43 protein-coding genes and 1 pseudogene (1 of these 44 cut by a window edge) are annotated in these 51,550 nt (G+C 69.1%); 21 read left to right on the top strand and 23 right to left on the bottom strand.

What is annotated here, in order from left to right; genetic code table 11:
* Positions 1-278: 278 nt before the first annotated feature.
* Positions 279-1,055 (top strand): hypothetical protein, encoded by a 777-nt coding sequence (locus AC3EO4_RS38855; RefSeq protein ID WP_379570337.1) that lies wholly within the window; start codon positions 279-281, stop codon positions 1,053-1,055.
* A gap of 11 nt (positions 1,056-1,066) precedes the next feature.
* On the opposite strand, the gene AC3EO4_RS38850 is transcribed toward AC3EO4_RS38855, so the two are convergent.
* Positions 1,067-1,453 carry an alpha/beta fold hydrolase gene (locus AC3EO4_RS38850; protein WP_379570339.1) on the bottom strand — a complete coding sequence of 129 codons (387 nt, stop codon included), beginning with the start codon at positions 1,451-1,453 and terminating at the stop codon, positions 1,067-1,069.
* Between the two features lie 309 nt (positions 1,454-1,762).
* Between AC3EO4_RS38850 and AC3EO4_RS38845 the strand changes: the two genes are divergently transcribed.
* The 4 genes from AC3EO4_RS38845 to AC3EO4_RS38830 all read left to right on the top strand — a co-directional run bounded on the left by AC3EO4_RS38845 (position 1,763) and on the right by AC3EO4_RS38830 (position 4,092).
* Positions 1,763-2,137 carry a MerR family transcriptional regulator gene (locus tag AC3EO4_RS38845; RefSeq protein ID WP_379570341.1) on the top strand — a complete coding sequence of 125 codons (375 nt, stop codon included), beginning with the start codon at positions 1,763-1,765 and terminating at the stop codon, positions 2,135-2,137.
* Positions 2,138-2,248: 111 nt separating this feature from the next.
* Positions 2,249-2,683, top strand: coding sequence for an Hsp20/alpha crystallin family protein (locus AC3EO4_RS38840; RefSeq protein ID WP_379570343.1), 435 nt, complete (start codon positions 2,249-2,251; stop codon positions 2,681-2,683).
* A gap of 42 nt (positions 2,684-2,725) precedes the next feature.
* Positions 2,726-3,163, top strand: a complete 438-nt coding sequence (locus tag AC3EO4_RS38835; protein WP_431900442.1) for a hypothetical protein — start codon at positions 2,726-2,728, stop codon at positions 3,161-3,163.
* A gap of 239 nt (positions 3,164-3,402) precedes the next feature.
* Positions 3,403-4,092: a hypothetical protein gene (locus AC3EO4_RS38830; protein ID WP_431900441.1), complete on the top strand. Its 690-nt coding sequence runs from the start codon at positions 3,403-3,405 to the stop codon at positions 4,090-4,092.
* Positions 4,093-4,599: 507 nt separating this feature from the next.
* Here the strand turns inward: AC3EO4_RS38830 and AC3EO4_RS38825 are convergent.
* Positions 4,600-4,758 (bottom strand): hypothetical protein, encoded by a 159-nt coding sequence (locus AC3EO4_RS38825; RefSeq protein WP_379575708.1) that lies wholly within the window; start codon positions 4,756-4,758, stop codon positions 4,600-4,602.
* Between the two features lie 195 nt (positions 4,759-4,953).
* Between AC3EO4_RS38825 and AC3EO4_RS38820 the strand changes: the two genes are divergently transcribed.
* The 3 genes from AC3EO4_RS38820 (at position 4,954) to AC3EO4_RS38810 (ending at position 7,612) form a co-directional block, all read left to right on the top strand.
* Positions 4,954-5,478 (top strand): hypothetical protein, encoded by a 525-nt coding sequence (locus AC3EO4_RS38820; protein WP_379575709.1) that lies wholly within the window; start codon positions 4,954-4,956, stop codon positions 5,476-5,478.
* Between the two features lie 429 nt (positions 5,479-5,907).
* On the top strand, positions 5,908-6,051 hold the full coding sequence (locus AC3EO4_RS38815; protein WP_431900439.1) for a hypothetical protein: 144 nt from the start codon (positions 5,908-5,910) through the stop codon (positions 6,049-6,051).
* Positions 6,052-6,283: 232 nt separating this feature from the next.
* Positions 6,284-7,612 (top strand): serine/threonine-protein kinase, encoded by a 1,329-nt coding sequence (locus tag AC3EO4_RS38810; protein ID WP_431900438.1) that lies wholly within the window; start codon positions 6,284-6,286, stop codon positions 7,610-7,612.
* 885 nt (positions 7,613-8,497) lie between these two features.
* Here the strand turns inward: AC3EO4_RS38810 and AC3EO4_RS38805 are convergent.
* Both AC3EO4_RS38805 and AC3EO4_RS38800 read right to left on the bottom strand, forming a co-directional pair.
* The gene (locus tag AC3EO4_RS38805) at positions 8,498-8,746 is read right to left on the bottom strand and encodes a plasmid pRiA4b ORF-3 family protein (RefSeq protein ID WP_431900437.1); all 249 of its coding nucleotides are present in this window, start codon (positions 8,744-8,746) and stop codon (positions 8,498-8,500) included.
* A gap of 390 nt (positions 8,747-9,136) precedes the next feature.
* Positions 9,137-9,436, bottom strand: coding sequence for a hypothetical protein (locus AC3EO4_RS38800; RefSeq protein ID WP_086726831.1), 300 nt, complete (start codon positions 9,434-9,436; stop codon positions 9,137-9,139).
* A 781-nt stretch (positions 9,437-10,217) separates the two neighbouring features.
* Between AC3EO4_RS38800 and AC3EO4_RS38795 the strand changes: the two genes are divergently transcribed.
* From AC3EO4_RS38795 to AC3EO4_RS38785, 3 genes are all read left to right on the top strand, one after another.
* The gene (locus tag AC3EO4_RS38795; RefSeq protein WP_379575701.1) at positions 10,218-10,760 is read left to right on the top strand and encodes a tyrosine-type recombinase/integrase; all 543 of its coding nucleotides are present in this window, start codon (positions 10,218-10,220) and stop codon (positions 10,758-10,760) included.
* The gene (locus AC3EO4_RS38790) at positions 10,691-11,437 is read left to right on the top strand and encodes a phosphotransferase family protein (protein ID WP_405139213.1); all 747 of its coding nucleotides are present in this window, start codon (positions 10,691-10,693) and stop codon (positions 11,435-11,437) included. Before AC3EO4_RS38795 ends, AC3EO4_RS38790 begins: the two co-directional genes overlap by 70 nt.
* Positions 11,438-11,502: 65 nt before the next feature.
* Complete coding sequence (locus AC3EO4_RS38785) at positions 11,503-11,676, top strand: hypothetical protein (RefSeq protein ID WP_431900435.1); 174 nt, start codon at positions 11,503-11,505, stop codon at positions 11,674-11,676.
* Here AC3EO4_RS38785 and AC3EO4_RS38780 read toward each other — a convergent pair.
* From AC3EO4_RS38780 to AC3EO4_RS38765, 4 genes are all read right to left on the bottom strand, one after another.
* The gene (locus AC3EO4_RS38780; RefSeq protein WP_431900433.1) at positions 11,657-12,052 is read right to left on the bottom strand and encodes a VOC family protein; all 396 of its coding nucleotides are present in this window, start codon (positions 12,050-12,052) and stop codon (positions 11,657-11,659) included. The genes AC3EO4_RS38785 and AC3EO4_RS38780 overlap by 20 nt on opposite strands.
* 97 nt (positions 12,053-12,149) lie before the next feature.
* Positions 12,150-12,971: a helix-turn-helix domain-containing protein gene (locus tag AC3EO4_RS38775; protein ID WP_379575697.1), complete on the bottom strand. Its 822-nt coding sequence runs from the start codon at positions 12,969-12,971 to the stop codon at positions 12,150-12,152.
* Positions 12,972-13,382: 411 nt separating this feature from the next.
* The gene (locus AC3EO4_RS38770; RefSeq protein ID WP_379575696.1) at positions 13,383-13,727 is read right to left on the bottom strand and encodes a hypothetical protein; all 345 of its coding nucleotides are present in this window, start codon (positions 13,725-13,727) and stop codon (positions 13,383-13,385) included.
* Positions 13,728-13,837: 110 nt separating this feature from the next.
* Positions 13,838-14,947, bottom strand: coding sequence for a DUF2267 domain-containing protein (locus AC3EO4_RS38765; RefSeq protein ID WP_431900431.1), 1,110 nt, complete (start codon positions 14,945-14,947; stop codon positions 13,838-13,840).
* 81 nt (positions 14,948-15,028) lie between these two features.
* Between AC3EO4_RS38765 and AC3EO4_RS38760 the strand changes: the two genes are divergently transcribed.
* A complete protein-coding gene (locus AC3EO4_RS38760) occupies positions 15,029-15,181 on the top strand; it encodes a DUF7737 domain-containing protein (RefSeq protein WP_379575694.1) in 153 nt (50 codons plus the stop codon).
* A 222-nt stretch (positions 15,182-15,403) separates the two neighbouring features.
* A complete protein-coding gene (locus AC3EO4_RS38755) occupies positions 15,404-18,163 on the top strand; it encodes an ATP-binding protein (protein WP_431900429.1) in 2,760 nt (919 codons plus the stop codon).
* Between the two features lies 1 nt (position 18,164).
* Here the strand turns inward: AC3EO4_RS38755 and AC3EO4_RS38750 are convergent, their stop codons facing one another.
* Together AC3EO4_RS38750 and AC3EO4_RS38745 are read right to left on the bottom strand one after the other, a co-directional pair.
* Entirely contained in the window at positions 18,165-18,668 is a 504-nt protein-coding gene (locus tag AC3EO4_RS38750) for a cupin domain-containing protein (protein WP_379575692.1), read from the bottom strand.
* Positions 18,665-19,627: an alpha/beta hydrolase gene (locus AC3EO4_RS38745; protein ID WP_431900427.1), complete on the bottom strand. Its 963-nt coding sequence runs from the start codon at positions 19,625-19,627 to the stop codon at positions 18,665-18,667. The genes AC3EO4_RS38750 and AC3EO4_RS38745 overlap by 4 nt, the downstream gene beginning before the upstream one ends.
* A 187-nt stretch (positions 19,628-19,814) precedes the next feature.
* Between AC3EO4_RS38745 and AC3EO4_RS38740 the strand changes: the two genes are divergently transcribed.
* Complete coding sequence (locus tag AC3EO4_RS38740) at positions 19,815-20,594, top strand: Bax inhibitor-1/YccA family protein (RefSeq protein ID WP_431900426.1); 780 nt, start codon at positions 19,815-19,817, stop codon at positions 20,592-20,594.
* A gap of 95 nt (positions 20,595-20,689) precedes the next feature.
* Here AC3EO4_RS38740 and AC3EO4_RS38735 read toward each other — a convergent pair whose 3' ends face one another.
* The 6 genes from AC3EO4_RS38735 to AC3EO4_RS38710 are packed head-to-tail and all read right to left on the bottom strand — an operon-like array spanning position 20,690 to position 24,941.
* Positions 20,690-21,580, bottom strand: a complete 891-nt coding sequence (locus tag AC3EO4_RS38735) for an alpha/beta fold hydrolase (protein ID WP_379575688.1) — start codon at positions 21,578-21,580, stop codon at positions 20,690-20,692.
* 16 nt (positions 21,581-21,596) lie between these two features.
* Complete coding sequence (locus AC3EO4_RS38730; RefSeq protein WP_431900424.1) at positions 21,597-21,881, bottom strand: hypothetical protein; 285 nt, start codon at positions 21,879-21,881, stop codon at positions 21,597-21,599.
* Positions 21,882-21,893: 12 nt separating this feature from the next.
* Complete coding sequence (locus AC3EO4_RS38725) at positions 21,894-22,199, bottom strand: hypothetical protein (protein WP_431900422.1); 306 nt, start codon at positions 22,197-22,199, stop codon at positions 21,894-21,896.
* A gap of 2 nt (positions 22,200-22,201) precedes the next feature.
* The gene (locus AC3EO4_RS38720) at positions 22,202-23,635 is read right to left on the bottom strand and encodes a dihydrolipoyl dehydrogenase family protein (RefSeq protein ID WP_431900421.1); all 1,434 of its coding nucleotides are present in this window, start codon (positions 23,633-23,635) and stop codon (positions 22,202-22,204) included.
* Positions 23,636-23,692: 57 nt separating this feature from the next.
* A complete protein-coding gene (locus AC3EO4_RS38715; RefSeq protein ID WP_431900419.1) occupies positions 23,693-24,139 on the bottom strand; it encodes a VOC family protein in 447 nt (148 codons plus the stop codon).
* 10 nt (positions 24,140-24,149) lie between these two features.
* Positions 24,150-24,941 carry an alpha/beta fold hydrolase gene (locus AC3EO4_RS38710; RefSeq protein WP_431900417.1) on the bottom strand — a complete coding sequence of 264 codons (792 nt, stop codon included), beginning with the start codon at positions 24,939-24,941 and terminating at the stop codon, positions 24,150-24,152.
* A gap of 378 nt (positions 24,942-25,319) precedes the next feature.
* Here AC3EO4_RS38710 and AC3EO4_RS38705 point away from each other — a divergent pair, with 378 nt between their 5' ends.
* Positions 25,320-27,881 (top strand): AAA family ATPase, encoded by a 2,562-nt coding sequence (locus AC3EO4_RS38705; RefSeq protein WP_431900416.1) that lies wholly within the window; start codon positions 25,320-25,322, stop codon positions 27,879-27,881.
* A gap of 43 nt (positions 27,882-27,924) precedes the next feature.
* Here AC3EO4_RS38705 and AC3EO4_RS38700 read toward each other — a convergent pair whose 3' ends face one another.
* Complete coding sequence (locus tag AC3EO4_RS38700; RefSeq protein WP_431900415.1) at positions 27,925-28,191, bottom strand: alpha/beta fold hydrolase; 267 nt, start codon at positions 28,189-28,191, stop codon at positions 27,925-27,927.
* Between the two features lie 121 nt (positions 28,192-28,312).
* Positions 28,313-28,747, bottom strand: a pseudogene (locus AC3EO4_RS38695) (alpha/beta fold hydrolase); the annotation flags it as partial.
* A gap of 294 nt (positions 28,748-29,041) precedes the next feature.
* On the opposite strand from AC3EO4_RS38695, the gene AC3EO4_RS38690 reads away from it, so the two are divergent.
* From AC3EO4_RS38690 to AC3EO4_RS38680, 3 genes are all read left to right on the top strand, one after another.
* Positions 29,042-29,431 carry a hypothetical protein gene (locus tag AC3EO4_RS38690; RefSeq protein WP_431900414.1) on the top strand — a complete coding sequence of 130 codons (390 nt, stop codon included), beginning with the start codon at positions 29,042-29,044 and terminating at the stop codon, positions 29,429-29,431.
* A 107-nt stretch (positions 29,432-29,538) separates the two neighbouring features.
* Entirely contained in the window at positions 29,539-29,964 is a 426-nt protein-coding gene (locus AC3EO4_RS38685; RefSeq protein ID WP_379575679.1) for an Ohr family peroxiredoxin, read from the top strand.
* A gap of 116 nt (positions 29,965-30,080) precedes the next feature.
* Positions 30,081-30,245: an AAA family ATPase gene (locus AC3EO4_RS38680; RefSeq protein WP_431900412.1), complete on the top strand. Its 165-nt coding sequence runs from the start codon at positions 30,081-30,083 to the stop codon at positions 30,243-30,245.
* Between the two features lie 34 nt (positions 30,246-30,279).
* Here AC3EO4_RS38680 and AC3EO4_RS38675 read toward each other — a convergent pair whose 3' ends face one another.
* The 5 genes from AC3EO4_RS38675 to txtE form a co-directional block, all read right to left on the bottom strand.
* A complete protein-coding gene (locus AC3EO4_RS38675) occupies positions 30,280-30,408 on the bottom strand; it encodes a hypothetical protein (RefSeq protein WP_431900410.1) in 129 nt (42 codons plus the stop codon).
* A gap of 227 nt (positions 30,409-30,635) precedes the next feature.
* Positions 30,636-31,169 carry a flavin reductase family protein gene (locus AC3EO4_RS38670; protein ID WP_431900409.1) on the bottom strand — a complete coding sequence of 178 codons (534 nt, stop codon included), beginning with the start codon at positions 31,167-31,169 and terminating at the stop codon, positions 30,636-30,638.
* A gap of 9 nt (positions 31,170-31,178) precedes the next feature.
* The gene (locus tag AC3EO4_RS38665; protein WP_431900407.1) at positions 31,179-32,714 is read right to left on the bottom strand and encodes a tryptophan halogenase family protein; all 1,536 of its coding nucleotides are present in this window, start codon (positions 32,712-32,714) and stop codon (positions 31,179-31,181) included.
* Between the two features lie 67 nt (positions 32,715-32,781).
* A complete protein-coding gene (locus AC3EO4_RS38660; RefSeq protein ID WP_379575675.1) occupies positions 32,782-34,020 on the bottom strand; it encodes a nitric oxide synthase oxygenase in 1,239 nt (412 codons plus the stop codon).
* Between the two features lie 65 nt (positions 34,021-34,085).
* On the bottom strand, positions 34,086-35,306 hold the full coding sequence (gene txtE / locus AC3EO4_RS38655) for a 4-nitrotryptophan synthase (RefSeq protein ID WP_431900405.1): 1,221 nt from the start codon (positions 35,304-35,306) through the stop codon (positions 34,086-34,088).
* 195 nt (positions 35,307-35,501) lie between these two features.
* On the opposite strand from txtE, the gene AC3EO4_RS38650 reads away from it, so the two are divergent.
* The 3 genes in view from AC3EO4_RS38650 to AC3EO4_RS38640 are tightly spaced (at most 50 nt apart) and all read left to right on the top strand, a layout consistent with a single transcriptional unit that may run on beyond the window.
* A complete protein-coding gene (locus tag AC3EO4_RS38650) occupies positions 35,502-35,723 on the top strand; it encodes an MbtH family protein (protein WP_379575673.1) in 222 nt (73 codons plus the stop codon).
* 50 nt (positions 35,724-35,773) lie between these two features.
* Positions 35,774-40,822, top strand: a complete 5,049-nt coding sequence (locus tag AC3EO4_RS38645) for an amino acid adenylation domain-containing protein (protein ID WP_431900403.1) — start codon at positions 35,774-35,776, stop codon at positions 40,820-40,822.
* Positions 40,819-51,550: the 5' portion of an amino acid adenylation domain-containing protein gene (locus tag AC3EO4_RS38640; protein ID WP_431900402.1), read on the top strand. 1,385 nt of this gene lie beyond the right edge of the window; only the first 10,732 of its 12,117 coding nucleotides appear in the window; the start codon lies at positions 40,819-40,821; the stop codon falls past the right edge of the window. The genes AC3EO4_RS38645 and AC3EO4_RS38640 overlap by 4 nt, the downstream gene beginning before the upstream one ends.

The following is a 51,550-nucleotide window of genomic DNA, read 5'->3' as shown; positions in this document are numbered from 1 at the left end:
TGACGACACCCGAGGCCAGCAGCTCGCGCCGGCCGGTCTCTTCCTCGACCCTGGTGTGCCTGATCATCAGCAGGATGCTGATCAGCCCGCCGATCAGCGCGAGGGACGAACCGAGCGTCCATGCGGTCAGGCCGCCGACGCTCGCGTCGTAAATGGGGCCGCGCATGTGTCACTGCCGATAATGTCATCCGTGCAGGCCATCCGGCTTGCCTTACTGATCCCGACGTGCGCCGGCTCTGGCTCTCGGAAGGGACAGAGCCGCGGCAAGATGATCACTTGTGCTTCTTAGCCTGGCCTACCTGACCGTCACGAACGCCTTTGCCGCGCTGCGATTGCTACCGCTGGGAGATCGAGACAAGGACGTCGAGATCCTCGCCTTGCGCCACCAGATCACCATTCTTGAACGGCAGCTCGGCGCCGACACCAAGGTGACGTTCGCTCCCGAGGACCGAGCCTTCCTGGCCGCGCTCCTGTCATCGTTACCGCGCGAGGTCCTACGCCGACTGCGGCTCCTCGTGCGTCCGGATACCGTCCTGCGCTGGCACCGCGATCTGCTCAAGCAGAGCCACGCTCGCACTTGTCAGAGGAAACGGCCGGGGCGTCCGCCCACCGTGCGATCCATCCGCGTGCTCGTTCTACGGCTGGTCCGAGAGAACCCCTCGTGGGGTTACCGGCGAGTGCACGGCGAACTCGCCACCCTCGGCATCAAAATCGCGCCGTCCACCGTCTGGGAGATCCTCAAGCAGGAAGGCATAGACCCGTCCCCTGAACGAGCGTCGCTCACGTGGGCGGACTTCCTGCGCTCGCAAGCCGACGCGCTGCTGGCTTGCGATTTCATCGAGACCGTCACTCTGAACGGGCAGCGTCAGTACATTCTGGTGGCCGCCGAGATCCGCCGTCTCCTGGCACACCTGACCAGCGCCGCCACCCGCCCCATCGACCAAATCCTGCAACGCGCCCTGGCCTGGTCACACCATCGACGCGCTCACCAGGCCCGCGCCCGCAGCAGCCACTACTGGAAACGTTGGCTCCGCCACAACAAGATCCAACTGTAGATCACAAGCCCTTAGCGGGCGGCCTTCAGGATCAGCCGCGTGACCGCGTCGGGGTGGCTCAGCATCGCGACGTGCGAGCTGTCGATCTCGACGGTGGTGGCCTTGGCCCGCTTGGCCATGGCGCGTTCGGCCTGCGGGGGGATGATGCGGTCCTGCTTGGCAACGAGGAACCAGCTTGGCACCGTCTTCCAGGCCGGAGGCCCGGACGGGGTGACGAGCGCGGCAAGGGCGCCGGGACGCTGGGTCGCGGCCATGACGCCGGTGGTGCTGTGCGGCAGATCCTGGGCGCACAGGCGGTGGAAGTGGGCGGGGTCGATGTAAGCGTCGCCGTCACCGGGCCGCTGGAAGGGCGGATCGAACGCCGGAAGGTGCTTGGCGGGCTGATCAACGAGTACCACCGAGCCCCGTAGCCGCTCCGGAGAACGCCCAGCTCAAGCCCTACGCGATGGATTTTGAAGCGGTACAGGCCCATAGCTCGCCGCGATCAGGGCGTCGAACGTCTCGCGCAACCACTGATCGTCGGCACAGATCAGCTCTGCGAACTTACCGTCCACGCGCCGCGTATCCAGATCCCGCATCTCGATCTCTCCCCGGAAACCATTGATAGCGCCGCCAGGTCATCGACCGATACACTTATTCTATAGCCACTACTGCAAGAATCTGTCAACCCCCTCCTCGGTGGACTTGGCGGCAGGCCACGACTGGAAGTGATCACGTTGATCGAACGGCTCGACGACCCGGACTATCCCGCCTACACCACCGGTCAGGCCGCCCAGGTGCTCGGCGTGCAGCAGGCGTTCCTGCGCGGCCTGGACGCCGCCGGGGCCGTACGGCCGGGCCGATCGACCGGCGGGCATCGCCGCTACAGCCGTCGACAGCTTCTCTTTGTGACGCGCATCAGGGAACTGTTCGACCAGGGCCACTCCCTGGCCTCCACGATGCGGATCCTGTCGCTGGAGGACGAGCTGGCAGTCGCCCGCGCCCACATCGGCCGACTCCAGGATCTGGCGCGTGGCCTCGAGGCCGCCGCGTCCGAGGCAGTGGCAGCCGATCCGGCAGAGGGTCGCCCGGAAGTTAGTTGACAATTCGACCGCAAGCTTATCTACAATGTGGACTAGAGGTTTTCCTCTTGTGGCAGAACAGGTATCCCGGGGTGCCCAGGCCGCCCCGGGGGTCTTCGGAGGTGAAGCAAGATGCTGCTGACGTCGATCGACCCGTTCGTGCAGGAGTTCGAGCGTCAGTTCGACCGGCTCACCCGCCAGGCCGCCGCCGAGGGCGTCGGCGCGGTGATGCCGATGGACGGAATCCGCCGCGCCGATGACGTGGTGCTGCGATTCGACCTGCCCGGTATCGCCCCCGACTCCATCGAGGTCACCGTCGACCGCGGGGTGCTGTCGGTGAGCGCGCGCCGCGAGGAGGAGTTCGGACAGGACGAGCGCGTCTTCGTCCGCGAGCGGGTGATGGGAGCCTTCACCCGCCGCGTCTACCTGTCGGAGCACCTCGACAGCGACAGGATCGACGCCGACTACACCAACGGGGTGCTGACCGTGCGCATCCCGGTGGTGGAGAAGGCCAAGCCACGCAAGGTGGAGATCAGCCGCGGCCAGAGCAAGGCCATCAACGCCTGACCCGACGGCGGGGGGGCGGGCCATGGCGCAACACCGTGGCGCATGGTCCCTTGGCTCGCCCCCGGCCCCTGCGGCGACCGGGTGGCACCGCGGATGCGGTACCACCTGGTCATCGCGATGGTGCTGCAGAGCCGCACGTGGATTGTCAACTGGCATGAGGAGCGCGCTCTCGCAGCCGTCGACATCCCGCTGCTCGGCCTCCCCGGCCAGGCGCCCGTGTGGGTCGAGATCGAGCACGACCCCAACGACACCTTCGTCTTTCTCGACTTCAACTCCAGCGCAGTCACCCTCCACCCGGTTTCGTTGGGCAGCCCGCAGGCGGCATGCGAGAAGCCGTATCCAGGCGAGCAGCCCTACGCCTGCCGGCAGCTGACCGGGAGCAGTGGATCCGCGTCCACAGGCTGGGCGGTGTCGTCTTGTTCGGCGTTCGGCACGGCGTACTCGTCGAGATCAACAGCCCATCACAGGAACAGGCGGTGACCACCCTCGACAGCCTCGCGCCGACAACCGAGGCGGCACTGGCATGGTCACGCTGACCTGTGGGATCCGCGCATCCACCTAGATCCACCCCGGCGCTCAACATCTTCGAGCACTGACATTTGGTCCGCGCGATCCACTGACATCTTCTCCGCGCTCAACACGTCGCTGCCATACAGCAGCTCCTGGAGGTACTGCTCATCGCCGAGACACCACCCCACCCACCGGACAACACTCTGATCGTGCAGGGCGTGCTCTCGAAACCCGTGGAGTGTTCTGCGCACTTCTTCACAGACCGCCAGCAGAGACACCCACAGGCTGGAGTCAAGGCGAACGCCCAAACCGCGGAACACCGGACCGGGCTACGCAATCAGACAAAGCAGGTCCGCCGCGATGTCATGATCAACAAGGTAATCAGACTCACCACCGCAGCCGGACTAGCGGGCGTCCTACTCGCGACCGCGTCGGCGAACGCTGCTCCGGAGGAGCGCACTGCCGGACCCCACGCCACCAGCGCGGTGAGCGCTCAGTCGACTGTGCAGCGTTGGACGCGGAAGGACAAGTTCGCCACCGCCTACCACCCCCAATGTCGTGGCTGGGAGCGCCACATACCGCCCTACAGGAGCGGCCGGTACATCAAATCCAGCAGGCAACTGCACTGCAACAGGGGCGGCTGGGGCCGGCACATGTCGATCACGACCACGCTGCAGCAGTACCGGGGCTTTGGCTACTGGCGAACCAAGGCCACCAGATCCGCCAAGGACAGCAACGCGACGCCGGCCTTCACCATCAAGCAAGACGTGCGCTGGAAGTGCTCGGGCGGTAGCCAGCTTTACCGCACTCAGACGAGGCTGCACGTGTTCTCGGTCCTTCGCGGCAGTCAGTCGATCACGTTCCATGACCGTGTCCATTACCGGCGCATCAGATGTTGATCTGATCGTGGATAGACGTGGGCCCTGGTTTCTCGTCGCGGCCAGAGCCACAACCTCGACGGCGGCCCTCAGCACGAGACGATCATCACGGGGTCCCCGGAGTACCGGGGGCAGGAAAACACACGGTGAGCTACTGACAGAACTTGTCGCCGACCACTGTCAGTGTGTCTCGACGCTCAACACAGGTTGTAATGCCGAGGTGTGCGTGATCGTTCGGGCCTGAGGCTTGTGTGGAGGCTGCCTCGTTCGAGGAGGGCGTGGAGTCGTCGTGGTGGTCGACGGGCCGGGGCGGGCGGCTCTTCGGCCGGGACCGGCCGAAGAGCCGCACGCCCGGCCGTCGATCCGTCCCGGCCCGTCGACCACGCCGCGGCGCGGCCGACTCTTGATCCCCTATGAGAACGATTCGGCAATCGGCTGGGCTCGTGGTTGCGTCGTTCGCCAGCATCGGGCGGCCGCCGCGACGAAACCGGTCTGGTGGTTCTCGAGTTCTTTCGGCAACCGCGGCGGCTACTCGCCCTCGTCGCCCTGGTGGCGGTCGCTCCTGTCGCCAGCGGATTGTGCGCGCCGGTCGAAGTCGTCCTTGGCGGTCTTGCTGTCGGAGTTCCTGGCGGCTGCGGACTGGATACGCGCAGCTGCCTGCTTGCTCATCCGCGTGTGCTTGCCCATGCCCTCGGCCGTACCCGGCGAAGGCCCTGCGCTTGACGCCGGAGCTCTTCGATGAAGCCGTTCGCGGGGGCGCGAACTGTCCGCCATGTCCCTATGTCCAAAAGATCACCCATGACTGATCTTGTCGGTCTGGTCGGTCGGACGGATGGTGGTGATCGTTGAGGCGTGGCTTGACGACGGCGAGGGAGACAGGCCATGGCGTTCTCTGGCATGCGAGGCGTCCTGCTGGTGGCGGCACTCCTGGGCACCGTGCTAGCCGGCTGCGGCGGCGGCCAAGCTGGCAAGCCCACACCGAGGGAGCAACACGAGACGCGGCTGAGCAAAGCGGCAGGCGTGACGACGCTCCGGATCGTATGCGTGAGGGACCTGTGGGAGCGGACGTCGAGGGTGGGGTTCCTGTCCGGGGATCCTGAGATCAAGGCGAAGGTGACGCCAGCACCAGGGGGACTGGTGACAGTTGAGCTGACCGGCCCCCAGCTCGTGGACTACCTCCGCATTCTCTGGAAGCGCGGTCCTTTGTACTCAGATCCGGACCCGCTCTCGATCCGCGTCTACAACGGGATCGCCCCTGTGATCGATCAGATCCAAGCAGGAGGGGTCCCCGCCGGCACGGTGCCCGAGGTGCGGATCGACGATCCCGTTGGAGGCGCAAACGGGTCATCGACGCCGACCAGTGCGGTCAGCCCCAGCCCGAGCCCGAGTCACACGAAGTCGAAGTAACGAGCCCACGGGTCGCGACGGACGCGCGACCGGTCGCGGCTCCGCGGCCTCATCCGCGACCCGCGATTGTGGTGGTGATCTGGTTCATGGAGGACTGGTTGCGGGTCGCGGCGTCGCCCTGGCCGTGCTCATGGGCAGCTGCACCGCGAGGGCCCGACCGTCGTCGGCCGCGACCGCAACCCGGGTCTCGAGTACGGCGGCCGCCGTCGGCGGTCGCCCTTGAAGACGTAGAGATAATTTGCATTCGATCATGACGTCCGGGTCGCTCGACTACAGCAGCCCCGTCTCTCGGTGGGGTCCCCGTAGCAAACGGCGGAAATCCAACGGATTTACGCCTGACCTGCGGGTTCTCGGGTTCCACGATCCTTGTTGATCATCTCCGCTACGGTTCGTCATGAACTAGGTGATCTGTGGCGCATGGAGTGATTGATGTCGACGAGGTTTTTGTCGGATGAGCAGCTGGAGCGTCTTCGGTCGTTCCTCGGCCACGCCTCGGCCGAGACCACCGCCCGCTACTTCCGGTCCGGGGCCGCGGAGAACGCGGCCGTCGTCGAGTGCGTCTTCGACCAGTGAGCGGCACCCGATAGTTACCCGGCAGTCAGTTCACCTGGTGACGTGGTCCTTACCGTCAGACGGCGCGACCAGGCGTTGGATTTTCCGCGAAAGCTGCATCCAGCGCCAATTGCATCTGATGCGAATACCCGACGTCACCATTGCCGGGGCCGTGGCCGGCTCCGGCAAGCAACGGATTCTCCTGGAAATCATCGACTCCCGCACTCCCCTCCACCCCCACGGAAGCGGTGCCATGACCACCCCCTTGCGCGACGGCGACCCCGCACAGATCGGCCCCTACCGCATCCATTCCCGGCTGGGCGGCGGCGGGATGGGACAGGTGTTCCTGGGCCGCTCCCCAGGCGGCCGCACCGTCGCGGTCAAGATCGTGCGCTCCGATCTAGCCGGTGACGCAGGCTTCCGGCGCCGCTTCGCCGATGAGGTGAAGGCCGCCCGTAAGGTGGGCGGCTTCTACACCGCCCCGGTCGTGGACGCCGATCCCGATGGGAACCCGCCATGGCTGGCCACCGCCTACATCCCCGGCCCCACCCTGCACCAAGCCGTCGCCGACCACGGACCCCTGCCGATGGAGTCGGTGGCCGTGCTCGGCGCCGGCCTGGCCGAGGGGTTGGACGCCATACACGCCCAGAACGTGGTGCACCGCGACCTCAAACCCGCCAACGTCATCCTCACCGCGGACGGCCCCCGCCTTATCGACTTCGGCATCGCCCGCGCCCTCGACGCCACCTCCCACACCCGCACCTCCACCGTGCTGGGCACCGCCGCGTTCATGTCCCCTGAGCAGGCCACGGTCCAGACCGTCGGCTCGGCCTCGGACGTGTTCTCCCTCGGCTGCGTGCTCGCGTTCGCCGCGACCGGCCACAGCCCGTTCGGTGAGGGCCCCGTGCACGCGGTCGTCTACCGGGTCGTGCACGAGGAGCCGAACCTGTCGGACCTGCCCGCCCCCCTGACCGCCCTTGTGGCCGCCTGCCTGGCCAAGGACCCCGCCGCACGACCCACACCGCGGGCGCTGCTGGACGAGCTGGCCGCCCTCGCCCCGCACGACCCGCAACGTGCTGACGAGGCCTGGCTGCCGGACGCCGTCACCGAGGTCGTCACCCTGCACGCGACGCGCGTCCAGACATCGGGCACCCTACTGCCTACCCCTCATGTGAAATCCACCGGGAACACACCCGCGAAGAAGGCATGGGGGTGGATAGTCGGGTGGAAGGGTGCGGCGGTCGGGCTCGCCCTTCTGGCTCTCGCCCCCACTGCCGTCGTGGTGCACGACGGCGGCACAGATCGCTTCTCCGCCTGGGTGAATCGTGCGCTGACCGACCCTGGCGTGCGCGATCTCGAGGTGCGGGACTGTGCCGCCGACGTCGACGGCTCGTTGGTCGAGGTCCCCTGCGACTCCGCTGACGCCGAATACCAAGTCATCCTCGAAAGTTACTGGGGGCGGGACTCACGCCCCAGCGATCCGGGCGAGAGCTGCGAGGACAGCGACAACGTGAAGGATTGGGACCGTGTGGTAGAGACCCCGAGTTACAACCTCTGCTTGGTGCGCATCCGTGGCGACTGAAGGCGGGCCACCGATCCGGACACGGCAGGGTCGCGGCGGAGCCGAGCCGGGTGGCCCCGTCCTTGCGTTGTGCAGCACCGACGCCGCCATGGACGCCCTGTTGGAGGTCGAGTTCGCCTGCCTCCCTGTGCGCTGACCTCGGGCGGGTGGACGGGCGATAACTCCGCAGGTCAAACGCGTCCTCATAAGCCCGAAACCCACATCGTTTCCGGGACGGCTGTCAGCGGGTACAAACGAGGCGGGCGAAGCATCGAGCGCCACAGCGCTCACCACGGCGTCCGCTGGGGTCGATGCCGTGGCGGACGCCGTCTCCTTCGCCTGCTGCCGGGTCTTGACGGGCCGCTCGTTTGCCCCCCGCTCTTGGCCTCCCGCTTGGCCTGCCGCCAGGTCGGCGTTGACCTAGGCCCGGCAGCACGGGCACCGCGGGTAACCCGTGAGCATCTTGCCGCGTGTCGTGACAGGGGTGCCGGGCGGCCAGGGGCAATGCTGGATGGCGCGTCACCCCTTGCGTTCCGGGTGGCCTTTCTCCGGTGGAGGTCTCGGTGTTTGGAGGGGCCCGAGGCCTCCGCCAGGGGGCGAACCTGGCTGGGGCTTCGCTGCGGCCAGATTCCGGCCACGGCGACGCGCTGGTGAAGATGGCTATATGCCACGTGCGTCTTGCCACCGCGTGTCGTGACCTTGGTACAGGCGGCTGGGGAGCGATGCTGGAGCGTGAGACGCAGTGCACCAGCGCTCGGGTGGAAGGTCTCCAAACTCCGGAAGGGGGCCTTCCACCCGCCCCACCCGTCTAGGCATGCGCCCTCTGGCTGGTTCCGGCGGGTCGTGCTCGTGTGACGCAAGCGCTAAACGGCACATCACCGCAGGTCAGATCCAACTTCGTTGGATTCACGGCCGTTGCTCAGCAGACCCCAGTAGCGGGCCGGGCGGCCGGTGCGCGCCTGTCCGATCGCCGCGGAACACGTGCAGGTGGTGCTGCTGCCAGCCGAACACGACCTGGATCGCCTCGTGCAGCTCGGCGAGGTTCGCGGCCGACGGCACGTGGACGCGCCGCCAGACGGGCGGGCGGACCCCGCGCAAGGTGACCTTCAACTGGTGAACGGTGCCCACGGTGACGGTGTTCACGACGGCGCTCACGGGCGGCTCTTCCCTCGGTGTGTCCGGCAACGGTGGCGGCCACCGTAGTGGTGCGGGCCTGCGCCGCAGTGCCTGTGCGGGCCGGTTGGCCGGGCGTACGGTGGCGCCATGGTGACCTCTCGCCGGTGCCGGCAGTGCTGGCGGCCGTTGCACGTCACGGCCAGAGCCGATGCGCGCTACTTTGGCCCGGCATGCCGGGCCAAAGCCCACCGGCGCCGCCTGTACGCGCGCAAAGAGTTCACCGCCGACATGATCGCCGTCAGCATGACGCACTTGCAGGACACGGTTGGATGACGGGGAACTCCTGTGTGAGTACGGCGCTGTCTTCGGCAACACGCTCCGAGGCTGACCGAGACTCGTTGCCCGCGCGCACCACGAAGCGTCTACTGGTCAGACGGGATCGGTGAACGAGATCGGCTTGCCGGTGGCGTGGGCATATGCGATCTCCCTGCTCGTGGACTCGCCGATATACCCGCCGGGGTTGACGACCAGAACCCGGTCAGCCAGGTCGATCTTGCGCAGGTGGAGGGCGTCCAGCGCGGTCTTCTGCTCGTTGGTGATCAACTCGTCTGCTTCGCCTGGCGCGACGACGATGACACCGGCGAAGGTCAGATCACGGTTCGCCGCACGCATCTCGTCCACGAACCGGGTAGAGCCGCAGATGCAGACAATCTCGGGTCGGTCGGGCACGGCTCAGTCCTTCGGTCGAACGGGAAACCGTCAGTGTGCACGTTGACATCACAGACAGGCACACGAGCCAACAGTTTACGCAGCGAGATGGACACCACGCGGCTGCACCGTCGCAGGCGGGAGGCGTGGCCCGTACCGCACGGCCCAGAGAGGCCGACCTGTACGACGGAACCGGACCGTACGCCAAGCTTCACCACATCGCCGGGCTTACCCGTCGTGGTGACCTGCGAGAACTGGCTGAGCGTACGTTTTCGTTCCGCTGCACTTCGACCCCCGTAGCCGACACCGGATCACTAGTGGTCGACCTACGCGAGGACGAAGGGACTTGGACCGTGGAGAACGTGGTCGACTGAGCCAAATTCCACTGCCACCACCGAAAGCAGGGCGGGGCGTTCGTTGCGTTCGGGGCCGCCGCGTCACTGCGAGGCGTTCCTCGGGCGTCTACTCACTTCGCATCAGATGCAAGATTCCTGCACCTGATGCAGAACTCGGCTGTGCTGAGCGCATCGAGGGACGCCGCCGTACGCGGGGGAGCAGCACTGACCGGACTACAGGCGATGTCACCACCCCTTCGCGGCCTGTCTCTGCCGTATTCCGGTGGCACCCGTGGTTCACCGCCCGCTGGGGCAGCGCGGCCGCGGCGAACCGCGACGCGCTCGGCTCGGCGTTGGAGTGGTGGCGTAGTCAGGACTGGCTGGCCGGCGACCCGCTGCGGCGCTTGCGCCGCCGGGCCCGCACCCGCGATCGCACCTGGGCGCTGGCCCGCGCTGAGGTCGAGGCCATGCTCACCCGCTCGAGCCTGCCGTTGCGCGAGCGGACCCTGTTTCGGCTGCTGTATGAGAGCGCGGCGCGGGCCGAGGAGGTCCTGGCCCTCGATGCAGACGAGCTCGACCTGCGCAACCGCCGGGCCAAGGTACGGCGCAAGGGCGGCGCCGTCGACGTCATCGTCTGGCGCACCGCCACCGCCCGGCTGCTGCCCCGCCTGCTGAACGGTCGCGCCGCAGTGGGCCGGTCTTCCTCACCGATCGCCGCGCCCGCGTCGAGCTGCCTCCCGGCGACGTGGATGCCAGCACCGGGCGGGCGCGACTGTCGTATCGGCGCGCGGCTGAGCTGCTCGAGGCCGCGACCACGACCTGGCGGCCGGACCGTGGACGCTGCACCAACTGCGCCACAGCACGCTCACCCACGCAGCCGCGTGATCGCACGCGATAAACCTGGCGACGTCGGCGATCATCCCCGGGATACTGGTCGCCCATGGATGAGGTCAAAGTCGTCGTCGCCCATTCCGAGCGCGCGACTCTGCGCGTCGGTGACGTGTTCTTGAAGGTGGACGCCGATCAGGCGCGCATCGACGTCGAGGTCGAGGCGATGTCCCTCGCGCCGGTCCCGACCCCGGAGGTCCTGTGGCGCAAGCCGCCCGTGCTCGCGATCGCCGCACTCCCGGGGACGACGCTTGGGCGCCTCGGCGGGCCGTCGACCGGGTCGCCGGCGGCGTGGGCGGCGGCGGGCGCCGCCATCCGGAAGCTGCACGAAGCGCCCCTGCCGCCCCTGCCGGGCCGGGCCGGCCGGAGCATCGTCGCGCTGGCGGCGGAACTCGACGACGAGTGCGAGTTGCTCGTAACGAACGGTGTCCTGCCCGCTGACCTGGTCACCCGCAATCGCCAGGTCGCCGAGGCCGCGCTCCGGCCGTGGACTCCGGCGTTCACACACGGCGACCTGCAGATCGCGCACGTCTTCGTCGACGGCGACGAGGTCACCGGCATCATCGACTGGTCCGAGGCGGGCCAGGGTGATGCCCTGTACGACCTCGCCACCTTCACACTCGGACACGAGGAGCACCTCGACGACGTCATCGCCGGCTATGGCACCGACATCGACCTCGACGTGATCCACGCGTGGTGGTCGTTGCGAAGCCTGCTGGCAGTTCGCTGGCTGATCGAGCACGGCTTCGACCCCTTCGCGCCGGGCTGTGAGGTCGACGTGCTGAGATCCCGGATGTGAGGCTGCGCGGGCCCGACTGCTACGTATGCGTTCTGACGCATCGAGCAGGCCACCCCCTGCCGCCGGTGGTGATTGCCGCGAGCGGGATGCCGTGCGCTTCGACCTCGACGCTTTCCCCCGGCCTCGGCCGACTCATCAGCCACCCGCTGCCGGCCGGCGAACGGGACTGGTTCACCGAGGGACTCGACGTCATCCTCGACGTCTCCGCCCAGCCCACCATTAGCGAAGCCCACCAGTGATGATCCACAGGTGGCCGAACGGGTCACGGACGCGGCCCGAACGTTTGCCGTAGGACCGGTTCTCGATCGGCACGACCACCTCGGCGCCGTGGGCGATCATGCGTTCGCCGACCGCGTCCGGGGCGTCGACCTCGATCTCGAGGAGGACCGCGGAGCCGCCGAGGTCACCGGGTGAGAGCCACCCCCATGAGGAGACGGCCGGGGAGACCCGGAAGGACGAACCACCGATGCGGTGCTGAATGACGCTGGGTCGGCCGTCGTCGCTCAGGGGAGCACGGAACACTTCCTCGGCGCCAAGGGCGGCCTGGTAGAACGCCGACGCGCGGTCTGGGTCGGGCACGATAAGACGAGGGCAAATGTGTGTGTTCGGTGTCATGGACCCATCGTTAGGCCTGGTGCCGACGGGGTCTTGAACATCTGGGAACGAACCGCACCCGGATGGGGTGTCACCTGAACGCGCGCTCTTCGCTTGGCTACCGGTCGCCGACCGACGGCCCCTGCACGGCCAGGCCTTCGGCGCGTAGCCACTCAGTGGGCGTACACCCGGCCATGGCCCGCCACTCCCGGGTGAGGTGCGCCTGATCGGCGAATCCCGACGCGGCGGCGACCGCCGCCAGACCGACACCCCTGGAACGAGCGGCGTCCACGAGCCGGCCCCGGACAGTCTCGAAGCGGACGAGCCGTTGGTACTCCTTCGGCGTCACCCCGAACTCGGCTCGAACCAGACTGCTCAGATGCCGCCGGGAGCACCCGAGCCGGAAAGCGGCCTCCTGCACTCGGGTGGTCCCGGACAAGGCTGCGATCGCGGATCGCAGTTCGTGGTGGTTGGCGCGTTCGCCGTGCCGACCGAGGCCGGTGAGCAGGGACTGCGCGACGAGGGCGCGACGCTGCGGCCATGTCCGGCAGGCCGCAAGCCGCTCCGGCAGGTCCGCCATCGCCGGGACGACGTCGGCGAGATCCACGATGTGCCCGGCCAGCGCCGACGCCGGGAGCCCCAGCAGTGCGCCGGCGCCCAGCGGGCTGAGCGTCAACCACACCCCGCGCGTGCATCCCACCTGCCTCAGCTCGGCCGCGTCCAGATGGAGCCCGGCCACAACAGCCCGGTGCCGCTGGCTCGAGCCGGGCCGCCCGACCCACGAGATCTCGAGCGAGTCCTCCTCGGGGATCGTGATCGACACCGTGGACGAGGGAAGTCCGCGATGGACGGCGACCGGGCCGGACCCAAGTTCGTACGCACCCAGCATCGCTACGAAGGGCGCCAGGGCGGTGGACATCGGGTCGGCGGGCACGGTCACTCTGACACAGTACGAGGGCTGAGGGGGTGCACCCAACGCAGGCCCGCAGCAGCGACCTGCATGCCGCTCAGGGAGGGCCTGCCCTTCAGGGCCCTGGTCGACGATCTGGTTCGTTCCACCGCCACCGGGCTGCCCTGTGCGGGCGGACACCAGGCGATCTGGTCGGACCGTCGCCGGCGGCAAGAGCGAGGCAGAGTCAGCGACATCAACCGTGGCACGTCACACGCCCGAGCCCGGCACGGCCGGCCGCTTGGGCCAGCGCAGCCGGGATCGGATTGCGGGCGGCGTGCCGATGTAGTACCGGGAATCAGGACATTGCCCTGGTTGTCGCGCGGGTCGGCGACCGGAGTCACATTGGCGCAGGCCGAGAACTTGCGGCCGGCGGCGGTCAACTCGCGAGCGATCGATCTCTCAGCGGCTCGGTACGTCACGCTCGGCGGCGGGTTCCTGTCGGGAGGCTTCGCGATCGCGCTCCGGCTGGCAGCGCTGGCTGCGCTCGCTGTGGGGACCGCGATCACGGTCGACGCCACCGCGATCGCGGTCTGCTTGCCGTGAGGTTTCCTCGGCGCGGACTCGCTGCTCGATGTCTCGCTGGTCGGGTGGCAGATCCGCGCGTCGGTCGCTCTCGCCGTAGACGGCGGCCAGTTCTTCGCGGGCGTGGTCTCGGGTCTGACGCGCGTCGGCAGCGCGGGCGCCGGCGGCGGTGATGTCGCTGTTTCGGGCGCCGCGCTGGGCTGCGTCGAAGTCGCGGACCATGTTGTCGATGCGACGGACCGGTGGTCGGCGTTGTCCATGGTGTGGCGTTGTCAGATGTCGTGTTCGATGACGCCTGAACGGTTTTACGAGGCCGGGGCGGTGTGCGGGAATCACGCGTCCTTCTCGTCCCGCCAGCCGCCGGGTTCGGGATGGTAGCCGTAAGCGGCGGCCCGCACCGTGTCCTCGTCCTCCAGCCCGGAGCCGATCGTCCCGCCGACGGTGGCCAGCGAGCTGATGATCCAGGCCAGGTTCAGATAGTCGGTGAGATCGACCGGCCGCTGCAGGTTCTGTTCCAGCACGGATGTGTCGATCAGCAGCGCCGCGGCGAGTGTCGTTCCGGCGAACAGCACCAGATAGGACACCGCGGCGGCCAGGCTGAGGGTGAGGATCGTGCCCAGGTTGAACAGCCGGGCCAGCTCAGCCGGTGTCTCCCGGCCCGGTTTCTCCCACAGGTCGTGCGCGACGATCAGCCAGGTCACCAGCGCGGTCAGTCCGAGAAGCATGATCACGGTGAGGCGGAGTCCGCCGAGCGCATCACCCATTTCCCAGATGGTGCTGGTGGTGAGCGCGAACGCGGCCGTGGCGAAGGCGCCGGCCAGGAGTTTGGACAGGCCCAGCAGGGCGCGCCCCGGGCGGTTGGCCCGGACCATTCCGGTCAGCAGCCGCACCCGGCCGGCCAGCCGCGAGGCGACGTAGCCCAGTTCCCCGGCATCGGCCTCGCCGACCACCCGGTGAATGGCGGCGACCTGGCCGGCCAGCTCGGCCGGTGCCCGGCCGGCTGACGGCACCCGCTCCTCGGAAGCGTCAGTGAGCAGCAGGCTCACGAGACCCGGGACGGCCGCGCGGAGCGCTCGCAGCTGGCGCAGCCCCAGCGCGGGCAAGGACACCGCCGCGACTCGGCGCCGGGCGGACGTCTGCGCGACCAGCGGCACCCGCTCGGTGTGCAGTGGCAGGTCGGTCAGGCAGATCGCGACGTCCCACCGGGCGTCGGCGCGCCGGCGGGCGAGATCGTCGAGCAGCGCCTCGACGCCGCCGGCGCGGCGCGGAGCCAGTTCGCCCCAGCCTGCCCGGACGGTCCACCGCACGTCCGGGTCCACCTGCTCGGCGAGCCGGTCGGCCAGCTCGGCGGCGAGCCGTGCGACCACCTGCGCCGGATAGTCCGGCGGGGTCGCCACGAGTCCGACGACGATCTCCGGCCGATGTTGCTCACTGATGGTCATGGGCGCTCCTCGCCGGTAGCCGAGCGAAATCCCGGAGCCGACTACCCACAGTCGCGGGCTACATGCGGCTTGTATCGGATCATGCTCATATGGCCGTCGAGTAACCGTCCACGCGCCTCGACGTCACCGTTCGAGGACGACGGAGGGATGCTGTCGGTGATCCTCTCGAAGGCCTTCCTCCTGGCCAACGATACGGCGATCACCGACCCGACGATCACGCGGCGGCTCGGCTGAACGGCCGCTCAGACACCGTCGCATAAGATTCCCGGGAGTCGTGCCCAACCGTGCCCGCTCGGCAGCGCCTCGGCGGAATTGCCCTCACTGCTCCCGCGGTCGGCACATGCTGATCCGCCTGGTACTCAGCCGCTCGGGCGTCCGTTCGGCGAGCGGCTTCAGAAATTGCTGTGACCTTCGCCCTCGTGGCATTATCCGCGCTGGTGAAAGGATGTGTTGGAGATGTCGAGTCTGGAAGGCGCACCCGTCGAGTTGATCAATCGGTTCAGCGAGCGGGAACTCCTGACCGGATTCCTCGCAGCCGTACGTGCCGGTGAGGGACGGGCCCTCGTTCTGAGCGGAGACGCAGGACTGGGTAAGACGGCTCTACTCGACGACATGGCCGCCAACGCGCTCGGATTGAGGGTGCTTCGGGTCTCGGGCATGCAATCGGAGATGGAGCTGGCCTTCGCCGGGCTGCATCAGCTCTGTGGCCCGTTGTTGGATCGGGTCGAGGCACTCCCCACACCACAGCAGCTGGCTTTGCAGACGGCATTTGGACTGGCGGAAGGCCCGCCACCGGCGCGGTTCATGGTGGGCATGGCGGTCCTCAGCCTGCTGTCGGAGGCGTCCAGGGAACAGCCATTGCTCTGCGTGGTGGACGACATGCACTGGCTGGACCGAGCATCGGCGCAGGCACTCGGCTTTGTCGCACGACGTCTCGGGGCCGACCCGATCGGCATCGTCTTCGGCGCGCGAACGCCGACCGATGAGGTGGCCGGCGTCCGTGAGCTGCGCCTCGGCGGGCTTGCCGATCAGCACGCGCACGAGCTGCTCTCCTTCGCGCTGACGGGGCCACTCGACACCCGGGTGCGGGATCAGATCGTGGCCGAGACCCGGGGCAATCCGCTGGCCTTGCTGGAGTTGCCGCGCACGATGTCCAGGGAAGAGCTCGCCGGCGGGTTCGGATTCCCGGGTACGGCTCCCCTGACGGGACGGATCGAGGACAGTTTCGCCCGGCAACTGGATGCGCTGCCCGACGACACGAGGCTGCTGATCTGCTTGGCCTCGGCCGAGCCCTCGGGTGAGGCCAAGTTGATCTGGCGGGCTGCCAGCCTGCTCGGGATTTCGCACGTGGCGGCCCGGCCCGCGACGGAGGTGGGGCTGGCCGATTTCGGGCAGCGGATCAGCTTCCGGCACCCGCTGCTCAGAAGGGCGGCTTACCAGTCGGCGACGGCCGAGCAGCGGCGTGCCGTACATCGCGCGCTGGCCGAGTCGACCGACCCGGATACCGATCCGGATCGCCGGGCGTGGCACCGAGCGCAGGCAACGGACGGGACGGATGAGGAGGCAGCGGCCGACCTCGAACGCTCCGCGAGCAGGGCGCACGCCCGCGGCGGACCCAACGCGGCCGCGGCGTTCCTGGAGCAGGCCGCTGCCCTGACCGTCGACCCGGCGCGGCGGGCCGATCACGCCGCGGCTCACGCCCACATGAGTGCCGGCTCGTACGACCGTGTCCTCGAACTGCTGGCGATCGTCCGCGCCGAACCGCTGACCGAACTGCAGAGCGCTCGCGCGGACCTCTTGCGGGGCAATGTCGCTTTCGCTTCCGGGCTGGGCAGCGACGGTCCGCCGCTGCTGCTGAAGGCGGCCAAGCAACTCGAACCGCTCGACCTTGATCTGGCTCGCGAGACCTACCTGAACGCGTGGATGGCGGCGATGTTCGCCGGGGACCTCGCGGTCGGCGGCAGCCTGGCTGATGTGTCCAGAGCCGCCCGCGGGCTGCCGGTGTCGGCGCAGCCGGATGAGGCCGAGCTCGTCCTCGACGCGCTGGCGCGGATCATCGTGGACGGCCCGGCCGCCGCTGCACTCGTCCTGCGACGCGCGGTCAGCGCGATCGTCGACGCTTCGCTCACCCCGGAGCAGGTGCTGCGCTGGGGCTGGTTCGCGCACGCCGCCGCCGTCGGCAACTGGGATTTCACCAACTGGCGCTTCCTGCTCGAACGGGAGGTGAAGGTCCTCAGGACGGCCGGTGCGTTCGATCTGCTGCCAATCGTGCTGGCAGCTCTGGGAACCGTGACCACCTGGTCGGGCGAGTTCGCGGCTTCGACGGCGATGTTCGCCGAGGCCGAGACGATCTGCGAGGTCACCGGGGCTCCCGCGGACGCGATCGGCCCGACGATGCTCGCGTGCCTCCGCGGCGATGAGGAGAAGGCCGTCCCCCTCATCCACTCGATGATCGCCGCGGCGGAGGTGACCGGCCAGGGCATGAGCGTCACCTACGCGAACTGGGTGGCGGCCGTCCTGTACAACAGCCTTGGCCGCTACAGCGAGGCACTGGCCGCCGCTGTGGCGTCGAGCGAGAGTTCCTCCGACCTGTTCATCGCCCTGTGGTCGCTGCCGGAACTGGTCGAGGCCGCCACTCGCACCGGGGACATCCCGGCCGCCGAAGCGGCTCTCGCCCGGCTCGCGGAGTCGACGACGGCCGGCGGCACCGATGTGGGACTCGGCCTCGAAGCCCGCTCGCGCGCCCTGCTCAGCAGCGGAGACGTCGCCGAGCGGCTCTACCTGGAGGCGATCGATCGGCTCGGCCGTACCCCGCTTCGGCCCGAACTGGGCCGGGCGCACCTGCTCTACGGCGAGTGGCTCCGCCGCGACAACCGCCGTGTGGACGCCCGCCACCAGCTGAAGACCGCTCACGAGATGTTCGTCGACCTGGGGATGAGGGCCTTCGCCGAGCGAGCCCGCCGCGAACTGCTGGCGACCGGCGAGCGGGTACGGCAGAGCGCGGCGGAGAGCGAGAACACCCTGACCGCCCAGGAGACGTTGATCGTCCAGCTGGCGTCAGACGGCCTCACGAATCCGGAGATCGGCGCCCAGATGTTCCTCAGCGCTCGCACCGTCGAGTGGCACCTGCGCAAGGTCTTCGGAAAGCTCGGCATCACCTCCCGCCGCCAGCTCGCCGCCGCCCTGCATCAGAACGGCGACTTGCTGAACCGCTAGATCACCGCTGCCAGTCCGGGCCCAGGCTCGCGGGTGTGGCGCCGGGCGGGCCGAGGATGACGTCCCCGAACTCCTCGGTCACCGCCTGGAACAGCTGGAGATCCCATTCGGTCTCGGCGGTGGCGAGATGAGCGGGCGTCCCGGTGCGGCGGATGAGTTCGGCGAACCGGGCGGGAGAGGTGATCGTCAAGCTGCGCGCCCCGTCTGGGCCCGCCTTGATGGTGTGCGGTGTGTTAATCGGCACGCGGTAGAAGTCACCCGGGCGCAGCGTGTAGGTGTCGACTCCGGCCCACACGGTCAGTGCGCCCTCGACGATCCAGAGGCGCTCCTCATAGCCGGTGTGCAGGTGCAGGGGCGTACCCGCACCGGGCGGCAGGGTGATATCGGAAATGTCGTGACGTCCATCGGTCTCCTCCCCGGAGGCGAGGACGGAGAGGCTCAGATGCTGCCCGAGGACGAATCGGCGGTCCTGGGAAACGGGCGGAGGGGAGGGGAAGTCGCTCATGAAGTAGCTCCTGGAAGTGGTTGGACGAGGATCTGCGCCGTCGCGGCGAGGCCGGCTGTGAAGAAGCCAGTGAGCTTGTCGACCGCGGGGTCGATGTACTCCTTCTTGTCGTAGAGATCGACGTGGCTGGCGTCCTTGATCCAGTGGATCTCCTTGGGGCCGACGGCGCGCTGGTGGGCTTCGACGGCCATCCAGGCGGTGACGGCACGCTCACCGATGATCTGGAGAAGGGGCCGGGAACCGATCAGGGGAATGGCGTGGAAGGCGTCGCTGGAGGCCATTTTGTCGATGCTCTCCCAGGCCAGGGTTTTGGCCGAGCGTTCGTGTTCACCACGTGGAGTGCAGTAGTACTCGAAGCCCTCGATGCCGTGCTCCCCGCCGAGGGCGTCTGCCTGTTCCGCGCTGTCGGGGAACATCGTCATCGCGCCGGGGTCCTCACCGCGTGCGGCGGCGGTGCGCGCCTGAGCGGCGGCGGCCAGCAGGGATTGGAAGACGGCCGGGTCCTGGGTGCCGTCGGCCCCCAGCCGGAACTGGCGGGCCGGTTCGGCGGTGGAGACGGTGGCTACCGCCCTGACCCGGTGGTCGCCGGCGGTCGCGGCCAGCGAGTAACTGCCCGAGGCGCAGATGCCGAGCAGGCCGATCCGATCCGGTGCCACCTCCTCGCGGGTGATGAGGTAGGACACGGCGGCCTTGAAGTCCTCCACCCGCTGCGCGGGATCCTCCAGCCCGCGGGGCAGGCCGTACGACTCGCCCTGGTAGGCGGCGTCGAAGGCGAGGGCGACGAATCCGCGCTCGGCCATCAGTTGCGCGTACGTGCCGGAGGTCTGTTCCTTCACCCCGGTGCCGGGGTGGCCGACGACGAGCGCCGGCCATGGGCCCGTCGCCGGAGCATGTGGGAGGTACAGGTGCGCGGCGATGCGGATGCCGCCGCTGAGGAAATGAACGTCGGTCTTGGCCATGGATCCTCTCCGCTGCTTCGGATGTCGCTGTTCTCTCCTGCCCACCCTGGTCCGGGATGCCGCGGCGGACATCAGTCAAATGACGGCCTCTCGGCGCTTTCGACCGTCAGGTGACCGATGCGCGGATCCTCGCCCCTGGCGAAAGGTGGAGGCACAGGCGTCGTCATCCGCACAGAAGAGAAGTGACATGAAGAGCAGTAATCCGATCCTCTCCCGCTGGGACGCCGGCAGGCGTGAACCGGCGCACGTCTCCCTCTCCGACACAGGTCGGGAGATCGGCTCAGCCACGTTGACCATGAACGACGTCGTCGTCCGTACCGCGACGACCCTGGGAGTCGTGGTCGCGGCGGCTGTGCTGTCCTGGCTGCTGCTGCCCGTCGACGAGGCGAACCTCAGCCGGTCCTATGGCATCGCCGTGGTCGCGGCGCTCGTCGCCTTCGTCCTGGCGATGGTGCAGGCGTTCAGGTCGAACCCGGTGCCGGCGCTGATCCTCGGGTACGCGGCGTTCGAGGGCGTCTTCCTCGGCGTGTTCTCCAGCGCTGTCTCGACGCACATCGCGCCGGGTCTGGTCGGTCAGGCGGTACTCGGCACGTTCGCGGTGTCCGGGGGCACGCTCGTCGCCTACCGGCTGGGCTGGATCAGGGTCAATCAGCGGTTCGCCGGTTTCGTCGGCGCCGCCGCGATGGGCTTTCTGCTGTTGCTGGTCGCCGACTCGCTCTTCTCCGCGTTCGGCTCGGGGAACGGCCTGGGTTTCCACAGCGGAGTGCTTGGCATCGTCTTCGGGCTGATCGGCATCGTACTCGGCGCCGCGTTCCTCGCCCTGGACTTCAAGCAGGTCGAGGAGGCCATCGCCGAAGGCGCTCCGCGCAAGGCGGCATGGCTCGCCGCGTTCGGGCTCACCACGACCTTGGTGTGGATCTACCTGGAGGTGCTGCAGGTCTTGACGATCTTCAAGAGTGAAGACTGACGTGCAGTCTTGAAGACCCGGCGTCTTCATGAGGTTGTACGCCGTCCGGCGGTCCGGGCGGCGTACAGCGCGTGCGCCGCTGGGCACCCGGCCGGCTACCGGTTGGTCTCCGTGACGAATTGGCGTACGGCGGAGGCGAACAGCTCCGGCTCCTCCACATGCCCCAGGTGGCCGCTGTTCTCCAGAATCAGCAGGTCCGAGGCGGGGAGTAGGTCGTCCAGTTCGCGCGCCCAGCGCACACCGCAGATCACGTCGTGCCTGCCCACGATCACGAGGGCCGGGATCGTCAGGTTCTTGAGCGTGGCGCGATCGTCGATCGTGTCGGGTGCGAGATCTTCGTCCAGCCCGGAGATGTAGGTTGCCCGGATCGCGGCACGGAGCGGGCCATAACGTTCCTCCTCGCCCCAGAAGTCGGCGAAGTACGACGGCAGCACACCCTTGGCGACCGCCTCGGTCTGTTCGTCGTTGCAGATGCCGGGCATCGCGGCGAACGCCGCAAGCACACCGGGCAGCTCGGGGTGGTCGGCGTGCTTCGCCGCGAACGCCTCCAGCATGCGGCCCGCCTCGGCGGCGTGTTCCGGTCCGGTGACGGGTGCGCCCTCGTACAGCATGATCCCCGCCAGTTGCTCCGAGCGGTGCAGGGCGTGGTAGGCGGCGACGAAGGCACCGTGGGAGTGCCCGAGTAGGTGCACTTTCCCCACACCGAGACGGCTGATGAGCGCCGCCAGGAAGCCGCTGTAGCGCTCACGCGTGTAGCCGTGCGGGTGTGAGGGCAGGCGGCTGTCCCACGCGGTGCCGATGGGCTCGACGTACACGACGGTCAGGTGCTCTTCGAGCATCGGCATACGCAGGTACGCCCAGGAGATGCCCGGCCCACCGGAGTGGACCACGCACACGGGGCCGCTCCCGTGAACGTGGTACCGCTGGGTGAGACCGGCCACGCGGTAGGTGTGGGTGCCGGGGGAGAGAGGGTCTTGGTGTGTCATCGGAGGTTCCTGTCGATCAGAGGTCGGGAGAGGCGTAGCGGAGGAAGAATTCCTGGCCGCGATCACGGTCGCCGGCCGGGTCCGTCGGCGGAGCCGCGGGATGGCCGGCGACCGTGCCCGCCAGGCGGACCGGTTCGGGGAGACGGCTGAAGCGGCCGAAGCTGTTGAAGGCGGCCATGTGGTGGGCGTACCACTCCGGCCAGTCGGTACCCACGTCAGGGCCGGAGTCGGAAGCGTGGGCCGCTGCCGCGCGGCGTAGCGCATCGGCCAGGGCGGAAACGGAGTCGAAGATCACTTTCATGGAAGGCTCCAGCTAGGCTCGGGCGAGGGGTTCGGTGTGCAGGCCGTCCGGGGCGCGGGAGACGTCGGCGCGGTGACGGTGGCGGGCGGTACCCCGGCAGCGAGCGGCGACCCGGACGGGCCAGGCGTCGGCCCGCAGGCGGGGTGGCTCCAGCGGAGCGCCGCACCGCGTGCAGCGGGTCTCGGCGGCCACGATCTCATAGATGATCTCGATCAACCATTTCTCCGCAGGCCCGGGGGGTTCGTAGCGGTTCCACTGGCTCTCGTACCAGCTGGGCGCCTGAGGGACGAAGGTCCACGGCAGGAAGAACCACTCCATGGTCAGCGTCCGGTGCGCAGAGGAGCGGCGGTGTCCCGGTAGGTCTCCAGGAGGCGTAGCCAGACCTCGCTGAGCGTCGGAAAGGCCGGAACGGCATGCCAGAGGCGGTCCAGCGGGATCTCGCCGGTGATGGCGAACGTCGCCGACTGAAGGAGCTCGGCGACGCCACGGCCGGCGAAGGTCGCGCCCAGGACGGTGCCGCGGGCCGGGTCGAGGAGGATCCGAGCCCGCCCCACATAGCCGGGGCTGTGCTGATGGGCGCCGGCGACGAGGCCGAGATCGTAGTCGACGATGTCGACGTCCCTGCCCTCGTTCGCGGCGTCGGCGGTGGTGAGGCCGACAGAGGCGATCTCGGGGTCGGTGAAGACGACCTGGGGTACGGCGACGCGGTCGGCGGTTCCCGTGTGGGGACTCCACGGGCCGCGGTCGAGAGGAAGATGGCGTGCGCGGTCGGAGATGACCGCGCCTGCGATCCTTGCCTGATACTTGCCCTGGTGAGTGAGGAGGGCGCGCTGATTGACATCGCCGACGGCATACAGCCAGGTGCCGGTGACGCCGAGCACGGCGTAGGTGTCGTCGCTCAGGAGCCAGCTACCGGGGCGAAGACCGACGGTCTCCAGGCCGAGGTCATCGGTGCGAGGGGCGCGGCCGGTCGCCAGCAGGAGCTCGTCGGCACAGAGCACCTCCCCGTCGGACAGTTCGAGGCGGACGTCGTCGGTGCGGGTCGCGGCGGTGACGGTGGTGTCGAACCGAAGCTCGACGCCCGAGGCGCGCAGCGCGTCGGCGACCAGGTCGGCGGCGAACCGCTCCGTCCGGGGCAGCAGCCCAGGCTCCCGGACGACGAGGGTGACCCGCGAGCCGAGCGCCCGCCACGCGGTGGCCATCTCGACGGCCACGACGCCTCCGCCGACGATGGCCAGCCGCGGCGGCACCCGGGTGGCGCTGGTGGCCTCGCGGCTGGTCCAGGGCTGCAGGGCGGAGAAGTCAGGCTCGGGTGGCAGGGCTGCCCGGGTCCCGGTGCAGACGGCCACGGCGTGCCGCGCCGACAGCCGCAGGACGGCGCCGTCGGCTCCGGTCACCTCCACGGTGCGCGGCCCGGCCAGCCGCCCGTGCCCGCGCACCAGCGTGATGCCCGCCTCCCTCAGCCAGCGCACTTGGGACTGGTCGTTCCAGTGACCGGACATGCGGTCGCGGTGCCGTAGCACGGCCGCGACATCCAGTGGATCAGGGTTGAGGCCCGGCATGCCGCGGGCCTCGGCATGCAGGAGAGCCGGGCGGAGCAGCGCCTTGCTGGGCTCGCACGCCCAGTAGGAGCACTCCCCGCCGGCCAGTTCGGATTCCACGATGACGGTGTCCAGCCCCGCGGCGGTCGTCCGGTCGGCGACGTTCTCACCGACCGGGCCGGCGCCGATGACGACGACGTCGAAAATGCGCACAGGATCTCCAAGAGTGATGGGGAGGGCGGGGGAGCCGCCCTCCTCTGGGGACGGCGTTCAGCGGCCGGGGGCGCGCTGGGTGACTTCCTGGAGGAACCACTGGTTCCCGTCGGGGTCATGGAAGGAGGCGAACGAGCCGTAACTGGCCCGCTCGGGGTGGAACCCGGACACCCGCTCGGCGTGGCCGGGGTGGTGGAAGACCCCGGACGTGTCGCGGAACGGGCCGCTCACCGTCACCCCACGGGCGGCGAGGTCCTTCAGCGCGGCTTCGAGGTCGGTGACGATCAGATGCGGGCCCAGATAGGTGCCCGGGGCCGTGGTGGTCAGCCCGTCACCGAAGATGATCGAGCAGGCGGAGCCCGGCGGGGTCACCTGGATGACGCGATATCCGTCGCGGACGGGGAAGTCCGCATCCAGCCGGAATCCCAGCGTTTCGACATAGAAGGCCTTCGCACGGTCCACATCGGACACCGGCAGGACGACGACTTCGAGTTTCCAGTCCATGAGATTCTCCTCAGCGGGTCGCGCGGTCGGCGGATTCGATGACGTTGACGACGACGCCCGGGCGCGAGACGGCGACGGAGTGGGACGCGGCGACCTCGATGATGTGGGCCCCGGCGCGTTCGGCCATGAACCGCTGGGCGGCCACGGGGATGTTGAGATCCTTCGTGGTGACGATGTCCCAGCTCGGCTTCTCCCGCCAGGCGGGCGCCGTCGACTTCTCCTCCAGCGCGGCCTTCGCGACCGGGCGTTGGGACGCGGCCATCAGCGCGGCCTTCCGCGCGGGGACGTCGGCGGCGAACTGGCGATGGAAGGCGTTCTGCCGGATGTAGAGGTCGGTGCCGACCGGCTCCAGCGTGCCGGGAAGCGTCGAGCCGGGGAACTCGGTGCTGAGCCCGAGCGCGCTCTCGCCGGCCTCAGGCAGGAACGCCGCCACGTAGACGAGGGCTTTGACCTTGCTGTTCCCCGTGCCGGCCGCGCTGATGACGCTGCCGCCGTAGGAGTGACCGACGAGGATGACGGGTCCGTCGACGTGCTCGATCAGCCCGCGTAGCGCGGCGGCGTCGGAGGCGACGCCACGCAGCGGATTGGCGGCGGCGATCACAGGGTAGCCGTCGCGGCGCAGGCCGGCGACGACGTCGTTCCAGCTGGAGCCATCGGCGAAGGCGCCGTGCTCCAGGATGACTGTGGGCTTCTGCTTCGGCGCCTTGCCGGCCGTGTCCGCCAGGGCGGCGACGGGAAGGACGCAGACGGCGGCGGCGATCGTCGCCGCCGTGGCGAGAAGTCGCCTGGACCGGTGGTTCATGGAGTTCACCTTCTGGGTGAGCGATTCTGACGCTCCCCACCCTCGGCTGTGCTCCGGCCTGCGCACATCGGTCATCTGACGGTGAGTCAGACGACGCCCGAGCGGCCGGGCGTCAGGTGACCGATGCGCCGCGAGCGGGGCGACGAGCACTGCGGCCTGAGCGGGGGCCAGGCCGCAGATCTCACCGCCCTGGTCGCCTGGGTCCGGGGGCCGGGCCACTGACCTCCCCGGGCCGGCCACGGGCACCGGATGTGCGCCCGGCCCGGCATATACCCGTGGCCCCCAGAGAGTGGACCAGGGACGTTCCCTGGGGCCACGGGACCCCCGCTGGGCGAGGCTGATCACCAGTCAAGTCACGCGGATTAGGGGGCGGCGAGAGTGATCATCGGCAGGAATCATGAGCGGGCGGTGATCTCCGGCATGGTGGAGTCGGTCAGTGGCCAGGTGATGGTCGTACGGGGCGAGGCGGGTGTGGGCAAGAGCGCCCTGCTTGAGGAAGCGGCGGAGCTCGCGGTCCGGGACGGTCATCTCGTGAGCCGGATCACCGGCGTCGAGGCCGAGTCCGAACTGCCCTGTTCCGGGTTGCACCAGCTGCTCTACCAGTTGCTTCCGCTGACCGACAGCCGCCCGGTGCTCGACGCGGTCACCGGGCGGCAGGCGGACGATCTCCCGTCAGTGATGACGCTCGGCATCGCGGTGCTCGACCTGCTGTCGGAGATCGCCATGCGTCGTCCGCTGCTGGTGATCCTCGACGACGGCCAGTGGCTCGACGACACCAGCGCCGAGGTCTTCGGCTTCGTCGGACGCCGGATCGGAGGCTTCCCGGTGAAGCTGCTGATCGCCGTCCGGGACGAGATCGCTTCCCGGTTCGATCTGGCCGTGCTGCCCGAGATGCCGGTGGGCCCGCTGAGCGACGAGGACGCGGTACGCCTGCTCGACCAGCGGCACCCGTCCCTGACCGAGGAGGTCCGCCAATGGGTGCTCGACCAGGCCCTCGGCAACCCCCTCGCGCTGCTGGAGCTCCCGTCCCAGGCGGGCGACGCGGGATTGCCGCGAAAGCTCCACCGCCTGTACGGCTCCCGCATCGCCGAGCTCGGCGACCAGGCTCGAGCGGAGCTGTTGATGGCCGCGCTCGACGGTGTCGGTACCCGGCCGGGCGACGGCGGCCAGAAGCCGCGCCACCGGATGCGCAACGTCGACGAGGCCGTGGCGTGCGGCCTGCTGGACGCCGAACCGATCACCGGTGACGTCACCTTCCGTCACCCGCTGGTCCGCTCGAGCGTCGTGCAGATGGCGACCCCGGACCAGTGCCGGGCGGCGCATCGCGCGCTCGCTGACATCCACCGCGACGATCTCGAACGTCGTGCGATGCATCTGACCGCCGCGCATGTCACACCCGACGAGCTGAGCGAGGATGCCGGGGAACGGGCCAGGCGGCTCGGCTACGCGACGTTTCTGTCGGGATACGCGGCCAGACTCGGCGCCGAGGTTCCCCCCGGCCCGCTCACCTATGGTCCTGACGTGGCCGCCGTCGCCGTCCACCAGGCGTTCTTCGAAGACGGCGACGTGCGCTCTGCCTATCGGCAGGTCGTGGCGATGATCGAGGACATGCGCGGTGAGCGCACGGAGACGCTCGCCCGGATGCTGGACCTCATGCTCGTGATCACGCGGTACGCGGCCGACCCTGAGCTGTGGTGCGAGGCGCACGAGATCCTCGCGTCCTTCGGCGACTTCGTCACCGAGCAGACCCACGTCTACGGCAACACCTGGAGCGATGTGGTCCTGCATGGGCGCGGCTGGGCTGAACCGCTGGAGCGGGCGGCGGCGAACCTGCGCGCGCGGGAGCCCTGGGACGTCTCCCGCCTGGCCGTGGCGGCCTACCACCTCGACATCGTCACCCAGTACCGGCCGCACCCGGAGCGCGTCGTAGAGCGCGAACTGGCGACGGGCACCGTTTTCAGCGGCATGTTGATGCTGACGGTGATCATGCTGGACCAGATGGGAGCCGGAGACTGGGAAGCCGCGACGCGGACGGGAGAACGAGTCCTCGCGCTGGAGGTCGAACACGGCCGTCATCAGCTCGCCTACCAGACACGGGCCCACCTCGCGCAGCTCGCCGCCCTTCGTGGCCAGGTCGCCCGGGCTCGTGAGCTGTGGGCCGAGGTCGAGACCTGGGCCCGCCCGCGCGGCGTCGGCCTGCTCACCGATCTCGCCGACTCGGTTGCCGTGACGATCTCGCTGAGCTCGGGCGACTACGAGGCCGCCTACCGCCAGGCCGCCGACATCACGCTACCGGGGACCTTCTGGGCCTACCGCGTTCAGGCGTCACGGACTCTCCTCGACTTCGTCGAGGCAGCCCTGCACACCGGCCGTACGGAACAGGCGCGCCGGCACGCCCTCGCCGCCAGCGAGGCGGGCTTCGCCGACCTCTCCCCGCGCCTGGCCCTGACCTGTTACGGAGCCCTCGCGATGACCGCGAGCTCGGAACGAGAGGCCGCCGAGATGTTCGCGCGCGCCATCTCCCATCCCGCGGCCGCACGGTTCCCGTTCGAAACGGCGCGCATCCAGCTGGCCCACGGGGTACGGCTGCGCCAGGCCCGCGAACGCACGGCGGCCCGGCCTCTCCTCGTCCAGGCAGCCGAGACCTTCGAACGGCTCGGCGCCGCCGCATGGGCCGAGCGAGCCGGTACCGAGCTGCGGATCATCGGCGCGACTCCGCTGGTCTCCGCTTCGTACACGTCGCTGACCTGGCAGGAACAGCGCATCGCCGACCTGGCGGCCAGCGGCCTCACTAACAAGGAGATCGGTACGCGGCTGCGGCTGTCACCGCGTACCGTCAGCTCCCACCTGTACCGGATCTTCCCCAAGCTCGGTGTCTCGACCCGAGCGGCCCTCCGTGACGCCATGAATCGCCCCGACCGGGTCGCGGTCAACAGCTGACCCGCCGGACCGTGGACCCGGCCGGGGCGACCCGGCCTCACCTTCAGCTCGCCACGAACTCCAGCAGCGCCCGATTGAACGTCTCCTCGAACGCGCCGACCAGGCTGTGCGGGGCTCCCGGCACGATCTTCAACGTCGCCCGAGGCAGCAACTCGGCCGTCTTGAGGGCCGACGCCGCGATCGGCACGATCTGGTCGTCCTCCCCGTGCACGACCAGCACCGGGATGTCGATCTGCGGCAGCTCGGCGGTGAAGTCCGTCTCGGAGAACTGTTTGACGCAGTCCAGCGCGGCCGACAACCCCGCCGCCATGCCCTGCGACCAGAAATTCCCGGCGCTTGCCCTCCGACACGCTCGCACCGGGGCGGTTGAACCCGTAGAACGTCTCGCTCAGGTCGTAGTAGAACTGCGATCGGTTCGCCGCCACGCCAGCACGGATTCCGTCGAAGGCTTCCAGCGGTGTGCCTTCCGGATCGGCGGCCGTCCTGAGCATCAACGGCGGCACGGCGCCGAGCAGGACGGCCTTGGCCACCCGCGCCGAGCCGTGGCGGCTGAGATAGCGCACCACCTCGCCACCGCCGGTCGAGTGGCCGACCAGGACGGCGTCGCGGACGTCCAGGTGCTCCAGCAGTTCGGCAAGGTCGTCGGCGTACTGGTCCATGGTGTTGCCGTCCCATGTCTGGGTGGAACGGCCGTGCCCTCGGCGGTCGTGGCTGATCGCCCGATGCCCGTTCGCGGCGATGAGGTGGGCCTGGCGGTCCCAGGCGTCCGCGTTCAACGGCCAGCCGTGCGAGAAGACGACGGGGCGGCCGGAACCCCAGTCCTTGTGGAACTTCTGGGCCCCGTCCTTGAGGGTGATGAAAGGCATGATCGGCACCTTTCGCTCGTGCGGAACGGCCGGAGGTCTCCGGCCGCTTCGATGCTGGCCTCGGCCGGTCTGATGCCGCGCCGGTCAAACGACTGCCGAAGCGGTACCGCCGACCGGCGTCAGATGACGCGCGAGAGGCCGTATACGGGTTGTCGGCCTGGTGTATACGCCCTATCAGCGCTGTTCAGGGATGGTGCGTCGGCGGAAGGGCGCGCCCGGTGGGGTCCCTTCCGGGCATCGCCGCTAACACTTCGTCAACGTTCCGCGGAAACCCGGCACCTAGGGTCCTACGCCATGTCGAGTCACCCGATATCCCGCGAATCCCACCAGGCACCCGAGACACCGCAGGAGGACGGCGGCGTCATGGCGCTACTGGAGCGCATCGGCTCGGTCGTCGTACCGATCGCGGTGGCGCTCTACGCCGTGCTCTATATCGGCATCGAGCACCCGCAACAGGTGGGAGTCGATCAGGCGGTGCTGTTCGGCCGGATGATGAGCACGCTAGTCCTGCTCCTGCTGATCGCCGCCCCGTTGCTCGGGGTCGAGAGCGATGGCACGTACGTCCTGTACGACTGCGACAAGGTCGAGACCTTCCGCAGGCCGATGGAGACCACCAACCTCGGCCGGATCGAGCTCCAGCCCGAGCGCGAGAAGGGCTTCACCTGCGGTGGACTGGCGAAGTGAGACCCCTCCGTCACCTGTTTGACAGGTGATGAAGCACCTGCCAATATCGTCACCAGTTGAACGGGTGACGCAAGTGGGCGTCCCCGTCCGCGAGGAAGGGAACAGCCATGGCTGCCAGCTACACCGCCGTCGTCACCGTGACCGGAGAAGGACGCAACGGGGGCCGGGTCTCGGCTCACGACGGGCTCCTCGACACCGGCCTCGCCATCCCCAAGGAGTTCGGCGGGGCGGGAGACGCGACGAACCCCGAGCAACTGTTCGCCGCCGGTTGGGGCGCGTGCTTCCTCGGCGCCGTGCGCAGGGCGGCCGCGGTGCGCAAGGTACGGCTCGCCAGCACGAGCATCACGGTCGAGGTGACCTTGAACCACGGTGACGACGGCGAGTTCGGCCTCGCCACCGTGCTCAACCTCGAACTGGGTGGCATCGACCAGCCGACCGCGGAGGAACTCGGCGCGGCGGCCCACCAGATCTGCCCCTACTCCAAGGCCACCCGCGGCAACATCCCGGTCGTCATCCGGGCGATCGCCGTCTGACCCTCGGTCCAGCCTGCCTCATCACGGAAGGGATGTGATCCCATGAAGGTGCTCTCGGTGGCCGTGCTCGTGCTGGCCGTCGCCGTCGCCTGCTTCGCTCAGGTGTGGTGACATCCGTGTCGTTGTTCGGACGGGAAGCCGAGCTGAAGGCCCTGTCCTGGCTCGTCGAGCACCCCGAGGACGGTAGCGGCGTGCTTCTGCGGGGGGAGGCGGGCATCGGGAAGTCCGCGCTGGCGGCGGCGGCCGTCGCGGGGCGAGGGCAGCGGGCCTACGCGTGCTGACGACGACGGGCGTGGTGGCCGAGCGGAGCCTCGCCTATGCCGCCTCGGCCCTCGCCAGGAGCCAGTCGACGGCGGTGGAGTCGGGGATGATCGCGCGAAGGCGCGGTTCGAGCTCCTCCGGCACCGTGTAGACCGCGCCGCTCTGCCCGAGCCGGGCCATCACGGGTTGCCCCGCGACATAGGAAACCGTCAGCCCCTGCAGGGCCAGTACCTGGTTGATCTCCTGCCTGACAAGCTCGGCGGACTCGATCGCGTCCTCGTCGTACTCGAGGGGATGACAGACTCGGCAGACCAGACGCTCGGCCGCACCGGGGTCCAGGGTGGAGAGAAGGCCAACACCCGGGCAGTCAGTTGAGTGATAAGGAAGCCATGGTCAGGGCGCGGAAGCCGCTATCGGTCGGTCGGCGGGCCGGGGGTGTGGAAGGCTCGGGCGCCGTATAGCAGGGGGCGGGCGACGTCCGCCACCACGTTCTCGACCGTGCCGCAGACGATCACGTGATCACCGACGATGGCCGAGTTCGCCACCCGGCACTCGGCCATCGCGAAGGCATCGTGAGCGAACCAGGGCAGGCCGGTGAGCGGTGCGGGGCGCCAGCGGACGTACGAGAACCGATCGGGTTCCGGTGAGGCGAACCGCTGCGCGGCGGCCTGCCCACCGTCGTGCAGAAGGTTGACGACGAACGCGCGCCGCTCCTCTATTGCGGCCAGGGTGCCGCTGCCGACCTGCAGGCAGACGAGCAAGGTGGGCGGGTCCAGCGCGACGCTCGTCAGCGACGTGCAGGTCAGTCCGTGCGGCCGGTCGTCGGCGCCGGCCGAGGTGACGATGGACACGCCGGTGAACCAGGAGCTCATGAACAGCCGGAAGGGGTCCGCCGGATCGTTCTCCACGGTCGATCCCGACGGTGTCCTGGCAACGACTCTCATGGTGTTCCCTCAGCCGTTGATGGAGGCTAGGTAGTCGTAGCAGGAGGGCAGGGTAGCGACCAGCTCGTCGGCTTCCTTCTGCAACTGCGCCATGGCCTCACGGGCAATGTTGGCGTCGAGGTGTTTGAGAGCTGGGTTGGCCGGCGGCCGGCGGTTGAGTCCGAGGTTCATGGCGTTCCAGGAGTAGCTTTCGAACCCGTGGTAGCCCTGGTAGATCGTCTCCTCGTCGAGGAGCCGGTTCGCGGCGAGGTCGAGCCGCTCCGCCAGGCTGTCCGGCATCGGCCGGAGCTTCGCCGCCTTCCAGTACGGCGTGTCCTCGCGCCGGGCGGACTTGTAGTGGAGCACCAGGAATTCCTTGATCCCGTCGACCGCCCGGTTGATGCGGTTGTTGTAGGCGCGCGTCAGCGCCGGGTTCCAGTGCTCGTCGGGGAAGTGCTTCACCAACTGCTCGATTGCGTGCTGGATGAAGAAGATGCCGGTCGACTCAAGCGGCTCGACGAAGGCGCTGGACAGCCCGATCGCCACGCAGTTCTTGACCCAGGATTCCGTGTTACGGCCGATCCGCATGCGGATGTGGTTGGCTTGCAGATCGTCGCGGCCTGGTGCGATGGCGGCACGGAGCTCCTGCTCCGCCTCCTCCGGGCTGATGAACTGGTCGGAGTAGACGTAGCCGTTGCCGTTGCGCTGGAAGAGTGGGATCGTCCACATCCAGCCCGCGCTCATCGCGGTGGCCGTGGTGTACGGCTCCATCTCCGTCACGTCCGCGCGAGGCACGCGCAGGGCCACCGCCCGGTTGTTCGGCAGTACGTCCTCGAAGGACATGAACGTCGTGTCGAGCGCCTTGTTGATCAGCAGGCCGCGGAAGCCGGTGCAGTCGATGAAGAGGTCGCCCGCGATGTCGCCGTGCTCGGCGGTCTGGATGTTGGAGATATGCCCGCGCTCGTCCAGGCGGACGTTCTCCACGCTGTCGATGATCCGCCGGACGCCGCGCCTGACGGCGTAATCGGCCAGGTAGGACGCCACCTTGTCGGCGTCGAAGTGGTAGGCGTACGGGAACTGCGCCCGCTGGTCGTCGAGTGTCGATCGGCCGAGTGAGCCGTCCATGCCGGTGGTGAAGAGCGAGCCGTCCAGCATCCGCGGTGAGCGCTTCGCGTCGCACAGGGCCGTGGTGATGAAACATTGGCGGTCGAAGGGCTGGCTGTGATCACCCAGCTCCAGCCACCAGTCGGCCAGGGAGAAGCCCTCCACGCTCCGCAGCCGCTCGAACGGGTGGTAGAAGTGCTGGCCTGGGGTGCTCCAATCCTGGAAGCGGATGCCCAGCTTGTAGCCGCCGGCACACTTGGGCAGCCAGTCCGCCTCATCCAGGCCGAGGAAGTCGAAGAAGTGCCGCACTGTGCTGAACGTCGCTTCACCGACGCCGATGCGCGACACCTGCGCGGATTCGACGAGCGTGACGTCGATGCGGTCGGCGAAGGCAGCCTTGAGATAGCTGGCCGTCATCCAGCCGGCGGTTCCGCCGCCCACGATAACTATGGATCGGATCATGACTGGTCCTCCTTGGCGTGCGTCTCACTTCCAGGCCGCGCTCGACCTGGTCGATGTGCTTGACGGGCTACCTGCCGTTCCCGGCTATGCGACCCGGCGGGACCGGGCAGTGGTCACGCTCCCGCCACGTGGCCTGTCCGTCATGGTGGAACCCCGGGCTCAGCTCGGCCTCGTCGTAGTACCGGTGGAACACCGGCGTTATCCCGCCCGAGATCGGCGGCACGATCCAGCTCCAGTCTGTGGGCACGATCCGGCCCTGGCGCTCCTCTCTCGCCAGGTGCATGAGGAACCGTCGCGACTCGGTGTGATGGTCGGAGATCTTCACACCCGCGGCCTCGAAGGAGTGCAGCACCGCGATGTTGATCTCCACGAGGGTGCGGTCGCGCCACAACGTGCTCTCACGCGCCGTGTCCAGGCCCAACTGCTGGGCCACGTCAGGCAGCAGGTTGTACCGGTCGACGTCGACGAGGTTGCGGGCGCCGATCTCGGTTCCCATGTACCAGCCGTTGAACGGCGCGAGCGGGTAGTCGAGGCCACCGACGCGCAACCGCATGTTCGCGATGGCCGGCACCGCGTACCAGCGCAGCCCCAGATCGGCGAACCACGGATACTCCGGATGGGTGAGCGGCACCTCGAGCACGATGCCGCGGGGCACTTCGAAGAGCTCGGGCTTCTGGTTGGAGGCCTCAATGACCAACGGCAGAAGATCGTACGGCCCGCCGGGCGGTTGCCAGCCCATCGCCAGGACCTTGTCGGTGAGCTCCAGGTGGGCCGGGTCGCCGATCACCGAGCCGTCAGGGCTGCGGTACCCGGCGTACCGGACCAACTGGTCGTTCCACACGCGTGGACCCGGGTTACCGGGCGTGTCAGGAGCGAAGATGGTGATCGTCGGCCGGATCCGCCCGCCGTTGGTGGCCAGGCGCAGATGCTCGCAGAGCTCCCGGTGGATCTCCTCGGCTGACCTTACTTCTCGCAGGTCACGGACCTGCAGGTTGTTCCAGTAGAGGCGGCCGATGCACCGTGACGCGTTGCGCCAGGCGACCCGAGCGCCGAACGTCAGTTCCTCGATGCTCTGCGTGTACGTGCTGGTCGCCGTGATCTCGGCGCGGACCGCAGCGAGCCGGTCGGGCAGCGCGGGGCTGAGACCAGGGTTCTCGGCGTGGTACCGGCTCAGGAAGTCGACGGCCTCCGACTCGAGATCGGTGACTTCCGTCGACAGTGCCAGCGCCGGTCGCGGCGTGGTGAACTGCCGCACGCGGTTGGTCGGGTGGGGACAGCCGTCCTGGGGGGAGATTTCGGATTGCATCGTCGTTCCTCGCGGATGCTCGTAATCCGGCTCTGCCGCCGGCCTGGGGGCCGGTACCGGGACGATCAGGAGAGGCGCAGTGGAAGCGACCGCAGCGACCGGAACTCCAGGTTCTGGTTCCAGACCGGCTCGCCCGCCAGGCTGATCCGGGGGTAGCGCTCGAAGAGCTTGGCGAAGAACCACTTCAGCTCAAGCGACGCGATCTGCCTCCCCAGGCAGGAGTGCGGGCCGAGGCCGAAGGTCAGATGCCTGTTGCTGTTGGGCCGGTCCAGGTCGAAGACGTGCGGCCGGTCGAACATCCGCCGGTCGCGGTTGGCCGCGCCGAGGAAGAGCGCGACGTTCTGCCCCTTCTCGATCGTCGTGCCCTCAAGCTCCAGGGTCTCGCCGGCCACCCGCCAGGTGAACTGGTTGGAGGCGTTGAACCGGACCACCTCGTTGGTCGCGTTGTCCGCGGCTCGCGGGTCGTTCAGGTAACGGTCGATCTGCTCCGGATGGGTGGCGAACGCCATCATGCCGCTGCTGGTCGAGCCAGGGGTGGTCGGTGCGAACAGCGCGATCAGCAGCAGGACGAGCTGGTGGATGGTCTGCTCAAGTGACACGTCGGGCGACGAGCCCACCGCCGCGGCGAGCCGGGCGATCACCGTGCCGTCGACCACCGTGCCACGCTTGCCCTGCACCAGCTCCAGGGAGTAGGTGTGCAGTTCGGACAGGTTGTCCAGCAGAACGTCCAGCGAGACCGGCTGATCCTGCGGCCCTGACCAGTACGTCATCAGGGCGTCCACCCGCGGGGTGACGTAGGCCAGATCCTCCTGGGGGAGGCCGAAGGCCCGGACCGCGGCGTTGACCGGCAGCTTGGCGGCCAGCTCGGGAACCGCGTCCAGGGTCTCCGTCCCGGCGGGGATCGAGGCGACCAGATCCGCCGCGACCTCCTCGATCACCTTGCTGTAGTGCTCGTGGGCGATGCGGGTGAACGCCGACTGCGTAGACCGGCGCAGCGCGGTGTGCTTGGGCGCGTCGGTGTACATCATGACGTTGCTGGTGAACTGGTGGTAGATGTTGTCCTCGGCCAGCGTTCGGCCCTCGAACTTGGTGCTGAGCACCTCCGTCATGCGCTCCGCCTTGAAGCGCGGGTCCTTGAGCGCGGCCGCGCAGTCGGCGTACCGGGTGAGAGCCCAGCCGTCGAGACCCGCACACCAGTGCACCGGTTCGCGATCCGACAAATCCGCGTAGACCGGGTATGGGTCCGGAATGATTTCGGGGTTCGAAAGTGGGGACGGGTCGCCCATAGTAGCTCCTCCGGCTCAGACCAGCGGCGTTGAAATCCACGTGGCACAGGAAGCTACGTCGAGGCTGTATCCCTGCCTTATCGGTGGTTTATCCGACCGGTACGAGAAGCATGTGAAACGGATTGATAACTCGGCGATAAGTGAAATCCATAACCTCGGCGCAAGGCCCGAGCCTAGAAGTCGAGGAGTCGAGTGATGACCAATCCGTTCGAGGACGAGAATGGTAATTACCTGGTGCTGGTCAACGACGAGAATCAGCGCTCACTGTGGCCGTCCTTTGTGGACGTTCCGGCCGGATGGACGGTTAGTCACGGCCCTGACACCCGCCAGGCGTGCCTGGATTACATCGAGCGTACCTGGACCGATATGCGTCCTGCGAGCCTCGTCGCCTTCATGGAGTCGACGTCGCGCGGCTGAGTAGGCGGTCTCTCCAACCCCGCGCCCGGGGACGAACAGGAGCCAGCGGCATGTCACCTGCGGAATTGCGGCTGATGTTGGCCGCGTGGAATGACACGGGCCGGGACGGTCCGGCCGAACCATTGATCGAGTTGTTCGAGCGGCACGCCGCTGAGCATCCTGATGACCTCGCCGTGAGCGGGCCGGTCCAGATGGGCTACGGCGACCTCAATGCGCGGGCGAACCGCCTGGCGCGCCATCTGGTGTCGCTGGGCGTCGGCCCTGAGCAGGTGGTCGCCGTGCTGCTGCCGCACTCCGCGCAGAGCATTGTGGCGATGCTGGCGGTGCTGAAGTCCGGCGCCGCCTACCTGCCGATCGACACGGGCTACCCGCCGGGCCGTACGGCATTCATGCTCGACGACGCGAACCCGGTCGCCGTGCTGACCGCGTCAGACGTGGCGCGGCAGCTCGACATCGCGGCGCGCGCGGTGATGTTGGACCAGCCGGACACCGCGCGGGCGCTGGCCGCCTGCGCGGCGACGGACCTGTCCGACGCGGACAGGGCCGCCCCGGTGTCGCCCCGCCATCCCGCGCAGATCATCTACACCTCGGGTTCGACCGGCAGGCCGAAGGGGGTGGTGATCGAGCGCGGGTCCCTTGACGACCACCTACGCACCGCCCGCGAGCACCACCCGAGTCTGGGCGGCACCGCGCTGTGGCACACCTCGGTGGCCTACTCGCTGTCGGTGACGGCGCTGTTCGGGCCGCTGACGGCGGGCGGTTGCGTCCGGGTCGCCGAGGATCTGGTGGGCGCCACCGAGGTCGTCGACTGTACGTTCGTCAAGGCCACCCCGAGCCACCTGCCGCTGCTGGGCGCGTTGCCGCCCGGATCAGGGCCCAGTGCCGAACTGGTGCTGGGAGGTGAGGCGCTGCGCGGTGAAGTGCTGTCCCGCTGGCGGAAGGAACACCCCACGGTCACCGTGACCAACGGTTACGGGCCGACCGAGGTGACCATCCACTGCGCCGAGCTCCGGCTGGAGCCCGGCGCGCCTGACTCTTCAGGGGTGGTACGGCTGGGCCGTCTGTTGCCCAATTCGCAGGCCTATGTGCTGGACGGTCAACTCCGTCCCGTTGCCCCGGGCGCGGCGGGGGAACTGTACCTGGCGGGCAGCGGTCTGGCCCGTGGCTACCTCCGGCGGCCTGGCTACACTTCGACGCGATTCGTCGCCAACCCGTTCGACGGGCCGGGCAGCCGGATGTACAGGACCGGCGATGTGGCCAGGTGGACTGTCGATGGCGAGCTGGAGTTCGTCGGGCGCGCTGACGACCAGGTGCAGATCCGCGGCCACCGTGTCGAGCTCGGTGAGATCACCGCCGCGGTGCTGGCCCAGGACACGGTGGCTGAGGCCGTGGTGGTGGCTCGTGAGGACCGTCCGGGCGACGTGCGGATCGTGTGCTATGTGGTGCCCGCCGCACCTGGCCGCCAGGACCCCGTCGAGGTGCGAGCGTTGCGTGATCGGCTGCCCGAGTTCATGGTGCCGGCCGCGTTCGTGGTGCTCGACGCCCTGCCGCTGACCCGGCACGGCAAAATCGACCGGGCCGCGTTGCCGGAGCCCGAGGTCGCGCGGGCCACGGAGGGCCGGGCTCCCCGCACGGTGCGTGAGACTGTGCTGTGCGAGCTGTACGCGGATGTACTCGGCGTGCCGACCGTCAGCATCGACGACGACTTCTTCGCGCTGGGCGGGCATTCGCTGCTGGCCGTCCAGTTGGCGAGCCGGGTCCGCGCGGCGCTGGACGCCGGACTCACTCCGCGCACAGTGTTCGAGGCGCCGACCGTGGCCGCGCTGGCCGAACGGGTCGGCCCCGCGGACGGTGGCCTGCCGCCGCTGGTCCCGGCAGAGCGGCCGGAGCTGATTCCGCTCTCGCCCGCCCAGCGCAGGTTGTGGTTCCTGCAGCAGGTCGACGGGGTGAGCTCGACCTACAACGTCGTGTGGGCGGCGCGGATCACCGGCGAGCTGGACCACGGCGCGCTCGCCGATGCCATCGGCGATGTCATTGCCCGGCACGAGTCGCTGCGCACCGTGTTCCCAGAGCGGCACGGCGAGCCGTACCAGATGGTGCTGACCGCCGACAGGACCAAGCCTGAGATGCCGATCGTGGACGTCACGGAGGACCGGCTGGACGACGCCGTGGCGACGGCCGCCCGGCACGCCTTCGACCTGACCGCCGACGTCCCTCTGCGCCCGACGCTGTTCCGGCTGTCCGGCGGCGAGGCCTCTAGCGGGGAGACGTCATGTGACGAGGTGGCCTGTGACCAGCACGTGCTGCTGATCGTGACGCACCACATCGTCGCGGACGGCGGCTCGACCGTGCCGTTGGCGCGTGACCTGTCGGGGGCCTACCAGGCGCGGTGCGACGGCCACGCGCCGGACTGGCCACCGCTTCCCGTGCAGTACGCGGACTTCGCGCTGTGGCAACGCCAGACGCGGGACAAGGAGCGGATCGACGCCCAGGTGGAGCACTGGCGCCGGCGAATGGCTGGAGCGCCGGAGCTGCTGGAGCTGCCCACCGACCGGCCGCGGCCGATGGAGGCCAGTCACAGCGGTGGCCGCGTTCGCTTCCGTGTCGATCCCGCCACCCATCGCCAGCTGGTCGAGCTGGTCAGGGGCACGGGCACGACCGTGTTCATGGTGCTGCACGCCGCCCTCGCCGTGCTGCTGACGAGGATGGGCGCGGGCACCGACGTGCCGGTGGGTGTGGTCACCGCGGGCCGCGACGACGAGGCGCTGGAAGACCTGGTCGGCTTGTTCGTGAATACGCTGGTGCTGCGCACCGACACGTCGGGTGATCCCGGTTTCCGTGAGTTGCTGTCCCGGGTGCGCGAGGTCGACCTAGACGCGTACGACTACCAGGATGTGCCGTTCGAGCGGCTGGTAGAGGCGCTGAACCCGGTCAGGTCGCTGGCCCACAATCCGCTGTTCCAGGTGGTGCTGACCTACGAGAACGGGGTGGACGCGCAGCTCACCGCGCCGGGTCTGGCCAGCGAGACGTACTTCGTCAGCGCGGGCTCGGCCAAGTTCGACCTGTCCTTCTTCGTCTGGGAGGTCCGGGCCGGCCGGGGCGAGCCCGCCGGGATCGAGGGCTACCTCGACTACGCGACCGACCTGTTCGACAGGCCCACCGCAGAAACTCTGGCCGCCGGGCTGGTCCGGCTGCTGGACGGCGCGGCGGCCGAGCCGGATCTGCCGATCAGCGGGCTCGAACTGCTCTCCGCGGAGGAAGAGCGCGAGCTGCTGGTACTGGGCAACGAATCGGTCGTCCCGGTGGCGGACACGATGGTGCCCGATCTCTTCGCCGAGCAGGTGCGGCGGAATCCGGCCGCGACCGCCGTGGTGTGCGAGCAGGACCGGCTCAGCTACGCTGAGCTGGACGCCAGGTCCAACCAACTGGCCCGGGCACTGGTACGGCGCGGCGTCGGCCCCGAGCAGTTCGTCTGCGTGGCTCTGCCAAAATCGGTCGACCTCGTGGTGGCCATGCTGGCGGTGCTCAAGGCGGGCGCGGCCTACCTCGCGGTCGACCTGAGCTACCCGGCGGAGCGCATCGCGCTCATGATCGAGGACGCCGGCCCGGTGCTGGTGCTGGCCAACACCGAAGGCCGGTCCCGGTTGCCGGAGGGCGGCGACCACCTCGTGCTGGACGCCCCTGATACCCTCACCGCCCTCGAGCTCCTGCCCGCCCACGAGGTCACCGACGAGGAGCGGACTCACCCGCCGCACCCGCGCCATCCGGCGTTCGTGATCTACACCTCGGGCTCGACGGGCCGGCCGAAGGGCGTCGTGGTGGAGCACCACTCGCTCAACCTCTACCTGGCCTGGTCCCGGCACGTCTATCCGGGGGTGGACGGGCGCGCGCTCGTGCACTCCTCGGTGTCGTTCGACCTGACCGTCACCGGGCTGTACGCGCCACTGACCGCAGGCGGCACGGTGGACCTCATCGAGCTCGACACCGCGTCCACGGCCAGAACGGACCCGGCGCCACCCACGTTCGTCAAGGCCACGCCCAGCCACCTGCCGTTGCTGATCAACCTGCCCGCCGAGTACTCGCCGACCGGGCAACTCGTTCTCGGCGGGGAGCCGCTGCTCGGCGAGGTGCTCGACGAGTGGCGGGCCAAGCACCCGGAGGTGATCGTGTTCAACGAGTACGGTCCCACCGAGACGACGGTCGGGTGCATGGAGCGCCGCATCGAGCCGGGGCAGCGGATTCCAGCCGGGGTGATGAGCCTGGGCAAGCCGGCCTGGAACACCCAGATGTTCGTGCTGGACGCCGCCCTGCGTCCAGTGCCGTTCGGCGTGGCGGGCGAGATCTACATCGCCGGTGACCTGGTGACCCGTGGCTACCACGGCAGGACGGGACTGACCGCCACGCGATTCGTGGCCAACCCGTTCGGTCCGCCTGGCTCGCGGATGTACCGGTCCGGTGACCTCGGGCGGCGCCGCAGGGACGGCGAGTACGAGTTCCTGGCCCGGGTGGACGATCAGGTGAAGATCCGCGGCTTCCGTGTGGAGCTCGGTGAGATCGAGGCGGTCATCGGCCAGCACCCTGGGGTCGACCAGGTCGCGGTGATCGTGCGGGAGGACCAGCCGGGTGACAAACGCCTGGTTGCCTACGTCGTGGCGGACGGAGACCCAGAGGCGTTGCGCTCGCGGTGCGCGGAGTACCTACCCGAGTACATGGTGCCCGCGGCGTTCGTGCCGCTGGACACGCTGCCGCTCACGCCGAACAGAAAACTGGACAAACAGGCCCTGCCCGCGCCCGTCTACGAAGCGGACGCGCAAGGCCGGGCTCCCCGGTCGGCACGCGAGGAGATCCTCTGCGAGCTGTTCGCGGAGGCGCTGGGCGTCCCACGGGTCACCATCGACGACAACTTCTTCACGCTCGGCGGCCACTCGCTGCTCGCGGTCCGGCTGGTCAGCCGGATCCGCGCCACCTTCGGCGCCGAGCTGGCGCTGCGGTCCGTGTTCGAATCGGCAACCGTCGCGACCCTCGTCGGCCAGTTGGACGGCGCAGAGGCCGCTCGACCGGCACTGCGCCGGATGCCAAGGCCCGAGGAGGTCTCATGATCCCGCTCTCCTTCGCCCAGCAGCGGCTCTGGTTCCTGAGCAGGTTGGAGGGGCCGAGCTCGACCTACAACGTGCCGCTGGCGGTGCGGATGTCCGGCCTGCTGGACCGGGAGGCACTGCTGGCCGCGCTGGGCGACGTCGTCGCGCGGCACGAGTCATTGCGCACGATGTTCCCGGAACGGGACGGCGAGCCGTACCAGCGAGTCCTGGCCCTCGCCGACGCACCGGTGACCTTGCCGGTGGCCGAGGTCGCCGCGGACGGTTTGGACGCGGCCATCGCCGAGGCCGTCGCGGAGCCCTTCCACCTCGACGCGGGAGTCCCGCTGCGGAGCAGCCTGTTCGCGCTCGGCGTGGAAGAGCACGTGCTGCTGATCGTGACGCACCACATCATCGCCGACGGCTGGTCCACCCGGCCGCTACTGCGTGACCTGTCCACCGCCTATGCCGCCCGCTGCCGGCAGGAGAGCCCGGAGTGGAGCGAGCTGCCCGCCCAGTACGCGGACTACGCGCTGTGGCAGCGCGAGGTCCTGGGCTCGGAGGCCGATCCAGGCAGCATCATCAGCAGGCAACTGGCCCACTGGCGTACGGCCCTGCTGGGCGCGCCTGAACTGCTGGAGCTGCCCGCCGACCGGCCGCGTCCCGCCGCCGCTTCCTACCGCGGTGACAAGGTTCCGCTCCACCTGGACGGTGCGGTGCACCGCGCGGTGGTGCGGTTGGCCAAGGACACGGGAACCACCGTGTTCATGGTCGTCCAGGCGGCCCTCGCGGTGCTGCTGAGCCGGCTGGGCGCGGGCACCGACATCCCGATCGGAACCGCGGTCGCCGGCCGATCGGACGAGGCGGCGGAGGATCTGGTCGGGTTCTTCGTGAACACCCTGGTGCTGCGCACCGACACCTCGGCCGATCCCAGCTTCCGCGAGTTGCTGGCCCGGGTCCGCGTCGCCGACCTCGACGCCTACGCCAACCAGGATGTGCCGTTCGAACGGGTGGTCGAGGTGCTGAACCCGACCCGCACCCTCGCCGGCCACCCGCTGTTCCAGGTGATGCTGGTTCTGCAGAACGCCAGCTCCGACCGGGTCGATCTGCACGGGTTGCGCACCGAGGTCCTGCCGACCCCGGTGTCCGGAATCGCAAAGTTCGACCTGTCCTTCAGCGTGGAGGAGACGCTGACGGACAGCGGGGAACCGGCGGGCATCGAGGGCACGCTGGAGTACACCGAGGACCTGTTCGAGCGGGCCACCGCGCAGAACCTGGTGAACCGGTTGACGCTCCTGCTGGCCTCGGCCGCCGCCGAGCCTGACCGGGCCATCGGCGAATTCGACCTGCTCGACCCGGTGGAACGGCAGCGGGTTCTCGTCGGCTGGAACGGCGCGGAGACCACGGTCCACTCAGGCGACCTGGCCACCCTGTTCGAGCGGCAGGCGCGGCGTACCCCGCAGGCGCCCGCGCTGGCCTGTCACGACATCACCGTGACCTACACCGAACTCAACACCCGCGCGAACCGGTTAGCCCACCGGTTGGTCGAGCTCGGCGTCGGGCCAGAGGTCCCGGTCGGGGTGCTGATGGAGCGGAGCATCGACCTGGTGGTCGCCATGGTCGCGGTGGTCAAGGCCGGTGGCGCCTACGTGCCGCTGCACGCGAGCTATCCGCAGGCCAGGATCAGGTGGATGTTGCGGGAGACCGGAGCGCCTGTGCTGATCACCGACCGTGACCTGGAAGACCAGGAAGCCACCGTCGTGGTGCTGGAGGAGCAGCCACTCGACGACCTGCCCGACACGGACCTCGGCCTGCGGCTGAGCGGCGACCACCTCGCCTACGTCATGTACACCTCGGGCTCGACCGGTACTCCCAAGGGGGTGGCCGTCACCCACGCCGACGTGATCAAGCTGGCGAAGGACCGCGACCTGAGCAGCGAGGCCCATCGCCGGGTGCTCTTCCACTCCTCGCACGCCTTCGACGCCGCCACCTACGAGATCTGGGCGCCGTTGCTGGCGGGCCATGAGGTGATCGTGGCGCCCGAGGCCGACATCGACGTCAACGCGATGGCGTCCTTGTTCCTTGAGCACCAGGTCACGGCCGTGTTCCTGACCACGCCGCTGTTCACGCTGCTGGCCGAGGAAGCGCCTGAGTGCTTCGCGTCGCTCACCGAGGTCTGGTGCGGTGGCGAGGTCGTCTCCTCGTCGGCGATGCTGCGGGTCCTGCGGCACTGCCCGGCTACGCGGGTGCTGAACGTTTACGGCCCGACCGAGACCACCACATTCGCGACCCGTTTCGAGCTGGACGCGTCGATGCGGGACGAGAGCTCCGTGCCGATCGGCCGGGCCATGGACAACGTGCGGGGTTACGTGCTGGACGCGAACCTGCGCTTGGTCGTGCCCGGTGTGCCGGGAGAGCTGTACCTCGCGGGCCTCGGTGTGGCCCGTGGCTACGTCCGCAGGCAGGCCCTGACCGCGGAGCGCTTTGTCGCCGCGCCATACGGCAGGCCTGGCGAGCGGATGTACCGCACCGGTGACCTGGTGCGCTGGAACAGCGCCGGTCAGATGGAGTACCTGGGCCGGGCCGACCAGCAGGTCAAGATGCGGGGGTTCCGCATCGAACCGGGGGAGATCGAGGTGGCGCTGGTCGCTCACCCCGGCATCGCGCAGGCGACCGTCGTGGCCAGGGAGGACCGGCCCGGTGACCGGATGCTGGTGGCCTACCTGGTGGCCGCGGGCGACCGGATCCCGGACGTGGCCGAGGTGCGGCGGTACATCGCGCGGAGCCTGCCGGAGTACATGGTTCCCACGGCGATGGTGTTCCTGGACGCGTTGCCGCTGAACTCCAACGGAAAACTCGACCGCACCGCGCTGCCCGCACCGACGCTCGGCACCGGTACGGCAGGCCGTACCGACCAGAGCGCACGGGAGGAGATCCTGTGCGGCCTGTTCGCCGAGGTGCTGGGGCTGGACTCGGTGGGAGTCGATGACGGCTTCTTCGAGCTCGGCGGACACTCGCTCCTGGTCACCCGGCTGATCAGCCGGGTCAGGACGGTCATGGGTGTGGAACTGCGGGTGCGCGAGGTATTCGAGGCCCAGACGGTGGCGGGACTGGCAGCGCGCCTCGACGCCGCCGCCACACCCGTGCAGCCTCCGGTACGGCCGGCGCCACGCACCGACGTGGTGCCTCTGTCCTTCGCGCAACGGCGGCTGTGGTTCCTGCACCGGCTGGAGGGGCCGAGCCCGACCTACAACATCTCCTTCGGCCTGCGGCTGCGCGGCGTGCTGGGTCGCGACGCGCTGGCGGCGGCGCTGCGGGACGTGGTCGGACGCCACGAAGTCCTGCGCACGGTCTTCCCCGAGGTTGACGGCGTCGCCCGTCAGCAGGTGCTGGACCAGGCCTCCGCCGGTCTGGTGACCTCCGAGGTGAGCGCGGACGAGCTCGACGACGCGGTCGAACGCGCCGCCCGGTACCCGTTCGACCTGTCGACCGAAACCCCCCTGCGCGCCGAGCTGTTCATCGCGGGGCCGGAGGACGCCACGTTGGTGCTGGTTCTGCACCACATCGCCGCCGACGGTTCCTCGCTCAAACCCTTGGTGCGCGACCTGGCCACGGCGTACGAGGCGCGGTGCGCGGGGGAGGCGCCCGCGTGGGAGCCGCTGCCCGTGCAGTACGCCGACTACACGGTGTGGCAGCAGAGCCTGCTGGGTGACGGCGCCCAGGTGGACTTCTGGCGCACGGCGCTGGAGGGCATACCGGAACAACTGGACCTGCCGTACGACCGTCCCCGCCCGAGCGTGGCCTCCTACCGAGGTGACCACGTCGAGGTGGAGCTGTCGGCGGAGGTTCACCGTGCCGCGATCTCCCTGGCGCGATCGAGCAACGTCACCGTCTTCATGGTCCTGCACGCTGCCCTGGCCTCCCTGCTGACGCGGCTCGGCGCCGGCACGGATGTCCCGCTGGGCACGCCGGTCGCCGGACGTACCGATGACGCGCTGACCGACCTGGTCGGGTTCTTCGTGAACAGCCTGGTCCTGCGGACGGACACCTCGGGTGAGCCGACCTTCCGTGAACTGCTCGATCGGGTGCGAACCACCGACTTCGCCGCCTACGCGCACCAGGAGCTGCCGTTCGAGCGGCTGGTGGAGATCCTCAACCCCGCCCGCTCCGCGGCGCATCACCCGCTTTTCCAGGTCATGCTCGGATTCTTCGCCTATTCGAGCACGAACTTCGAATTACCCGGCCTGAACGTCACCACCTCGGACATCAACACCCGCACCGCCAAGTTCGACCTGTTCTTCCTGCTGAACGAGCAGCGAAACCCGGCGGGCGCTCCCGACGGCATCACCGGCGTGATCGAGTACAGCACCGACGTGTTCGACGAGGCGACGGTGGAGTGGCTCGGTGCCCGCTGGACCCGGTGGCTGGACGCGGTGCTGGCCGATCCCGACCGGCCGATCGGAGCGCACGACGTCCTGCTGCCCGTCGAACGCGACCGGTTGCTGACCTGGAACGACACGGCCGCCGAGATCCCACCCGCGACCACGCACGAGATGTTCGAAGCACAGGTCAGGCGCGATCCCGACGCGATCGCGCTCGCCTGTGACGAGGTGGAGCTGTCGTATGAGGAGCTGAACAGCCGGGCGAACCGGCTGGCTCGGGTGTTGATCGAGGAGGGTGTCGGACCCGAGTCGATCGTGGCCGTCCTGATGCCGCGGGCGCCCGAGTTGCTGGTCACGCTGCTGGCCGTACAGAAGGCCGGTGGAACGTATCTGCCGCTCGACCCCGGCTATCCGGCCGACCGCCTGGGCTACATCCTCGGCGACGCCGGGGCCGTCCTGACGGTCACCACCACCGGCGTGCTGCCTGATCTTCCTGGGACCCGTCTGGTGCTGGACGACCCGGAGACCATCGCACGGCTGGCCGGACAGGCGGACACCAACCTCGGCGACGGCGATCGTGTCCAGCCGTTGAGCGCCGGCCATCCGGCCTACGTGATCTACACCTCTGGATCGACCGGCGTGCCCAAGGGCGTCGTGATCACGCACGAGAACCTGACGAACTTCCTCACCGCGATGCGCGAGCAGTGCGCGGTGACCCCTCGCGACCGCTGGCTGGCAGTGACCACGGTCTCGTTCGACATCGCGGGGTTGGAGCTGTACATGCCGCTGATCCAGGGCGCCCAGGTGGTGCTCGCGCGGGAGAAGACGGTCCACGATCCGACGGCGCTGGCCGAGCTCGCCGCCGCCAGCGGCTGCACGATCATGCAGGCCACGCCGACGATGTGGCAGGTGTTGCTGAGCACCGGGACCAGCACCTTCCGTGACGTGCGGATGCTGGTCGGCGGAGAAGCCCTGCCCGCGGGGCTAGCCACGCGGATGCGCGAGCGTTCCGCCGTGGTCATCAACCAGTTCGGCCCGACGGAGACCACGATCTGGTCCACGACGGCCTCGGTGGCCGGCGACGACCGCGTGCCGCCGATCGGCCGTCCGATCGCCAACACCCAGATCCACGTCCTGGACGGCGAGCTGCGCCCGGTGCCCGTCGGCGTCGCGGGTGAGCTGTACATCGCCGGCGACGGTCTGGCCCGCGGCTACCACGGACAGGCCAGGCGCAGCGCGGAGCGTTTCGTCGCGAACCCCCACGGTGAGGCGGGCACGCGGATGTACCGCACCGGCGACGTGGCCAAGTGGAACAGGGACGGGGAGCTGGAGTTCCTCGGCCGCGTCGACCATCAGATCAAACTGCGTGGTTTCCGCGTGGAGCTCGGCGAGATCGAGAGCGTGCTGTCCCGGCATCCCGAGGTCGCGCAGTCCGCCGTCGTCGCACGCGAGAACGAGCAGTTGATCGCCTACGTCGCACCGCTGGCCCGGCCGGAGTCCGCTGATGACGCCGTGGAGCAGCAGCAGGTCGACGACTGGCAGCAGGTCTACGACTCCGCGTACGAGGAGGAAGCGAGGTCGGGCGAGTTCAGCGAGAGCTTCTCGGTGTGGCGGAGCAGCTACGACGACGCCCCCATCCCGCTTACCGAGATGCGGGTGTGGCGTGACACGACGGTGGAGCGAATCCGGGAACTGCGGCCACGGCGCGTCCTGGAGATCGGCGTGGGATCAGGTCTGCTGATGGCCCAGCTGGCTCCGGACAGCGAGGCCTACTGGGCCACGGACTTCTCCGACATCGCCGTGACGGCGTTGCAGGACATCGTCGCGGGGGATCAGGGGCTGGCCGACCGGGTCGTGCTGCGTACCCAGGCGGCCGACTGTTTCGACGGTCTGCCTGAGGAGTTCTTCGACACCATCGTCATCAACTCGGTGGTGCAGTACTTCCCGAACGTCGACTATCTCGAATCCGTGCTGCGGCAGGCGCTGAACCTGGTGGTACCGGGTGGCGCGGTGTTCGTGGGAGACGTGCGGAACCGTCGTCTGCACCGGTGTTTCCGCGCGGCCATCGAGGTGATCCGTCACCCCGGCGAGGACCCGGCGCAGCGGCGCAGAGCCGTGGCGCAGGCCGTCCGACGGGAGAAGGAACTGCTGATCGATCCGGAGTTCTTCCCAGCTCTCGGCCAGGCGGTGGAGATCGGCGTCAAGCGCGGTGCGGCCCAGAACGAGCTGAACCGCTACCGGTATGACGTCGTGTTGCGCAGAGACGCCGAGCCGGTCAGCGAGCCCAGAGAACTGCGGTGGGGCGCGGACGTGGCCGATCTCGCGGCGCTGGAAGCCCACCTGGCCGAGTTCGGCGGAGAGGCGGTCCGGGTGACCGGCATGCCCAACGCCCGCCTGGTGTCCGAACTGGCGGCGCAGTCGGCCGTGGACGGGGAGACACCGGCGTCTCCCGCGGAACCTGTCGACCCGGAGACGCTGTACGACCTGGGCGGCAGGAACGGACTCCGTACCGGAGTGTCCTGGACGTTCGACGCCGACGACGGCCGTCTCGACGCCGTTTTCACCCGGGACTCATCAACCGGCGCCGTCGGCATCGTGTACCCCGCCGCGGCGTCCACCCGGCCGCTGGCCGAGTATGGCAATGATCCGGCCAGGCCGTACGAGGCCGACGCGCTGGGCCGGTCACTGCGTGCCTACCTGCGGCACTGGCTGCCGGACTACATGGTCCCCGCCATGGTGACGGTGCTGGACGAGCTGCCGCTGACGAGCAACGGAAAGATCGACAGGAAGGCCCTGCCCGCGCCCGCGGTGGCCGCCTCGGCCGCGTTCCGAGGTCCGCGCTCCCTGCGGGAAGAGATCCTGTGCGGCCTGTTCGCCGAGGTGCTGGAGCTGGACTCGGTCGGCATCGACGACGGCTTCTTCGACCTCGGCGGGCACTCCATCCTGGCGATCAGGCTGGCCAGCAGGATCCGCACGGTGTTCGAGCGCGAGATGCCGGTGTGGGAGATCTTCGACGCGGGAACGGTCGCGCGCTTGGCGGCCAGGCTCGACGGCGCGGAGGCAGGTCGTGCCGCGCTGGTACCGGTCGAACGGCCGCGGTACGTGCCGCTGTCGTTCGCCCAGCGCCGTATGTGGTTCCTGTACAAGCTGGAAGGCCCGAGCCCGACCTACAACATGCCGATCGGGCTGCGGTTGTCGGGAGACCTGGACCGGGCGGCACTCGAAGCGGCGCTGACGGATGTCGTGCACCGGCACGAAGCGTTGCGCACGGTCTTCCCGGAACACGACGGCGTCCCGTACCAGAGCGTTCTCGACGTCAGCCACGCGCGTCCGCAGGTGTCGGTCACCGACGTCGAACCGGACGAACTGCCTGCCGCAGTGCGTGACGCGGCGGGCTACGGCTTCGACCTGGCCACCGAGATCCCGATCAAGGCGGTCCTGTTCGCGCAAGGCGAGACCGAGCACGTGATGCTGCTGCTCATCCACCACATCGCCGCGGACGGTCTGTCCCTGGGACCGCTGCGCCGGGATCTGGCCCGCGCCTACGCCGCAAGGCGAGCCGGTGCCGCACCGCAGTGGCCTGATCTGCCCGTGCAGTACATCGACTACACGCTGTGGCAGCGCGAGATTCTCGGCGCTGAGGATGATCCGCACAGCACCATCGGCAGGCAGATGGAGTTCTGGCGAGAAGCTCTCGCCGAGGTTCCCGAGCCGATCGTCCTGCCGGTCGACCGTCCCCATCCGGCGACGCCGACCCGCCGGGGCGATGAGGTGCGCTTCGTGGTGGACGCCGCGACCCATGCCGCCATGGTGGAGCTGGCGCGCGGCCACGACGTCACGATGTTCATGGTCGTGCAGGCCGCGATCGCCACCCTGCTCACCAAGCTGGGCGCCGGCACCGACATCCTGATCGGCACCTCGACCGCCGGCCGCGCGGATCCGGCGCTGGACGATCTCATCGGCTTCTTCGCCAACAACCTGGTGCTGCGCAACGACACCTCGGGCGATCCGACCTTCGGTGAGCTTCTGGCCCGGGTACGGCAGGCCAGCACGGCAGCCTACGCCCACCAGGAAGTGCCGTTCGACCGGCTCGTCGGCGCGTTCGCACCAAAACACTCGCTGGCCCAGCACCCGCTGTTCCAAATCACCATGTCCTACTCCAGCGGTACGGCCGGCCAGTGGGAACTGGACGGCCTGCGCGTCGCCAACGCCGATTTCGGCGCGGGCGCGGCAAAACTGGATCTCCATTTCGGCATGGCGGAGACCTTCACAGCGGAAGGTCGCCCCGCCGGCCTCGACGGCGTACTCGAGCTCGCGATGGACGTGTTCGACCGCGAATCGGTCGAACAGATCGCCGCCCAGTTGACGCGGCTGCTGTCCGATGTCGTCGCTGCCGCCGATCGCCCGTTGAGCGCGGTGCCCCTGCTACCCGGCCGAGACCGTCAGCGGTCGTCGGCGGATAACAACTGGATGGATGGAGCGGTATCGATGGCGACGATTCCGAACTTGTTCGCCCGGCAGGTCGCGCGGGACCCGGATGCGCCCGCGGTGGTGTTCGAGGACCAGACCGTGTCCTACGGTGAACTGGACGCGCGCGCCAACCGGCTGGCGCGCTACCTGGTGGGACGCGGGGTCGGCCCGGAACGACTGGTGGCGGTGGCCCTGCCGCGGTCGGTGGAGCTGATCGTGGCGTTGCTGGCGGTGCACAAGGCCGGTGGCGCCTACGTGCCGCTGGATCCCGGCTACCCGGCCGACCGGCTCGAGTTCATGGTCGCCGATTCCGCGGCCGTGTGCCTGGTGACGACGGGAGATCTGGCGGGCCGGCTGCCGGAGATCGGCGGGGGCACGCCGCCTGTGCTGGTCGACGACCCGATGGTGGCCAAGGCGGTGGCCGATCTCTCGGACGCGCCCGTCGTGGACGGCGAGCGGCTGTCGCCGCTGAGCCTGGACTCACCGGCGTGGGTGATCTACACGTCGGGGTCGACCGGCAGGCCCAAGGGCGTGGTGGTCACCCACCGCGGCATCGAGAACATGGTCGCGGGGCAGGGCGAGCGGCTCGCCATCGACCGCAGGAGCCGGATGCTGCAGTTCGCCGCGCTGAGCTTCGACGTGGCGGCCGGGGAGATCTTCGGGACCCTGCTGTGCGGCGCGTGCCTGGTGCTGGCGCGGGACGTGAGCCTGGCCGGGCTGCCCGACCTGGTGGCGCGGCAGCAGGTGACCCACATGATGATCCCGCCGGTGGCGCTGGGCGCGCTACCGGCGGACGCGCTGCCCACGGGCATGACGCTGGTGGTGGGTGGCGACGCGTCAGCACCGGAGCTGGTGGCGCGGTGGGCTCCAGGCCGGCGAATGATCAACGCGTACGGTCCGACCGAGGCGACGGTGTGCGTGACGGCGAGCGAGCCGTTGCCGGCGGACGCCGAGGAGGTACCGATCGGCAGGCCGATGGTCGGGGCCAGGGCGTGCGTGCTGGACGAGCGGCTGAATCCGGTGCTGCCGGGCGTCGTCGGCGAGCTGTACCTGGCAGGAGCGGGGCTGGCCCGCGGTTACCTGGGGCGTGCGGCGTTGACCGCGGAGCGGTTTGTCGCCTCCCCGTTCGGTCCGCCCGGTACGCGGCTCTACCGGACCGGTGACCTGGCGCGGTGGAACGCGTGGGGCGAGCTGGTGTTCGCCGGACGGGTGGACGACCAGGTGAAGGTGCGGGGATACCGCATCGAGCTGGGCGAGATCGAGGCGGTCCTGCTGCGGCACGCCGCGGTGAAGCAGGTCGTGGTGATCGTGCGTGAGGACCGGCCTGGCGATCGCAGGCTGGCGGCCTACGTGGTGCCCACCGGCGAGCCCGCTCCGGCGGATGAGCTGCGCGGGCATGTCGTCGGTCAGCTTCCCGAGTACATGGTGCCCTCGGCGTTCGTGACGCTGGACGCGCTGCCGGTGACCGCCAACGGCAAGTTGGACAGGGCCGGGCTGCCTGAGCCGGTCAACGAGGTCGCGCCGGAGGTGGCCGCGGGCCCGCGCGACGCGCGCGAGGGCATACTCTGCGGCCTGTTCGCCGAGGTGCTCGGCCTGTCCCACGTCAATCCCGACCAGGACTTCTTCACCCTCGGCGGGGACAGCATCATCTCCATCGAACTCGTCGCCGCCGCCCGCCGTACCGGCCTCGCCATGACGGTGCGTGACGTGTTCGAGCAGCGCACCGTCACCGCGCTCGCCACGGTGGCCACCTGGGCGGAGGCGCCGGTGGCCAGAGCGGACGACGAGGACGCCGGTGCCGAGTTCGGCCCCTTGCCGATCATGGGCTGGCTGCGCGAACTCGCCGGCCAGTACGACGGCTTCAACCAGTCCGTCGCGGTTCGCCTGCCGCGCGGCCTCC

The organism is Nonomuraea sp. bgisy101, assembly GCF_057708945.1.
The sequence above is the reverse complement of the archived record's forward strand: the minus strand, read 5'-3'. Positions and strand labels throughout refer to the sequence as shown.

What these genes read in the sequence shown, in the direction of transcription:
- AC3EO4_RS38840 (WP_379570343.1), top strand. Translation starts at nt 2,249, where the DNA reads ATGCTGCTGACGTCGATCGACCCGTTCGTGCAGGAGTTCGAGCGTCAG.
- AC3EO4_RS38835 (WP_431900442.1), top strand. Translation starts at nt 2,726, where the DNA reads ATGGTCCCTTGGCTCGCCCCCGGCCCCTGCGGCGACCGGGTGGCACCG.
- AC3EO4_RS38825 (WP_379575708.1), bottom strand. Translation starts at nt 4,758, where the DNA reads ATGGGCAAGCACACGCGGATGAGCAAGCAGGCAGCTGCGCGTATCCAG.
- AC3EO4_RS38820 (WP_379575709.1), top strand. Translation starts at nt 4,954, where the DNA reads ATGGCGTTCTCTGGCATGCGAGGCGTCCTGCTGGTGGCGGCACTCCTG.
- AC3EO4_RS38815 (WP_431900439.1), top strand. Translation starts at nt 5,908, where the DNA reads ATGTCGACGAGGTTTTTGTCGGATGAGCAGCTGGAGCGTCTTCGGTCG.
- AC3EO4_RS38810 (WP_431900438.1), top strand. Translation starts at nt 6,284, where the DNA reads ATGACCACCCCCTTGCGCGACGGCGACCCCGCACAGATCGGCCCCTAC.
- AC3EO4_RS38795 (WP_379575701.1), top strand. Translation starts at nt 10,218, where the DNA reads ATGCTCACCCGCTCGAGCCTGCCGTTGCGCGAGCGGACCCTGTTTCGG.
- AC3EO4_RS38790 (WP_405139213.1), top strand. Translation starts at nt 10,691, where the DNA reads ATGGATGAGGTCAAAGTCGTCGTCGCCCATTCCGAGCGCGCGACTCTG.
- AC3EO4_RS38780 (WP_431900433.1), bottom strand. Translation starts at nt 12,052, where the DNA reads ATGACACCGAACACACACATTTGCCCTCGTCTTATCGTGCCCGACCCA.
- AC3EO4_RS38770 (WP_379575696.1), bottom strand. Translation starts at nt 13,727, where the DNA reads ATGGTCCGCGACTTCGACGCAGCCCAGCGCGGCGCCCGAAACAGCGAC.
- AC3EO4_RS38765 (WP_431900431.1), bottom strand. Translation starts at nt 14,947, where the DNA reads ATGACCATCAGTGAGCAACATCGGCCGGAGATCGTCGTCGGACTCGTG.
- AC3EO4_RS38760 (WP_379575694.1), top strand. Translation starts at nt 15,029, where the DNA reads ATGCTCATATGGCCGTCGAGTAACCGTCCACGCGCCTCGACGTCACCG.
- AC3EO4_RS38755 (WP_431900429.1), top strand. Translation starts at nt 15,404, where the DNA reads ATGTCGAGTCTGGAAGGCGCACCCGTCGAGTTGATCAATCGGTTCAGC.
- AC3EO4_RS38750 (WP_379575692.1), bottom strand. Translation starts at nt 18,668, where the DNA reads ATGAGCGACTTCCCCTCCCCTCCGCCCGTTTCCCAGGACCGCCGATTC.
- AC3EO4_RS38745 (WP_431900427.1), bottom strand. Translation starts at nt 19,627, where the DNA reads ATGGCCAAGACCGACGTTCATTTCCTCAGCGGCGGCATCCGCATCGCC.
- AC3EO4_RS38740 (WP_431900426.1), top strand. Translation starts at nt 19,815, where the DNA reads ATGAAGAGCAGTAATCCGATCCTCTCCCGCTGGGACGCCGGCAGGCGT.
- AC3EO4_RS38735 (WP_379575688.1), bottom strand. Translation starts at nt 21,580, where the DNA reads ATGACACACCAAGACCCTCTCTCCCCCGGCACCCACACCTACCGCGTG.
- AC3EO4_RS38730 (WP_431900424.1), bottom strand. Translation starts at nt 21,881, where the DNA reads ATGAAAGTGATCTTCGACTCCGTTTCCGCCCTGGCCGATGCGCTACGC.
- AC3EO4_RS38725 (WP_431900422.1), bottom strand. Translation starts at nt 22,199, where the DNA reads ATGGAGTGGTTCTTCCTGCCGTGGACCTTCGTCCCTCAGGCGCCCAGC.
- AC3EO4_RS38715 (WP_431900419.1), bottom strand. Translation starts at nt 24,139, where the DNA reads ATGGACTGGAAACTCGAAGTCGTCGTCCTGCCGGTGTCCGATGTGGAC.
- AC3EO4_RS38710 (WP_431900417.1), bottom strand. Translation starts at nt 24,941, where the DNA reads ATGAACCACCGGTCCAGGCGACTTCTCGCCACGGCGGCGACGATCGCC.
- AC3EO4_RS38700 (WP_431900415.1), bottom strand. Translation starts at nt 28,191, where the DNA reads ATGGCGGCGGGGTTGTCGGCCGCGCTGGACTGCGTCAAACAGTTCTCC.
- AC3EO4_RS38690 (WP_431900414.1), top strand. Translation starts at nt 29,042, where the DNA reads ATGTCGAGTCACCCGATATCCCGCGAATCCCACCAGGCACCCGAGACA.
- AC3EO4_RS38685 (WP_379575679.1), top strand. Translation starts at nt 29,539, where the DNA reads ATGGCTGCCAGCTACACCGCCGTCGTCACCGTGACCGGAGAAGGACGC.
- AC3EO4_RS38670 (WP_431900409.1), bottom strand. Translation starts at nt 31,169, where the DNA reads ATGAGAGTCGTTGCCAGGACACCGTCGGGATCGACCGTGGAGAACGAT.
- AC3EO4_RS38665 (WP_431900407.1), bottom strand. Translation starts at nt 32,714, where the DNA reads ATGATCCGATCCATAGTTATCGTGGGCGGCGGAACCGCCGGCTGGATG.
- AC3EO4_RS38660 (WP_379575675.1), bottom strand. Translation starts at nt 34,020, where the DNA reads ATGCAATCCGAAATCTCCCCCCAGGACGGCTGTCCCCACCCGACCAAC.
- txtE (WP_431900405.1), bottom strand. Translation starts at nt 35,306, where the DNA reads ATGGGCGACCCGTCCCCACTTTCGAACCCCGAAATCATTCCGGACCCA.
- AC3EO4_RS38650 (WP_379575673.1), top strand. Translation starts at nt 35,502, where the DNA reads ATGACCAATCCGTTCGAGGACGAGAATGGTAATTACCTGGTGCTGGTC.
- AC3EO4_RS38645 (WP_431900403.1), top strand. Translation starts at nt 35,774, where the DNA reads ATGTCACCTGCGGAATTGCGGCTGATGTTGGCCGCGTGGAATGACACG.